51 protein-coding genes and 2 pseudogenes (2 of these 53 only partly in view) are annotated in these 57,671 nt (G+C 60.8%); 21 read left to right on the top strand and 32 right to left on the bottom strand.

Annotated elements, in window-relative coordinates:
- Both ugpA and ugpB read right to left on the bottom strand, forming a co-directional pair.
- Positions 1 to 418: the 5' end (the start) of a sn-glycerol-3-phosphate ABC transporter permease UgpA gene (ugpA, locus tag HFO71_RS22550; RefSeq protein WP_077976976.1), read on the bottom strand. The gene continues 467 nt to the left of window position 1, outside the view; only the first 418 of its 885 coding nucleotides appear in the window; the start codon lies at positions 416 to 418; the stop codon falls past the left edge of the window.
- Between the two features lie 64 nt (positions 419 to 482).
- Positions 483 to 1,805: a sn-glycerol-3-phosphate ABC transporter substrate-binding protein UgpB gene (gene ugpB / locus HFO71_RS22545; RefSeq protein WP_077976975.1), complete on the bottom strand. Its 1,323-nt coding sequence runs from the start codon at positions 1,803 to 1,805 to the stop codon at positions 483 to 485.
- 309 nt (positions 1,806 to 2,114) lie between these two features.
- Between ugpB and HFO71_RS35895 the strand changes: the two are divergent.
- Positions 2,115 to 2,494: pseudogene (locus HFO71_RS35895) on the top strand (inorganic phosphate transporter); the annotation flags it as partial.
- 68 nt (positions 2,495 to 2,562) lie between these two features.
- Here the strand turns inward: HFO71_RS35895 and HFO71_RS22540 are convergent.
- The 11 genes and pseudogenes from HFO71_RS22540 to HFO71_RS22485 form a co-directional block, all read right to left on the bottom strand.
- Positions 2,563 to 3,537: a sugar kinase gene (locus HFO71_RS22540; protein ID WP_077976973.1), complete on the bottom strand. Its 975-nt coding sequence runs from the start codon at positions 3,535 to 3,537 to the stop codon at positions 2,563 to 2,565.
- Positions 3,538 to 3,555: 18 nt separating this feature from the next.
- Positions 3,556 to 4,371 carry a carbohydrate ABC transporter permease gene (locus HFO71_RS22535; protein WP_131641231.1) on the bottom strand — a complete coding sequence of 272 codons (816 nt, stop codon included), beginning with the start codon at positions 4,369 to 4,371 and terminating at the stop codon, positions 3,556 to 3,558.
- The gene (locus HFO71_RS22530; protein WP_077976971.1) at positions 4,371 to 5,309 is read right to left on the bottom strand and encodes a carbohydrate ABC transporter permease; all 939 of its coding nucleotides are present in this window, start codon (positions 5,307 to 5,309) and stop codon (positions 4,371 to 4,373) included. Before HFO71_RS22530 ends, HFO71_RS22535 begins: the two co-directional genes overlap by 1 nt.
- Entirely contained in the window at positions 5,309 to 6,637 is a 1,329-nt protein-coding gene (locus HFO71_RS22525; protein WP_132611981.1) for an ABC transporter substrate-binding protein, read from the bottom strand. The genes HFO71_RS22530 and HFO71_RS22525 overlap by 1 nt, the downstream gene beginning before the upstream one ends.
- A 55-nt stretch (positions 6,638 to 6,692) precedes the next feature.
- Positions 6,693 to 7,370 (bottom strand): GntR family transcriptional regulator, encoded by a 678-nt coding sequence (locus HFO71_RS22520; protein WP_170269071.1) that lies wholly within the window; start codon positions 7,368 to 7,370, stop codon positions 6,693 to 6,695.
- A 7-nt stretch (positions 7,371 to 7,377) separates the two neighbouring features.
- Positions 7,378 to 8,262, bottom strand: coding sequence for a dihydrodipicolinate synthase family protein (locus HFO71_RS22515; RefSeq protein WP_132611985.1), 885 nt, complete (start codon positions 8,260 to 8,262; stop codon positions 7,378 to 7,380).
- Between the two features lie 113 nt (positions 8,263 to 8,375).
- The gene (gene repC, locus HFO71_RS22510) at positions 8,376 to 9,677 is read right to left on the bottom strand and encodes a plasmid replication protein RepC (RefSeq protein ID WP_168258571.1); all 1,302 of its coding nucleotides are present in this window, start codon (positions 9,675 to 9,677) and stop codon (positions 8,376 to 8,378) included.
- A 154-nt stretch (positions 9,678 to 9,831) separates the two neighbouring features.
- On the bottom strand, positions 9,832 to 10,833 hold the full coding sequence (gene repB, locus HFO71_RS22505) for a plasmid partitioning protein RepB (protein ID WP_131641236.1): 1,002 nt from the start codon (positions 10,831 to 10,833) through the stop codon (positions 9,832 to 9,834).
- Positions 10,834 to 10,837: 4 nt separating this feature from the next.
- Positions 10,838 to 12,031, bottom strand: coding sequence for a plasmid partitioning protein RepA (repA, locus tag HFO71_RS22500; protein ID WP_132611989.1), 1,194 nt, complete (start codon positions 12,029 to 12,031; stop codon positions 10,838 to 10,840).
- A 272-nt stretch (positions 12,032 to 12,303) separates the two neighbouring features.
- Positions 12,304 to 13,020 (bottom strand): annotated as a pseudogene (locus tag HFO71_RS35890) (hypothetical protein).
- Positions 13,021 to 13,602: 582 nt separating this feature from the next.
- The gene (locus HFO71_RS22485) at positions 13,603 to 14,355 is read right to left on the bottom strand and encodes an SDR family oxidoreductase (protein ID WP_131641237.1); all 753 of its coding nucleotides are present in this window, start codon (positions 14,353 to 14,355) and stop codon (positions 13,603 to 13,605) included.
- A gap of 352 nt (positions 14,356 to 14,707) precedes the next feature.
- On the opposite strand from HFO71_RS22485, the gene HFO71_RS22480 reads away from it, so the two are divergent.
- From HFO71_RS22480 to HFO71_RS22450, 7 genes are all read left to right on the top strand, one after another.
- A complete protein-coding gene (locus tag HFO71_RS22480) occupies positions 14,708 to 18,343 on the top strand; it encodes a PAS domain-containing protein (RefSeq protein ID WP_221988421.1) in 3,636 nt (1,211 codons plus the stop codon).
- Positions 18,340 to 18,981 carry a response regulator transcription factor gene (locus HFO71_RS22475; RefSeq protein ID WP_077976962.1) on the top strand — a complete coding sequence of 214 codons (642 nt, stop codon included), beginning with the start codon at positions 18,340 to 18,342 and terminating at the stop codon, positions 18,979 to 18,981. The genes HFO71_RS22480 and HFO71_RS22475 overlap by 4 nt, the downstream gene beginning before the upstream one ends.
- Before the next feature lie 2 nt (positions 18,982 to 18,983).
- The gene (locus HFO71_RS22470; RefSeq protein ID WP_003550117.1) at positions 18,984 to 19,361 is read left to right on the top strand and encodes a response regulator; all 378 of its coding nucleotides are present in this window, start codon (positions 18,984 to 18,986) and stop codon (positions 19,359 to 19,361) included.
- 1 nt (position 19,362) lies between these two features.
- Positions 19,363 to 20,055: a response regulator transcription factor gene (locus tag HFO71_RS22465; RefSeq protein WP_077976961.1), complete on the top strand. Its 693-nt coding sequence runs from the start codon at positions 19,363 to 19,365 to the stop codon at positions 20,053 to 20,055.
- 194 nt (positions 20,056 to 20,249) lie between these two features.
- On the top strand, positions 20,250 to 20,600 hold the full coding sequence (locus HFO71_RS22460) for an ArsR/SmtB family transcription factor (RefSeq protein WP_077976960.1): 351 nt from the start codon (positions 20,250 to 20,252) through the stop codon (positions 20,598 to 20,600).
- Between the two features lie 325 nt (positions 20,601 to 20,925).
- Entirely contained in the window at positions 20,926 to 21,591 is a 666-nt protein-coding gene (locus HFO71_RS22455; RefSeq protein WP_077976959.1) for a nitroreductase, read from the top strand.
- Positions 21,592 to 21,675: 84 nt separating this feature from the next.
- Complete coding sequence (locus HFO71_RS22450; RefSeq protein ID WP_221958424.1) at positions 21,676 to 22,248, top strand: NADPH-dependent FMN reductase; 573 nt, start codon at positions 21,676 to 21,678, stop codon at positions 22,246 to 22,248.
- A 72-nt stretch (positions 22,249 to 22,320) separates the two neighbouring features.
- On the opposite strand, the gene HFO71_RS22445 is transcribed toward HFO71_RS22450, so the two are convergent.
- The 6 genes from HFO71_RS22445 to HFO71_RS22420 all read right to left on the bottom strand — a co-directional run bounded on the left by HFO71_RS22445 (position 22,321) and on the right by HFO71_RS22420 (position 30,636).
- Positions 22,321 to 23,508 carry a galactarate dehydratase gene (locus HFO71_RS22445; RefSeq protein WP_132611997.1) on the bottom strand — a complete coding sequence of 396 codons (1,188 nt, stop codon included), beginning with the start codon at positions 23,506 to 23,508 and terminating at the stop codon, positions 22,321 to 22,323.
- Between the two features lie 12 nt (positions 23,509 to 23,520).
- Entirely contained in the window at positions 23,521 to 24,732 is a 1,212-nt protein-coding gene (locus HFO71_RS22440; protein WP_221988420.1) for a mandelate racemase/muconate lactonizing enzyme family protein, read from the bottom strand.
- Positions 24,729 to 26,450 (bottom strand): ABC transporter ATP-binding protein, encoded by a 1,722-nt coding sequence (locus HFO71_RS22435; protein ID WP_132612001.1) that lies wholly within the window; start codon positions 26,448 to 26,450, stop codon positions 24,729 to 24,731. Before HFO71_RS22435 ends, HFO71_RS22440 begins: the two co-directional genes overlap by 4 nt.
- A 7-nt stretch (positions 26,451 to 26,457) precedes the next feature.
- On the bottom strand, positions 26,458 to 27,579 hold the full coding sequence (locus HFO71_RS22430; RefSeq protein WP_132612003.1) for an ABC transporter permease: 1,122 nt from the start codon (positions 27,577 to 27,579) through the stop codon (positions 26,458 to 26,460).
- A 9-nt stretch (positions 27,580 to 27,588) separates the two neighbouring features.
- A complete protein-coding gene (locus HFO71_RS22425) occupies positions 27,589 to 28,575 on the bottom strand; it encodes an ABC transporter permease (RefSeq protein WP_027664799.1) in 987 nt (328 codons plus the stop codon).
- A 123-nt stretch (positions 28,576 to 28,698) separates the two neighbouring features.
- Complete coding sequence (locus HFO71_RS22420; RefSeq protein WP_132612007.1) at positions 28,699 to 30,636, bottom strand: ABC transporter substrate-binding protein; 1,938 nt, start codon at positions 30,634 to 30,636, stop codon at positions 28,699 to 28,701.
- A 317-nt stretch (positions 30,637 to 30,953) separates the two neighbouring features.
- On the opposite strand from HFO71_RS22420, the gene HFO71_RS22415 reads away from it, so the two are divergent.
- The 9 genes from HFO71_RS22415 (at position 30,954) to HFO71_RS22375 (ending at position 39,699) form a co-directional block, all read left to right on the top strand.
- Positions 30,954 to 31,667 (top strand): FadR/GntR family transcriptional regulator, encoded by a 714-nt coding sequence (locus tag HFO71_RS22415; protein WP_026160238.1) that lies wholly within the window; start codon positions 30,954 to 30,956, stop codon positions 31,665 to 31,667.
- 20 nt (positions 31,668 to 31,687) lie between these two features.
- Positions 31,688 to 32,518: an NAD-dependent epimerase/dehydratase family protein gene (locus HFO71_RS22410; RefSeq protein ID WP_132612009.1), complete on the top strand. Its 831-nt coding sequence runs from the start codon at positions 31,688 to 31,690 to the stop codon at positions 32,516 to 32,518.
- Positions 32,515 to 33,402, top strand: coding sequence for an SMP-30/gluconolactonase/LRE family protein (locus HFO71_RS22405; RefSeq protein ID WP_168287587.1), 888 nt, complete (start codon positions 32,515 to 32,517; stop codon positions 33,400 to 33,402). Before HFO71_RS22410 ends, HFO71_RS22405 begins: the two co-directional genes overlap by 4 nt.
- A gap of 82 nt (positions 33,403 to 33,484) precedes the next feature.
- Positions 33,485 to 34,435 (top strand): dihydrodipicolinate synthase family protein, encoded by a 951-nt coding sequence (locus HFO71_RS22400; protein ID WP_132612013.1) that lies wholly within the window; start codon positions 33,485 to 33,487, stop codon positions 34,433 to 34,435.
- Positions 34,436 to 34,477: 42 nt separating this feature from the next.
- On the top strand, positions 34,478 to 36,064 hold the full coding sequence (locus HFO71_RS22395; RefSeq protein WP_132612015.1) for an ABC transporter substrate-binding protein: 1,587 nt from the start codon (positions 34,478 to 34,480) through the stop codon (positions 36,062 to 36,064).
- A gap of 6 nt (positions 36,065 to 36,070) precedes the next feature.
- On the top strand, positions 36,071 to 37,168 hold the full coding sequence (locus tag HFO71_RS22390) for an ABC transporter permease (protein ID WP_077976949.1): 1,098 nt from the start codon (positions 36,071 to 36,073) through the stop codon (positions 37,166 to 37,168).
- Positions 37,169 to 37,172: 4 nt separating this feature from the next.
- Positions 37,173 to 38,108: an ABC transporter permease gene (locus tag HFO71_RS22385; protein WP_077976948.1), complete on the top strand. Its 936-nt coding sequence runs from the start codon at positions 37,173 to 37,175 to the stop codon at positions 38,106 to 38,108.
- The gene (locus tag HFO71_RS22380; protein ID WP_168287586.1) at positions 38,105 to 38,959 is read left to right on the top strand and encodes an ABC transporter ATP-binding protein; all 855 of its coding nucleotides are present in this window, start codon (positions 38,105 to 38,107) and stop codon (positions 38,957 to 38,959) included. The genes HFO71_RS22385 and HFO71_RS22380 overlap by 4 nt, the downstream gene beginning before the upstream one ends.
- Positions 38,956 to 39,699, top strand: a complete 744-nt coding sequence (locus HFO71_RS22375) for an ABC transporter ATP-binding protein (protein WP_168287585.1) — start codon at positions 38,956 to 38,958, stop codon at positions 39,697 to 39,699. Before HFO71_RS22380 ends, HFO71_RS22375 begins: the two co-directional genes overlap by 4 nt.
- A 198-nt stretch (positions 39,700 to 39,897) precedes the next feature.
- Here HFO71_RS22375 and HFO71_RS22370 read toward each other — a convergent pair whose 3' ends face one another.
- A complete protein-coding gene (locus tag HFO71_RS22370; RefSeq protein ID WP_131641250.1) occupies positions 39,898 to 40,344 on the bottom strand; it encodes a GNAT family N-acetyltransferase in 447 nt (148 codons plus the stop codon).
- Between the two features lie 514 nt (positions 40,345 to 40,858).
- Between HFO71_RS22370 and HFO71_RS22365 the strand changes: the two genes are divergently transcribed.
- A complete protein-coding gene (locus HFO71_RS22365) occupies positions 40,859 to 41,371 on the top strand; it encodes a hypothetical protein (protein ID WP_077976944.1) in 513 nt (170 codons plus the stop codon).
- Between the two features lie 112 nt (positions 41,372 to 41,483).
- Positions 41,484 to 41,687 carry a cold-shock protein gene (locus tag HFO71_RS22360; RefSeq protein ID WP_017956647.1) on the top strand — a complete coding sequence of 68 codons (204 nt, stop codon included), beginning with the start codon at positions 41,484 to 41,486 and terminating at the stop codon, positions 41,685 to 41,687.
- Positions 41,688 to 42,033: 346 nt separating this feature from the next.
- On the opposite strand, the gene HFO71_RS22355 is transcribed toward HFO71_RS22360, so the two are convergent.
- From HFO71_RS22355 to HFO71_RS22315, 9 genes are all read right to left on the bottom strand, one after another.
- Entirely contained in the window at positions 42,034 to 43,653 is a 1,620-nt protein-coding gene (locus HFO71_RS22355) for a GMC family oxidoreductase (RefSeq protein ID WP_206111755.1), read from the bottom strand.
- Between the two features lie 2 nt (positions 43,654 to 43,655).
- Positions 43,656 to 45,182, bottom strand: coding sequence for an FGGY-family carbohydrate kinase (locus HFO71_RS22350; protein WP_168287583.1), 1,527 nt, complete (start codon positions 45,180 to 45,182; stop codon positions 43,656 to 43,658).
- A 32-nt stretch (positions 45,183 to 45,214) separates the two neighbouring features.
- Positions 45,215 to 46,057: a class I fructose-bisphosphate aldolase gene (locus HFO71_RS22345; RefSeq protein WP_168258560.1), complete on the bottom strand. Its 843-nt coding sequence runs from the start codon at positions 46,055 to 46,057 to the stop codon at positions 45,215 to 45,217.
- On the bottom strand, positions 46,030 to 47,778 hold the full coding sequence (locus HFO71_RS22340; protein ID WP_168287582.1) for a glycerol-3-phosphate dehydrogenase/oxidase: 1,749 nt from the start codon (positions 47,776 to 47,778) through the stop codon (positions 46,030 to 46,032). The genes HFO71_RS22345 and HFO71_RS22340 overlap by 28 nt, the downstream gene beginning before the upstream one ends.
- 12 nt (positions 47,779 to 47,790) lie before the next feature.
- Positions 47,791 to 48,786, bottom strand: a complete 996-nt coding sequence (locus HFO71_RS22335) for an aldo/keto reductase (RefSeq protein ID WP_131641420.1) — start codon at positions 48,784 to 48,786, stop codon at positions 47,791 to 47,793.
- Positions 48,783 to 49,787 (bottom strand): sugar-binding transcriptional regulator, encoded by a 1,005-nt coding sequence (locus tag HFO71_RS22330; RefSeq protein ID WP_077976939.1) that lies wholly within the window; start codon positions 49,785 to 49,787, stop codon positions 48,783 to 48,785. Before HFO71_RS22330 ends, HFO71_RS22335 begins: the two co-directional genes overlap by 4 nt.
- Before the next feature lies 1 nt (position 49,788).
- Positions 49,789 to 50,781, bottom strand: coding sequence for an ABC transporter permease (locus tag HFO71_RS22325; protein ID WP_131627437.1), 993 nt, complete (start codon positions 50,779 to 50,781; stop codon positions 49,789 to 49,791).
- A gap of 28 nt (positions 50,782 to 50,809) precedes the next feature.
- A complete protein-coding gene (locus HFO71_RS22320) occupies positions 50,810 to 52,348 on the bottom strand; it encodes a sugar ABC transporter ATP-binding protein (RefSeq protein ID WP_077977059.1) in 1,539 nt (512 codons plus the stop codon).
- Positions 52,349 to 52,416: 68 nt separating this feature from the next.
- Positions 52,417 to 53,445, bottom strand: coding sequence for a substrate-binding domain-containing protein (locus HFO71_RS22315; protein WP_077976937.1), 1,029 nt, complete (start codon positions 53,443 to 53,445; stop codon positions 52,417 to 52,419).
- Between the two features lie 343 nt (positions 53,446 to 53,788).
- Here HFO71_RS22315 and HFO71_RS22310 point away from each other — a divergent pair, with 343 nt between their 5' ends.
- Together HFO71_RS22310 and HFO71_RS22305 are read left to right on the top strand one after the other, a co-directional pair.
- Positions 53,789 to 54,223 carry a DUF2231 domain-containing protein gene (locus HFO71_RS22310; protein ID WP_131627439.1) on the top strand — a complete coding sequence of 145 codons (435 nt, stop codon included), beginning with the start codon at positions 53,789 to 53,791 and terminating at the stop codon, positions 54,221 to 54,223.
- Positions 54,223 to 55,800: a PQQ-dependent sugar dehydrogenase gene (locus HFO71_RS22305; protein WP_077976935.1), complete on the top strand. Its 1,578-nt coding sequence runs from the start codon at positions 54,223 to 54,225 to the stop codon at positions 55,798 to 55,800. Before HFO71_RS22310 ends, HFO71_RS22305 begins: the two co-directional genes overlap by 1 nt.
- Positions 55,801 to 55,897: 97 nt before the next feature.
- On the opposite strand, the gene HFO71_RS22300 is transcribed toward HFO71_RS22305, so the two are convergent.
- The 3 genes in view from HFO71_RS22300 to HFO71_RS22290 are tightly spaced (at most 22 nt apart) and all read right to left on the bottom strand, a layout consistent with a single transcriptional unit that may run on beyond the window.
- A complete protein-coding gene (locus HFO71_RS22300; protein ID WP_132612025.1) occupies positions 55,898 to 56,839 on the bottom strand; it encodes an ABC transporter ATP-binding protein in 942 nt (313 codons plus the stop codon).
- Between the two features lie 22 nt (positions 56,840 to 56,861).
- Positions 56,862 to 57,497: an ABC transporter permease gene (locus HFO71_RS22295; RefSeq protein ID WP_077976933.1), complete on the bottom strand. Its 636-nt coding sequence runs from the start codon at positions 57,495 to 57,497 to the stop codon at positions 56,862 to 56,864.
- Positions 57,494 to 57,671, bottom strand: the end of a protein-coding gene (locus HFO71_RS22290; protein ID WP_003550062.1) for an ABC transporter permease. Its footprint extends 455 nt past the window's final position; only the last 178 of its 633 coding nucleotides appear in the window; its start codon lies off the right edge, out of view — the gene reads right to left on this strand; its stop codon occupies positions 57,494 to 57,496. The genes HFO71_RS22295 and HFO71_RS22290 overlap by 4 nt, the downstream gene beginning before the upstream one ends.

Below are 57,671 nucleotides of genomic sequence, written 5' to 3'. Positions count from 1 at the left end.
TATAGGCGACGATACCGATCGACGGATTGAACATGAACCACCAAAGAATGCCAGCGATCGCGGGAGCGACGGCATAGGGCCAGATGAGCAAGGTCGAATAAATTCGAGAGTTGCGCAACACGCGCATCGCCGCTGCAGCCAGGAGCAACGCGATCGCCGTCGACAGGACCGTCACGAGAATAGCGAAGACGAGCGTGTGGCCGAAGGCATTGATGTAGATCGGATCGGCAAAGAGCCGGCGATAGTTTTCGAACCAGACGAAATTCGTTTTGAAGCCGAAGGCATCCTGGCGCAGGAAAGATTGCCAGAATGCAGTCGCCGCGGGCCAGAGGAAAAATACCACGGTCACGAAAATTTGGGGTGCGATGAGCAGGTAAGGCAAAAGCTTGTTGGGAAATACGGTCCGTTTGGTTTGCATGGAGCCTCACACTGACGGATGGGAAACGGGGGCCGGCTCTCACCAGCCCCCGTCGCGGAGCCCATTAGTTGGCGGACTGAAAGTCGCGAAGCTGTTCGTTGCCTCGTGCGACCACGGAATCAACCGCTTCCTTCGCCGTCTTCTTACCGCCCAGCAAGGCTGCAAACTCATCGTCGATGATACCACGCACCTGAACGTAGTTGCCGAACCGGATACCCTTCGAATTGTCGGTGGGTGTCACCCGCGTCAGTTGCTTGATGCCGATATCTGCTCCCGGATTCTTCTCGTAATAGCCCTGGTCCTGGCCCAGCTTATACGCAGCCTCGGTTATCGGCAGGTAGCCCGAGAACTGATGCCAATCGGCTTGGACTTCCGGCTTCTGCAGGTAGGTGAAGAATTTCGCGACCCCCTTGTACTCCTCTTCCGGGCGGCCTTTCAGCGTCCAGAGCGTGGCGCCGCCGATAATCGAATTGAGCGGCTGCGGAATGACGTCGTCATAGTAGGGAAGCGGCGCAAACCCGACCTTGAAAGCCTTCGCGTTGTTGATGACACCGGCCCGGCCGGCCGAGGAATTCATGTACATCGCACATTCCTGCGAATAGAACATCGGAGGAGCGTTATCGCCGCCGCCAGGTCCGCCGAATTTGAAGAGCCCCTCGTCCTGCCACTTCTTCAGATTGCCCCAATGGCGGATCGTCAGATCGTTGTTGAAGGTGAATTCCGCGTCCAGGCCGCCAAAACCGTTGGCCTTGGTGGAGTATGGCTTGTCGTGCAAGGCATTGAGGTTTTCGGTCTGGATCCAGGAAATCCAGGCGCTGGTAAAGCCGCATTTGGCAGCGCCGGACTTCATGATCGTCCGCGAGAAGGCCTCGACGTCCGCCCATGTTTTCGGCGGTGTTTCCGGATCGAGCCCCGCTTTTTGGAAGACATCCTTGTTGTAATACATGATCGGCGTCGAGGAATTGAACGGCAAGGACAAGACGTTGCCGCTGGTGTCCGAGTAGTAGCCGACGACCGGGGCAATGAATTTGCTCTGGTCCCAGGCCTCCCCCTCGTCCTTCATCAACTGGTAGACGGGATAGACCGCACCCTGTGCTGCCATCATGGTGCCGGTGCCGACTTCATAGACCTGGACGATTGCCGGCTGCTGGTTGGCACGAAACGCCGCGATCGCGCCGGTCAGCGTCTCGTCATAGGTGCCCTTGTAGACCGGCACGATCTCATAATCGGACTGAGACGCGTTGAACCCCTTGGCGATCTGTTCAAGCTTCGCGCCATTCTCGCCGCCCATTGCGTGCCACCACTGGATCTTCGTGGCGGCCAAGGCCGGGACGGATAACGAAAGGCTGGTCAGTCCTGCGGACAGGAAAAAAGCGATCTTGTTCATCCTCACTCCCACTTGTTGTCGGTTCATAGCCTCCCGCTACGAACGTGAGCCGATCGTAACAGGCGAGTTTCACTTTGCAAATATGAAATGTTCATATGAACATTTGATGACACCAAGCCCGACGGTCATAAGGGGCCGCTGGCTGGAAGTATGAGTTTGAGTGGCCGATCGATTTGCGCGCTGGCCCTGCTTTGGGAAACAGCCTTTCACGGGCAGCGGCGTGCTTTGTGGCAGTTTTGCGACACTCGATGGAGCGCAGATGCTCACCTGGTTCCGAAAACTGATGCCGCGGGAAGAGCGCTTCTTCGATTTATTCGCCCAACACACAAAGACCGTCGTCGGTGCGGCGAAGCCCTCCAGTTTCTGTCCGCCTCTCTCCATTCCCTCGGCCATGGGCAATGACGCTCGAAAGACAATGTCCTATATTCGCAAGGATAATTGGCGGGTGATTTCCATGTACCGCCCTTGGTCGTCCTTTCATGCCAAAGTGCAACTGCACTCGGTGCGCTTTTCGATCCCATGGCGGATTGCCCACGCGACGGGATCGAAGATTACGCGTCTCAACCCAATGCAGGGCTTTTGCGCCGAAACAGGCGGAGCTCTGACATTGCTTGGCGTAACCTGGCCAGATATCCCGTTTTCGACCCACATACCATCACCGCTGGGGCTTGGCGGGCAACATTGTTGTTGTCGGGTGACACTCCCCGTCGCTGCGATCATTTTCAGCCTTAGACCATTGGCTTTCGGACCGCTTCCATCAACGATCCCTCATCTTGGTCATCGGCACGTCCCAATCCCGCAGGCCATCGCAGACCTCGACTCTGCTGGGCGCGCCGGTACGACCGCCGAATACCTGGCATTTGAGCGCCGCCGCCATGGATGCCCAGCGCATCGTCTCTTCGATCGGCAAGCCTTCGGCGACAGCCAGCGCGAAAGCGCCATGAAAGATATCGCCGGCTGCGAGCGTATCGACCGCCCTCACCTTCGGAGCGGCAAGATGGGCGATTTCGCCGGTTCGGTCCTCGAACCAGAAAGAGCCATTTTCGCCCGCCGTGACGCTGACGAAAGCTTGCTCGAACTTTCGTTTCAGAAGGCCGACGACCTTCACCAGCTCGGCTGCACCCGCAAGGCGCTCGGCGGCCGGCTGCGAGAATACGATGTGGCTGGCCGCCGGTGCAAGCATCTCGATCACGCCATCGGCTGCGACATCGCCATCGAGAATGGCCGGTTTGCCCGCCTCTCGCGCCGCAGACAGCGTCCGCAATGCAAGCTTCGGCCACCGGACGTCGACCAGCACCGCATCGAAAGAAGAAACGTCCTCTATTGTGACCGGCTTGACTGTCTCGTGCAGGCCCGCATCGTAGAAAGGCACAATCAGGCGCTCGCCCTGATCATCGACGAGAATGGTCGAGACGGCCGAGCGGGCGCCGTCCACGCGCAGCATGCCGCTCGTGTCTATGCCGCTGTTGCCGAGGTCGGCAATGATGCGTTCGCCGGTGGCATCGTTGCCGACTGCGCCCCAGAGGCTGGCATTGCCGCCCAGCCGGGCGACCGCAAAGGCGGCGCTCGACGCCATGCCCTCGGCGATCTGCAGCATGTCGTAGGGCAGAATTTTGCCCTGGCCGGCGGGCAGAGAGCGGACCCGAAACAGGGTATCCATCACCGCCGCGCCGACACAAAGAACGCGGCGCGCCGGGCCGGGAGGCGCTTCGAAGGCAGAAGAAGTCGTCAAGTTCGTTGTCTCACCCGCTTACTTGACGGCTCCGGCCGTCAGACCCGCCACGATCTGCCGTTGCGCAAACACCGTCAAGATCAGCACGGGCAAGGTGACGATCAATGCGGCTGCGGCGAGCGGACCCCAACTGACCTGTTCGAAAGACAGCATGTTATAGACCGCGACAGGAAGCGTGCGCGTCTCGCGGCTGGCGAGCACGATGCCGAAGACGAAGTTGTTCCACGAGAAGATGACTGACAGGATGAAGGCGACGACGATGCCCGGCCTGGCGATCGGCAAGGCGACCAAGCGGAAAACCTGCCACGGTGTTGCGCCGTCGATGCTTGCAGCCTCCTCCAGCTCCATCGGCGTCGTCTCGAAATAACCGATCATGATCCACACGACGATCGGTACGGTGACGACGAGATGGATGATGATCTGCGGCAGGAGCGTGCCGAGCAGGTTCAGCCACTGGAATAGCAGGAAGAGCGGTATCAGGAAGGAAAGGCCCGGCGTCATGCGCGCGATCATGATGACCATCGCGGACTTCTCCGCCTTCAGCCGCGCGATGCCATATCCGGCGGGCACGCCGATCAGCAGCGCCAGAAGCGTGGCAGCCCCCGTCACCAGCACCGAATTCCAGAGATAGAGGAAGAAGTTGTTCTCTTCGAAGACCTTCAGATAATTCGACCAGGCTAAGCGCTCCGGGATGAAGACCGGCGGATAGGCGCCGTTGTCGATCTCATATTTCAGCGACAGGGAGATCATCCAGAGGAAGAACAGGACGACCGGCGAGATCATCACCAGGGCAACAAACAGCAGTCCGATGCGATCGAGCGTCTTGCGCTTCATCAGCGTGCCTCCCCGTCGGACCAGTTCACGCGCTGCCGGAGCATCATAAGGACGAAGGAGAGCAGGACGATGAGGATGAAGAAGACAACCGCCATCGCTGAGCCATAGCCGATATCGTAGTAGGCGAAAGCAGTGTTGTAGAGATAGATGTTGATCGTCTCCGACGCCGTGCCGGGACCGCCTTGGGTCATGGCATAGATGATGTCGAAACTTTTCACCGCATCGATACTGCGGATGATCACGGCAATCATCAGGAACGGCGCGATCATCGGCAGCGTCAGATAGCGGAATTTCTGCCAGACATTGGCTCCGTCGATTTCAGCACTTTCATAGGGCTCACGCGGAACCGCCGCCAGACCGCCGAGCACGATCAGCATGATAAGCGGCGTCCACTGCCAGGTCTCGACCAGTACCAGCGACGGGATGACGCTGCTCTGATTATAGATCCACTCCTGCGGGCCGATGCCGATGAAGGAGAGGAGATAGTTGAGGACGCCGAGCTGCGGATGGTACATCATCGTCCAAACGAGTGCGATGGCCACGGGCGTGGCCATCATCGGCATCACGAATATGCCGCGGATAAGACCGCGCAACGGAAATTGAGCGTCGAAGATGAGCGCTGCGAGCGTCCCTAGAAAAAGGGGGACGACCACGGAAAGCGTCGTATAGAGCACCGTATGCCACAGCGAATCCCAGAAGCGCGTGTCCACGACCAGCCGCGCATAGTTGTCCAGTCCCGCAAAGACCTGGGACTGGCCAAGCGTCCAGCTGTTGACGCTCATCCAAAGGGTAAACACCCATGGAAAAACAATGACGGCCGCAATGACGATCAGCGCCGGGATAACGAAAGGCCAGTAGTTAGGAGCAAACCGATCCGGTTTGCTCCTTCCTTTCGACGTCTTGGCCACTGCGGCCGTTTCGATGCTTGTCGAGGCCATTATCCCTCGCTTTTCGCCAGGACAGGTTCGAACTGTGCCGTCGCTGCCTTCAGCTCGGTTTCGGGATCGGCGCCGCCGATCATGTTGGTGAGACCGACACCATAGACGTCGCGGAACTCGGTGACCGGAATGATGACCGGCAGCGCGAGCTGCGAGATCTTGCCGGAACCGACGACGGCATCCAGCCAGGCGCCCGGCATCTTGACGCCTTCGCGGACCTTCGCATCCTCGAGGACGGACTGGCGGAAAGGAACGCCGGCGCCGGCCTGCAGCAGACGTGCGCCCATTTCATGCGAAATCGCCCATTGGCAGAAGAGGTACCCGGCTTCTTTCTTCTGGCTTGCCGCGACGACGCCAAGACCGTCGCCAAAAGTGCCTGCGGCTTGTGCCTTCGGACCTTTCGGCATGATGCCGTAACCGACCTGGCCGACGACGCGTGACTTTTCCGGATTCTCGATCGGCGGCGCAAAACCGACGCCGTCCAGCCACATGCCGATCTTGCCCTGCAGGAAGGCCGACTGCGCCTCGGCCCAGTTGAAGCCAGAAACGCCGGGAGGGGCGGTCTTGGTCATCAGTCTTTGATAGAGCTTGGCTGCATCGATCGCTTCTTGCGATGTCGTGCGCAGCTTGCCATCCGGACCGAGCGGGCTCGAACCATAGCCAAGCAGCAGCGACGTCCAGACCGGCGTATTGGCGTTCTTCAGGCCGCGGGCGACGAAGCCGTAGGTGTTGGTGGAAGGATCGGTGAGCGCCTCCGCAGCACTGGCGAGTTCTTCGAACGTCGTCGGGTAGGCGAGCCCCTTCTTCTCGAACAGCGTCTTGTTCCAGTAGATGATCCAGTAATCGACCGAGAATGGAAGCGAACGCAGAACGCCGTCCGGATCTCTGGCAAAAGTCAGGCCGGCTTCGGCGAAGTCGCTTTCAACCAGAGACGGGTCGGTCAGAGAGGGGTCCTTGAGAAAACCGCCGATATCGGCAAGCCAGCCGCCCTTTTCGAACTGCCGCTTCTGGACGTGGTAGCTCATGTGCACGACATCGAAGCTCGGCTTGCCGGAGCTCAGCTCGATGGTCGTCTTCTGACGCTGCTGTTGTTCGGGCGTCGCTTCGGCATTGACCTTGATGCCGGAGAGCTCCTCGAATTCGGACAAGTACTTCAGAAGTATTTCGCTGCGCGGGCTCTTGACCAGGTTGACTTCCAGCGTCGTACCGGCAAAGCGCTTCCAATCAACGGCAGCCGATGCCAACCGCACGCCGAGTATGCTGCTGGCGCCAAAAGCGGCCGTAACTGCCAGAAAGCCGCGTCTCGTCGGGTTCAAAAACGATGACATGTGATTCCTCCTCCTTTTGCCGGCGATCTCCTCATCGCCGGCTGTTTATTTCCGATTATATCCTGAGCGCACGATCTCTTGCATGATTGATATGTGCGACAAGGCTGTTGACGGCGTCCTCCGCCGATCGTCGTTCGATCGCCTCGAGCACCTTCAGGTGCTCACCCATGACAGGTCCGACGTGACCATCGATGCGAAAACGGTCCTGACTGATCAGGCGCATCTTGATCGAGTTCACCCGGTAGGCGTTCGAGATGATGGTATTTCCCAAAGCATCGATAAAGGCATCGTGCATGCCCCAATCGACAGCTTGTGCGTGCACTTCCAGTTCGTGCGATCCATCGCCATTTCGAATGGCGTCGGCAATATCCCGATGCTGCTTCAGGAGCCCGGCGACGGTCTCGTCAGATGCAGAGCGGGTGAAAAGCGCAACCGCTTCCTTCTCCAGGAAGACGCGCAGCTGGAACGCCTCGCGAATGAGGTTCAGGTCGATATGAGCGATCTGCAAACCCCGCTGTGGCACCGTCTTGATCAGCCCTTCGGCTTCGAGCCTCGGGATGAGTTCGCGGATGGCGCCAAGCGTCAGCCCTGTCAGCTCAACGAGGCGGCGCTGCGAAACGAACTGGCCGGGGCGCACGTCACGCGCAAGAAGGTGGCGTGTGAAGCTCTCATACGCCTTTTCCCGCAGTGTCGGCTGCTCGTCCGTTCCGTCCATCGCCTCCCCCAGAAACATCTCCGACCTATGCCGCTTTCGAGCGGAAAAGAGTGTCGAACGCAAGAGCGAGTTGCGCCTGCCCTTCACCGGATATTGAGACGAGTGGTGGTCGAACCGCAAGCCAGATTTCATCCGACGTCAGGTGAGCGACCATCGCTTTCACGGCGGCGGTCACCGGAAATTTCAGCAGTTCGGCCACGAAATTCTCGACGCGAGGATCGTCCATGCCTTTCTCCGCCATCAGCTTGACTTCGCGAGGTACGAAATTCGCCATGCCGGAGATCGCACCCTGGCCGCCAAGCCGCACGCCCTTCGCCAGGTGACGTTCGTCCCCCACCAGGATGACGAGATCGCCATGCGCCTTCAGTAGCGTTTCGGTAAAAGGCCAATCGCCGGAGGAATCCTTGACGCCCGTTACCACGTTGGGAAAGGCGGTCCGCAGGCGGCCGATCAGCGAAACAGTCAGCGGAACCATGGTGACCGAGGGAATGTTGTAGACGATAATGTCTCGCGCCTTGTCGCCAAGGATGGCGAAGACAGCCGAGAACCACTGGAAGACGCCATCGTCACTGACGTTCTTGAAGTAGGAAGGAGGAGCAAGAAGGATATTGCGGGCTCCCTTGGAAAGCGCATGGCCGGCCTGCATCGCCGCATCGTCGGCCGCGTCGACCAGCACACCGACGATGATCTGCTTTGCGGCTATCCCACTATCGAGCAAGGAAGCGAGAACACGCTCACGTTCCCGCGTGCCGATGGAAGAACCTTCACCCGTCGTCCCGAACAGGGTCACACTCGAGCACCCCGCAGCGAGGCTTCGGCGTGCCTGCTCGATCATCGCCCCAATCGCGATATCGCCATTGCTGTCGAATGGTGTGGCGAGAGCGACCGAGAGCCCGAATTTTTGTGTCAAATATGCTTCCTCCCAAAGAATGGATCAAGTGTAGCAAACTAACATGTTAGATGTAAAGAGGTGATTGCGCACTGCCTCGCTGCACGAATATCGAGGCAGTCGCTTTCTCACGATCAACTGGCATGCTTCGCCGTTGGCCCGTTCGCCCGCACGAGCGCCATCAGCATCGGGCCGATCGCAAATTCGCCCCTCTCGGTCCTTCGTGTCAGATCTCTGAGATAACCGCCGGGCGAGTTGATGTGCCCTCCCCTTTCCAGGATGCAAGCGATCACGGTTGCGGCGTTTTCCGGCCCCATGCCCGAGCAGGCTTCCTCATAGGCCGAGGGGCTGACGCCGAGCATCGACCGCACGACGACGGCGGCCGACATCAGGTCTCGCCAATTGCCGATGCTTCCGCCAGGCCCGTAATCGAGAATACTGGGGCAGGCCTGGAGGACGAGGCCGAGCGGGAAGGATTTCAGGCCTGGTCCGGCGCCCGGATCGGCCGCGCCCCCCGCGCTGCTCGTCCCGCCGGAAGGCTTTTGCTGTTTCAATCTTCGTTCGTCTGACGGCCCGGCGTTCGGGTCGTTATCGGCCGCTGCCTTTTCGCCCTGCTTCGGTTCGAAGCTTGGTTCAAGTTCATAAAGGGAGTGCGGATTTGAATTCTGTCTGTGATGCTCAATTTGAGACTCATTGGCGTTCATTTTTTTTGCTTTTATCCGTCTTTCCAGCATGTTGACGATCTCGGCGCGCAGCAGCCCCATCTCGTCGAGCAGCGGCGCCAGGTCTTCGGCGGTCGCCACGCGTGGAATTCGGGCAAGAAGCGCTCGAAACATCGCCGAAATGCCCTCCCAATCACCGGAAATCCCTTCTTCGAGCGCGGTCGCTATCAGCTTGGAGATATCGCGCCGGCACACCGTCAGGCGTTCCCTTGTCACCCGTAACAGCTCCCGGTCGGCAACCGCCTGAGCGGCCAGGCTTTCGATTTCGACAGCACGGGCCAGAAGCGGTGCGACGCTGAAGCCGAAGGCCTCGCCTATAGCCCCTGCTCTATCGCGGCGCGCATAGCGCTTTCCATTCGGGCTGTCCTTGCGCAGGATCAGGCCGGCCTCGACCAGGACGGCAAGATGCCGCCTGAGGGTGGCTGGGGTCATGCCACGAGCGCGCAACGAAAGCTGCGCATTCGACGGGAAGACGATCAGTCCCTTTTCCTCGGAGATCTCGTCGTCAGGGTAGAAGGTCAAAAGCGCGTCGAGCACCGTCAGCGCCCGATCGGTGACGCCAAGCGCCGGCCGTGCTTCGCAGATCGCCCTGAACAGCTTCCATTTGCTGCGTTTCATCCCCGGCTCGATGGTCTCGGCCAGTTGCTGGCTTGCCAGCATGCCAAGCGACATCGGCCGCCGCCCGAAGGGCGTCGTCACATATCCACTCTCCATTTGCCTTCACCTTCGTTCAGGCAAAAGAAAACCATCCACCAATTTGGTGCCTAAGACGCTTGACTGTGATTCGTGGAAATGCGATTCTTGATGTGCTTAAGATCTGAGAAGGGCTTCCACGGCGTCGTCGTTGGGGGCCTTTTTCTTTTGCGCGCTACGCTCCTCTGTCCTTGTTGAACTCCTGGAACAGGCCCTTCAGCCTTTCCTGGACGAATAGATCGAAACCGGGCGCGGTCTTGCCGTCGAAGACGAAGGTCGCACCGGATGCTGTCTTCTTGATCATGACAGGCACGCCGCTAACCTGGGTTTTGGCCACCGCCGGCTTCGGCGCGGCCGTCTTCTTCGTCGCCAGAACGAGTGCCCGGTGAAACCGCTCGTCGCTCGAAATTTTGCGCGCGTCGTCCGCGGACAACTCCGCGATGATCTTTTCGACGTCGGCTTTCTCAAGCCGCTCGCCCAGTTCCAACCATCGCCGGCGGCCGATATCAGGTGCGGCACCGATGGCGTTGACGAGCTCCAGAGGGACCTGCCGGATGACGATCAGCATTCTCGACAGCGCCGCCTTGTCCACGCCGAGAGCCGCCATAATCACATCGCGGCCAAAGCTGCGTTCCTCGAGCCGCGATGCGAAGAGCGCGCGCTCGATGTAGGAGAGATTGGTTCGAGCGCTGTTTTCCTGTCCCTGGCTGACGACCAGTTGACCGTCGGTGAGATCGCGGACGACCGCACGCACCCGGATGCCAATCTCTCGGGTGGCCGCCAGGCGCCGATGGCCGTAGGCGACCTGATAGCGTCCCCTGGTTTCCGGATGCGGGCGGACAAGGATCGGAACCTGCTGCCCATGCTCGCGGATCTGCTCGACGAGCTGCGCGAGTTCGGCCGCATCGATCGCCAATCGATCACTGACGAAGGAAGCGTCGATCAGGCCGGGATCGAGTTCGACGATAGTCTGGCCGGTGGCAAGCTGCCGTTCCAGCTCACTCGCCCGCTCCATTTTCTCGGTAATGTTGCCAAGCGTCTTGGTAATGCCGCCGACCGGCGCGGCACTGCGCTCCTGCGGCACGAATCCGGCGATGGGACGATTGTCGCGCGGCGCGACCGCATCCGCCCTTGCCGGGTTCGGAGCGGAAATTTCGATGAGGTTCTTGCGCGCCATCTATCTATTTCCTTCCCCAGGTCGAGCGAATATGCGCTTCGATCTCGCCATTCACGAGGTTGAGGGATTCCAGTGCCCGATCGTAGGTTCCGCGTGTGAACTGCGACCGCTCGACCTCGTAGAGTGTCTGCTTGGTGACGCCGGCGTCGGCGACCGCCGTCGACTTCACCATGGCGTTGTGGAGCATTCGATTGCCGAAGATCGCCCGCATGAAGCCTGTCATCTGGCTTTGCGGTCCGTCGTTCGGCTCGAACCGCGTCACGAGATAGCGCATCCAGTCATAGCTGGTACGCCCGCCGGCCTTTTCCACGACCGACATCAGCTCACTCGTCATCGTCAGAAACTGCGACATCGACATCACATCCAGCATCTGCGGGTGGACCGTGATCAAGACCGAGGTGGCCGCGCAGAGCGCCGACATCGTCAAGAACCCCAGTTGTGGCGGGCAGTCGATGACCACGACGTCGTAAAGGCTTTCGATCTCCGTCAGGACCTCGCCGATGCGGGCAAAGAACATCGTCTCCGCCGTACCCGACGCCATCGCCTTTGGGGTCTCGTGCTCGAATTCCATCAGCTCGAGATTGCCCGGAATGAGATGCAGATTGGGCGTGTAGGTGGCGCGCACGATGTCGGCGATGGGGCGCGGATCCTCATATCGGATCGCACCGTAGATCGTTTCGCCCTCTCCGACGTCGAATTCCGGCTGATGACCGAACAAGGCGGACAAGGAGGCCTGCGGATCGAGGTCGACGGCGAGCACGCGGTAGCCCCTGAGCGCCATGAACTGCGCTAGATGGGCCGCAGTGGTGGTCTTGCCCGAGCCACCCTTGAAATTCATGACGGAGATGATCTGGAGTTTTTCGCCCGGCCGGCGGGCCGGCACATATTTCGGCGTTCCGTTTCGCTCGTCGAGGACCCGGCGAATCCGGTCCATATCGGTTGCACTGTAAAGCCGCCGTCCGTTTGCGAGCGGATCGGGGCCGTGGCCGTCGGCGGCCACCTGGCGGAGATAACCTTCGCCGATGCCGATGAAGGCCGCAGCTTCCGCCGGCGTAAATGTTCTGATGGTCTTTTGCGAGAGCGGGGGAAAGATTTTTGCCTGATGCTGCTGAAGTTGATAGGATAACTCCTTCGCATCTGTAGCCAGAAGCGATGGGAGGTGCTCTTGATCGTCTTGAAGAGCAAGACTCGGCTGCATGATCTTTTTCCCAGGTAACTGCGCAATTTTGAACGAAAGCGCTTCAGTTGCGCAGTTACTATATGCCTCGATTCGTTACCAATTTACAAATGCTTAACCAAACCGCCCATTTCAGCCCGCCAAGACAGCTTGCGACATGAGCCAGATTTCAAGTGATTCGCGCATTGCCGATGACTCGAAGTGACTGATAACTACGGTGGCTTTGCAACCACTCGGAGGTCAATCATGTCACCCTATAAGCAATATTTATCAATAGCTTGGGCGCTACATCTCTATTTCCCATCGTCCTTCAGGTAGTTGTTGCCGTTGATCACCAGAAGCCCGTCGGAACCTTTGTCGGGTTCGAATATGCTCATGGTTTGGTCCTACCGCTGGCGTCGGTCAGATCGAGGCGATAACCGGAAAGCTTGTAGCGTCCGCTTGCTCCCGGCCGGTTGCTTGACGTAGTGACGCCCGATTGCGATCCGCCGATTTCGTTCGCCATCGAGGCGCCCGACCAGCCTGTGCGTTCGAAAGTACCGTTTCGATGAAGCGTCAGCGTATGGCTGGACGCCACCAATCCCGATGAGGTCGCAGTCAATGCCGCTCGAGGCGAAGGTGGATACCCATTCGCCGTCGAGCGTCGTGCCCTCATCAAACGGCGGCACGGCGCGGTAGTCTGCGTCGGCAATCAACAGGTCCTCACCTTTTTTCGAGAATCATGCCGGCCTGCAGGGAACTGCGCGCTGCCGGGAGCGGCTTGGTGATCTGAATTAGAGCATTGCGCGCTTGTCGTCCTCCGTTTCCGGAAAATCTTTCTGCAGCATGAACAGATTGCCCTTGCCGGCTTTCCTCCAGCCGGAAGCGGCATCGGGCAGGGTCACCGTCAAGCCGCCGATATCGGCGGGTGCGGCGAAGGATTGAGGGCTGGACAGTAGGGAAACGAGGACGAGAATGAAACCCAAGCCTGATCTCACCCGACCGACCCGATCGATCTGTGCGTTGCCCATGTGCGCCTCCCCGGACGCCGTCCTCAGCATCGGGCGGCAGGGTGCGCCTCAGGATCACGGGTCTACACCGGCCCAACATTGACTTATCCGGCAAATGAATGTTTGCCATCCCTTGTTTTGCAGTGCACAATATTTGCTGTTAACAGGGATGTGAGCCGGTGAGAATTTGCATCTACAAATCAGATGAAGCTCCTGAAGTGACGCTGTTCTTGCGAGAGGGCGTACCGGTGCCCGCACATCCGAAGAGCCAAAAGTGGCGGCACATAAAAGCGGTTGTTGGCGAAGAGGTAAGGGCCGACCTTCTGACCCAGATAGAGATCGGCAATGGATGTCTTTTTGTCAATCTTGGGGCATCCCCGAAACACTGATCTAGGCGGCTGGGCTAAACGCTGCTCAACCGACACGGAATATGCTCGCTCGTTGTTGTACCCGCCGCCAATCTTCAGGAGGCAAGCCTTCCCCCCCGTTCATCTCTATTTAAAGATTGCGGTGAGCCTTTGAGGGTTCTAGTCGCAGCCAGATGAACGTTCTGCGGCGGGTCGATTTTAAGTCTCCAACCGGCCGGAAGAAAAGCCGCGCGGCCTACTCCCCCATCGATTGGTAGAGCCAGTCGGAAAGCGTCTGGCGCGCCACGCGCGCATCGGCGCCGGGAATCAGGGCGTCGTCGGTCAGTTCGACGCCGAAATACGACGTGGATTGATCGGTTATCACCTGGCGTTCGTCTTCGTTCGCGGCGAGATAGATCCGGGCGATTTCATCGATGCCGAACTGCTCCGGGCCGCCGATTTCGACGACATCGCCCGAGGGAGCGCCGGCGGCCAGTTCCGCCAGGAATGCGGCGACATCCCCGGCTGCGACCGGCCTCATCAAGGCCGATGGCAATCGAAAGACATTGCCTTCAACGCCGATGTCGATCAATCCGTTTATGAACTCGTAAAATTGCGTGGAGCGGAGAATCGTATGAGGTCGACCTGAAGCGCGGATCAGATTTTCCTGCACCATTTTCGCGCGAAAATAGTCGCTCTCCACGAGGCGCGGCGTGCCAACGACGGAGAGTGCGAGATAGTGCCGGATGCCGGCTTGCCCCACAGCTGCGAGCAAGTTCTTCGTCGACGCCTTGAAGAAATCGAACGCCGAACTGTCACCGAACGATGCGGCATTGGTTACGTCAACGACGATTTCGGTTCCCGCCATTGCCGCTTCGAGACCCTTGCCGGACACCGTATCGACGCCCAGCGACAATGATGCGGCCGTGACGTCATGGCCCGAGCGGCGCAGCTTCTCGCTGAGCCGGGTTCCGATGAGACCGCTTGCTCCCACCACCATGATTTTCATGTCTGCATCCTCTGTTGCATCTCGTTCGCAATGCCTCGCGCGGATCGACAATGGCCGGAAAGCCGCGCCCCTTCCATCGTGCTTGAGGTCCGGCGCCTTAGACCTGTGGCATAGCGGAGGCAGCCCAAGGTCTAGTCTGTGCCATCGGAAGGAGGGAAGAGCCTTCGGATTGCGCGTTCGCCCCCGAAAATTCCGGCTACATTCCCGCGCAATGCATGGGTTTCCATGAGTTGCGGTTGTGGTGTCGCGGGATTACGGTTTGAAGATGAGCGCTCCCGCCCCGAAATCGAGAACGACCGCTTCAGGAAATGCTGACGATCCCCCGGTTCTCTCGGTCCGGCAGGAGCAGTGGATGCTGAGCGTTTGGTCGCACCGTCCCCAGTTCCTGCATCTGGGGCTTTTCTTCCTCGCCTATGTACTCGCCTGCGGCTTCGCACAGTCGCTGGCAATCGTGCCGGGAACGGGTATTTCCATCTGGCCTCCGGGCGGGCTTTTCGTGGCTACGCTCATCCTCGCCTCAAGGCGCAGCTGGCCATGGTGGATCCTGTCGGCTTGCCTGGCAGAGATGTTCAGCAATTTCCTGTGGTTCTACAGCCCCGTGCCCGCGGCCTTCCTGATCTATGTCGGCAACGCTCTCGGAGCGGTGGTCGCGGCATGGCTGGTGAACCGGACCTTGAAGCACCCTGTTCATATGGAAACTCTGCAGGAAGTTCTCACATTCGTCGTCCTGGCTGCCGGAATCGCACCGATCGTGAGCGCGACCGTGGGAAGTGCGACGCTCGCCTGGTTCGCGATCCAATCACAATCCTTCGCGACGGCCTGGCCACTATGGTGGATCGGAGACGCAACCGGGGTTCTGATCGTAGCGCCGCTGGCGCTGGTGCTCTTTCACAGCTGGCGCGGCAAGACGCAGTTCTCGACCGCGCAATGGGTGGAAGCCTGCGTCCTGGGGCTCATCTTTCTCGGTGTCGCGGCTCTTTCGCTCAGCGGCTATCTTCCCTTCGCCTATATCATCATGCCGCCTCTTCTTTGGGCGGCGGTCCGTTTCGAGTTCAAGGGTGCTGCCGTATCGCTCGCCCTGCTCGCTCTAATCACGGCGGTATTTACGGTAACCGGCGCCAGCCAATTTGTCGGCGACGCCGAGTCCCAGAAACACAAGCAGATCATGCTGCAGCTGTTTTTGGCCATTTCGGCATTTTCGGCGCTTATCGTTGCCGCCATATCCCGGCAGCACCAGCTGGCGGTGCTGACATTGCGCCAAAGCGTGGAGACGTTGCGCGACCGGGAGCGGGGACTCTCTCAGCTCGTGGACATGGTGCCGAGTCATGTCTGGCGTCTGACGCCCGACGGCGAGCCGACCTTTTTCAACAGGCGGATGGTCGATTTCCTCGGTCTCGACGTGGCGGACTCGGACAGGCCAGGCATCAGCCGACTGGAGGCGGTCCTGCAGGCCATCGTTCATCCCGATGACGCAGCCGGGTTCAGGGACGCCCTTCGCCATTGCCTTGCAACCGGGGAGAGCTTCGTCATGCGGTATCGGCTGCGGCGCGCCGACGGTCTCTATCACTGGATGTCGAGCCGCGCCGAGCCGATGCGCGATCAGGCCGGCAACATCGTCCAGTGGTACGGGCTTTGTCACGATATCGACGATCAGGTGCATGCCGAAGAGACCGTGCGCCGGAGCGAACGGCAGCTTCAACAGATGATCGATGCCGTGCCGGTCCGCATTTGGAGCGTGGAACCAACAGGCGGATCGATCTACTTCAACAAACGCTACCAGGATCATTTCCACGCCGTCATCGCCAATTTTGACGCGCAGGCCGAACCGCGCATCGATGAACTCCTGCAGCAGCTGGTCCATCCCGAGGATGCGTCCGAAGTGCAGCGCACGCTGCACACCTGTTTCGAAACCGGCGGCGGCACCACCATGCGGTTCCGCTGGCTTGAAAAGGACGGCGTCTATCGCTGGGCGGAATGCAGAGTGGAGCCTCGGCGTGACGACCACGGAACGGTCGTGCAATGGTACGGTGTCTCCCTCGACATCGACGAGGAGGTGCGTGCGCTGCAGGCGTTGCGCGACCGAGAGCGCGAGCTCTCGCAGCTCGTGGACATGGTCCCGGTGCAGATCAGGCGCCTGACGCCGGAAGGCGAGCCGGTCTTCTTCAACAAGCGCCTGATCGACTTTTTCGGTCTCGATGTTGGCGATATGGACAAGCCAGGCATGAGCCGCCTCTCGTCGGTCATTGAAACCCTCGTCCATCCCGATGACGCATCACGATTGCTGGAGACGGTTCATCATTCCCTCGCCAGCGGCGAGCCCTTCTCGATAAAATATCGCATGCGCCGTTTCGACGGAGCCTATCGCTGGGTCGATGGCCGAGCCGAGCCGCTGCGCGATCAAAGCGGCGCGATCATGCAATGGTATGTCATATCCGTCGACATCGACGATGAGATGCGCGCGCAGGAAGCATTGCGCGACCGAGAGCGAGAGCTTTCGCAACTCGTGGACATGGTTCCGAGCCTGCTCTGGCGGCTCAATCCGGAAGGCGCTCCGACTTTTTTCAACCAGCGCCTGATCGATTTTCTGGGTCTCGACATCGCCGACATGGAAAAGCCGGGTGTCAGCCGGCTGGCAGCGCTCATCGAGGCCGCCGTCCATCCCGACGATGCCGCCGGCCTCGAGCAAGCGCTCAACCATTCCTTCGCCACCGGGGAGCGCTTCTCCAGTCAGTATCGCCTGCGGCGCGCCGATGGCGTCTACCGCTGGGTGAAAGGCAGCGCGGAGCCGTTGCGGGATCAGAGCGGCCGGATCGTCCAATGGTATGGTCTGTCGCATGACATCGACGATCAACTGCGCGTCGAGGAGGCACTGCGGGAGAGAGAGCGTTCGCTTTGGCAGCTCGTTGAAACGCTGCCGGCAATGATCGATTGCGCAGCACCTGATGGAGAGCCGATCTATCGCAGCCAGCAACTGCGCGACTTCCTCGGTTATAATCTCGAAGAGCTGGATGGAACGGACAAAACCCGGCTGGACGGCACACTCGATGCCGGTGTTCATCCCGACGATTTGGCAGGTGTCAAGGAAAACTATGCCCATTCATTATCCACTGGCGAGCCCTATGCGCGTAGGCACCGTCTGCGGCGCCATGATGGTGAATATCGCTGGGTCGAGACCCGTGCGGCACCGATGCGCAATGCCGAAGGCGTCATCGTCCAGTGGAATGTCATCTGCCTTGATATCGACGGTGAGGTTCACACGGAGGAAGATCTGCGTCGAGCGCGAGAGGGTCTTGCACGGGCGAGCCAAGTGGCGAGCCTGGCCGAACTTTCAGCCTCCATTGCGCACGAGGTGAACCAGCCGCTCGCGGCCGTCGTGGCCAACTCACACGCTTGCCAGCGCTGGCTCATGGCCGAGCCGCCGAATATGGAGCGGGCACAGAGGACGGTCGAGCGCATCATCCGGGATGCCAACTCGGCGGCGGATGTCGTCAGCCGCATTCGCGCTCTGTTCAAGCAATCCGTAGACAGGAGGACCCCATCGACGCTCTCCGGTATCGTCAACGAAGCGCGCAACCTCATGGCCGACGAGGCCTGGCGTCGTCACGTTCGGATGGAGGTGGAGGTCGATGCCGCCCTTCCGCTCATCGCAATCGACCGCGTCCAGATGCAGCAGGTTCTCATCAATCTCATCCGCAACGGCATCGAGGCAATGGACGCCACGACAGGCGACAGGGTCATTGAAATCCGCGTGCGCCAGATCGGGAATATCCTCCAGACCGAGATCAGCGATCGCGGCCAGGGCATCGAATTTCCCGAAAAGATGTTCGAGCCGTTCTTCACGACGAAGGAAAACGGCATGGGCATGGGCCTGGCCATCTGCCGCTCGATCGTCGAACTGCACGGCGGACGATTGTGGGCCGAGAAGAACAATCCGTGCGGAGCGACGTTGATCTTCACATTGCCTATTGAAACGAAGGCGGCGCCATGACGGCCGACGACCATATCGTCTTCATCGTCGACGACGATGAACGTATCCGGGAAGCGCTCGTCGAGCTGCTGGACTCGCACGGCATGCACGCCATCGCCTTCGAATCGGCCTGCGACTACGTGAGAGCGGACAAGCCGGATGTGCCCGCCTGCCTCGTGCTGGATATCGAGCTGCCTGACATCAACGGTCTCGATCTGCAGAGACAGATCGCCGACAGGGATCATCCGCCGATCGTCTTCATTACGGGACATGGCGACATTCCCTCCTCCGTGCGTGCGATCAAGCATGGCGCGGTGGACTTCCTGACCAAGCCGTTCAGCGATGCGGATCTCATGGCGGCAATCCACGCGGCGATTGCTCAGGATCGGGAAAAGAGAGCCGAGCGCGCCGAGATCGACATGCTCAGACAACACTATCTCGACCTGACGCCGCGCGAGCGCGAGGTGCTGCCGCTCGTCGTCAGCGGCCTTCTCAACAAGCAGGCCGCAGCCGAACTGGGGATCAGCGAAGTCACGCTGCAGATCCACAGAAGAAACGTGATGCAGAAAATGGCCGCGGCATCGCTCGCCGATCTGGTGCGGATCGCGGAGAGATTGGAAATACCGATAACCCACTCGCGCAGAGTGGGAGGGAATTGAACATGAACAAGACAAGACATGTCGTGGCAATTGTCGATGACGATCCAAGGTTGCTTGAATCGATGGGCGACCTTCTGGAATCGGCGGGCTATGTGGCCCGCAGCTTCTCATCGGCGGGCTCGCTGCTCGTCAACGGGCTGTCGGACCTCGACCTGCTCATCACCGATATCGGAATGCCTGGCATCGACGGCTTCGAACTTCGCGACCTCGTGAGGAAGTCGCGTCCGGAGCTGCCGGTATTCATGATCACGGGCCGACACGAAATAGCGGATCAGGGACGCGCTCAAGGCGCGAGCGGATTTTTCCGCAAGCCCTTCGATGCCCAGGCCCTGCTGGCGGCCATTGCCAACGCTTTGCATAAATCGACAGATGGAGGGTGACATGAGAGTTGACCAGCCGTTGCCGCGGAGATCGGCGCCGTTATCATTGCAGTACAGTTATGAAGAGACCCAGCCGCTTGTCATTATCGTCGATGACGACGCATCGGTTCGCGAGGCGCTGTCGGAGCTGATCCTGTCGGCGGGTTTCCAGTCGACCAGTTTTGCTTCGACCCGAGAATTGCTTGACGCCGATATCTTGGACTGCCCCGGCTGCCTGATCCTCGACGTGCGCATGCCAGGCGCAAGCGGCCTTCACCTGCAGAGCCATCTGGCCGAAAACGGCATTTCTAAGCCGATCATCTTCCTGACCGGGCATGGCGACATCCCGATGACCGTCCAGGCGATGAAGGCCGGCGCCGTGGATTTTCTCACCAAGCCGGTGCGGGACCAGACGCTGCTCGACGCCGTGACTGCCGGCATTGCGATGGATGCCGAACGACGGGCCGAAGCGGCGATCACCAAGCGCAATATCAAGCGCCTGGAGACACTGACGCAGCGCGAGCGCGAAGTTCTGCATGAAGTAGCGCGCGGCCGCCTCAACAAGCAGATCGCCTTCGACCTCGGCATCAGCGAGGTGACGGTCAAGCTGCATCGCAGCAATGTCATGCACAAGATGGAGGCGACCTCCATCGGCGAACTGATCCGGGCCTGGGAAACACTGCCCGCACAAATGCGCCAGGTCGGCCCGCGCTAGTAGGCGAAGGATGCCGGCCTCGAATACGATCTGCCGCTGTCCATTTGATGCGCCCCGTATCCGATTCGCGCCGGAAAAGACGATACGGCGCCGATAATGGGTTTCGGCCCCGCACCCATGCGTTATCTCTAAATTAAAGTTCGGGGATATGACCTGGTGGTGCCCGGCTTTGGTTCCCTAAAGGAGATCTCGCCTTGAACAATCAACCGTCAGCTGCGCCTTCCCCTGAAACCAACGCCTTCGACAACGAAGCTAATTTCCTGTCGGCCATGGGGAATGCCAAACGGCTTCACATTCTGCATCTGTTGGCCGAAGGCGAAATGTCCGTGTCCGTACTGGCTGACGAGGTGGGATTGAGCCAATCTTCGACTTCCCAGCATTTGGCAATTCTTCGAGAACAGGACCTCGTGCAAACGCGAAGGGCTGCCCAGACGATCTACTATTCACTTCAATCCGACGCGGCCAGAGCGATGCTCGACACGCTCGCCGACATCTTCGGATGGTACCCTCACACCGAAATAGCACGTGCGCGAGCCGTGGAATAGCACGTGCGCGAGCCGTGGGCGCCTGACAAAGGCGAAGCGTTGCTCTTGCGGCTTATGATTGGCGCCGCGGCAACGAAGAACACCGCAATGGCGAAGACCGCGGTTTCAAAGAAGATGACTGCCGTTCAATGGGCGTAAATCCAGGGCCTGGATGCAATCGCGCGGGGTCCCGCGATGCTTCGCCCACATTCCCCTCGAACGCCTCGATCCCTGATGTACGATTGATGTACGCCTCCTAGACGACGGTGTGATTACGCCTCCATTGCGAATGGAGATAATGAACCACATCAGGAAAGGGAACTGTCAGGAGGAGACGACCATGAGTATGGACGTATATGAGGCAGTCACAAGCCGACGGGCGGTGCGCGGATTCAAAGGCGAGCCAGTGAAAAGGGAGGTGCTTGAGCGGGTGCTGTCCGCCGCAGCTTGGTCGCCGTCAGGATCGAACATCCAGCCGTGGAACACCTATGTGATGACCGGCGCACCGCTGGCTGAGCTCAAGACGTCCGCCGTCGAGCGCGTGGCCCATGGCGACGCCTGGGACAAGCGGCAGTACGAGATGTACCCGCCCGTGCTGAAGTCCCCCTACGGGGAGCGCCGATCCGCCTTCGGCAAGGAGCGCTACAGCGCGCTCGGCATTGCGCGCGAGGACTGGGAGACGCGCCAGCGGGCAGCGATCGCCAACTGGAACTGTTTCGGCGCGCCCGCCGCCCTGTTCTGCTACATCGACCGTGACCTGGGCCTGGCCCAATGGGCCGACGTCGGCATGTATCTGCAGACCGTCATGCTGCTGCTCCGCGCCGAAGGTCTGCACAGTTGCCCGCAGATGGCGTGGTCGCAGGTTCGCGAGACGGTCGCAGAAGTCCTGTCACCCCCGGACGAGCTCATCCTCTTCTGCGGCATGTCGATCGGGTACGAGGATCCCACGGTCAGTTACACCCGCACAGGCCGCGCCCCGCTCGACGAGACGGTCACGTTCGTCGGCGATTAGTTGCCTGCGATCGAAGGACAAGAGACCCTTCTTTGATTTTTGCGTATGATAGATCCTTTATCATGCGAGATATTGGAGACCGCCATGACCACGCATAAAGTAGGCTATCTCATCGGCAGCCTCGCAAAGGGCTCGATCAACCGCAAGCTCGCGAAAGCGTTGGTTCGGTTCGCGCCGCCGGAACTTGAAATGTCGGAGATATCCTTCAAGGACCTGCCGCTCTACAGCTACGACTACGACGCCGACTACCCTCCGGCTGGCAAGGCATTCAAGGCGGCAATCGCGGCCGTCGACGCCGTGCTGTTCGTCACGCCCGAATACAATCGATCCATACCCGGCGGGCTGAAAAACGCCATCGACTGGGCGAGCCGCCCTTACGGCACCAACTCGTTCACACGCAAGCCGTCAGCGGTGATCGGCACGTCGCCGGGTGCGATAGGCACGGCAGTCGCCCAGCAGAATTTGCGCAGTGTGCTCAGTTTCTGCAACTCTCCCCAGATGAATGCCCCGGAAGCCTACATCCAGTTCACACCGGGGCTGATCACCGATGACGGCGAGGTCACCAACGACAAAACCGCCGATTTCCTTCGCACTTACATGCGGGACTTCCATGTCTTCATCGCAAGGGTTCGCTCAGTGCTGCCGAAAGATGCCTAGAGCCGTCGCCCTGCAGGAGCTGGCCGCGCCATCCGGGCGGTCAGCTCCTGTTTTTTAAAGCGGGCAATGCCCTCAGGCGAAGGCGTAGGAGCCGTCGGGTCGCTTCGGCACCCGTCGCTGCCAATGAATGTAGCCTTCCTCTTCCATCGCCTTCTCGTCCATTTCGACGCCCCAGCCCGGCCGGTCGGGACGCAGCTCCAGATAGCCGTCCTTCGGCAGATAGGGATCGACGACATAGCGGGTTTCCCCCTCCCGCTTCTCGATATCGAGGCCGCCATAGACATAGGCCTGTCCCTTTGGCAGCCGGTATTCGAGGATGCGGAAATTCTGCGCCGCCGCCGAAAAATGAACGTTGACCGCCGTGGCAAGCGGACCCATCGGGTTATGCGGCGCCACGCCGACGAAGAAGGCTTCGGCGAGTGTGGCGATGCGGCGCATTTCGCTGATGCCGCCGACGACGCAGATGTCGGGCTGGATGAGGTCGGCGCCCTTGACCTGCAGCAGCCGCAGGAACTCGTTTCTGTTATAGAGCGACTCGCCGGTCGCAAGTGTGCAGTTGAGCCCCTGTTTCAGGTCGCCCCAAGCCTCGATGTTCTCGGGACGCAGCGGCTCCTCGAAAAACAGCGGGTCATAAGGCGCCAGCGCATTGCCGAGCTGGCGAGCGGCGATCGGTTCGAAAATCTTGGCATGGGCATCGAAGGCGATTTCGTATTCGTCATTGACCGTTTCGCGAAGCGAGCGGAAATAATCCGCCGAGGCTTTCACGACATTACCCCAGCGGTTGGAGTGCATGTCGATCCGCCAAGGGCTGAGCTTGAAGGCGGTGAACCCCCATCCCTCCTTCAGGCGGTCGAATTCGTCGCGGGCCGCCGGCGCATCCGGCGCGGTATAGACACCGGCATAGACCTTGATGCGGTCGCGCACTTCGCCGCCGAGCAGCTTGTAGACCGGGACATTCACCGCCTTGGCCGCAAGGTCCCACAGGCAGTGATCGAGCGCCGAGATGGAGGCAAGGCCAAGCGCCCCCGGCGGAAAGCGGCTCTGCTGGATCAGCAGATTGACGAGATACTCCACGCGTGTCGGGTCCTGGCCGGAGACAAATCCGAAGAGATAATCGAGCAGCGGCGGCAGCGCCTTGTCGGGGCCGTGATTGTAGCATTCGCCCCAACCCGTCAGCCCGTCATCGGTGTCGAGCGCGACGATCACGCGCGGACGGTCCTTGTCGCGGGTCATGAAAACCCGCATGCGGTCGATCTTCATCTTTCTGTCCTTCTAGCGATTGAAATAGGTGCGGCGCGACTGGCGCGTCTGCACGTAGAGATGCTCGTTGTCGGTTCCGGGATTGTAGGCACCCGCACTTTGCGGCACCGAGACATTGCCGTTGCTGGGGAAGCGCGCCACGAAGGCCTCGTCGATATCGCAGCCAAGTCCCGGGCCATCAGGAACGGCGATCAAGCCGTCGACCTGTTGCGGATGCGGCACGATCGTCTGGCGGCGGCCGTCCCAGTCGTCGTCGAGGCGCTCGAGGATGAGGGCGTTGGGAATCGCTGCAAGCAGATGCAGAGCCGCATATTCCGCCACCGGCCCGAGCGAACCCGAATGCGGCGCCATCTGGATATGATGGGCTTCGGCCATGGCCGCGATCTTCTTCATCTGGGTGATGCCCCCGGCCCGGCCGGTGTCCGGCTGGATCACGTCGACCAGCTCCTTCTCGATGAGCTCACGCTCGCCGAAGATGGTCGCCGAGCGCTCGCCGGCGGCAAGCGGCACATGTGCTGCGTCGCGGATGCGCCGGTAGCCGTCGATATTCTCCGGCGCAATCGGATCTTCCACCCACATCAATTCATAGGGTTCGAGCGCCCGCACCAGCCGGCAGGCATCCGCAGGCGTCAGCCACGGCGGTCCATGCAGATCGATGGCGATGTCCATGGCGTCACCGACGGCGTCACGCAGCGCAGCAACCTTGCGGACCGGATCGGCGACGCCGCCGCATTTGATCGCCTTTATGCCTCGCGCTTTGATGGCAAGCGCGCGCTCGGGCGTATTCGCATGCGAATAGATCGGGATCCGGTCACGCACCTTGCCGCCGAGCAGCATCCAGACAGGCACGCCGAGCGCCTTGCCCTTGATGTCCCATAGCGCCATGTCGATGCCGGTCATCGCACCGCCTCCGACCGTTCCGAGCATGCCATGGCCCATCATCGTGATATGCATCTTCTGCCATAGCCGTTCGATATGGGCGGGATCTTCGCCAATGAGGAGTGGGGCGAGATCATGGATCGCCGTCTCGACGACGCGCGGCCAGCCGGAGCATTCACCGATGCCGGTAATGCCCTCATCGGTATCGATCTTTAGAAAGAGCCAATTTCGGGTGCCGCCGAGCTGTTTCGAGGCGCCACTACTGGACCGCTGGTCGGAAGCCCAGTTCGCCGGATCAGGCTGACCGACATGCATGAGAAAAGTGCGGATCCCGGTGATTTTCATCGCTGAAAACTCCCATTCTTCAAAATGTCCGGCGCGACGTATCGGAAACGCCGCGATTGATCACGATCACGCGGATCGGGGCGCGGGATCGCTGATATGAGCGCCTGCGTATAGGCATGTTCGGGTGTGCGGCAGACCTTCTCGGCGTCACCGATTTCGACGAGCTGGCCTTTGTACATGACGCCGACACGGTCACACATGTAGCGGATAACGCCGATATCATGACTGATGAAGATATAGGCGAGACCGAGTTCGTCCTGCAGGCGCATCAACAGATCGAGCACCTGCGAGCGCACCGAGACGTCAAGCGCCGAGGTTGCCTCGTCGGCAACGATGACGCGCGGATTGAGGGTGATGGCGCGAGCAATGCCGATGCGCTGACGCTGACCGCCGGAGAATGCGTGCGGGTAGCGCTCGCGCGCCCTCGGGTCGAGGCCAACCTGCTCCATCAGATGGCAAACGCGCTCCTCCAGCGCCCGCCCCTTTGCGACGCCATTGACGAGCAACGGCTCGCCGATGATCTGGGAGACGGTCATGCGTGGGTTGAGGGAGCCGAAAGGATCCTGGAAAACCATCCGCAATTCCCGCCTTGCTGCGGCAAGCGTCTGACCTTTTGCCGTTGCCAGATCGATGATGTCGCCGTCGGCGCGGCGATAGAGGATTTCGCCAGCAGTCGGATCGATCAGCCGCATGATCGAGCGGCCCATCGTCGTTTTGCCGGATCCGCTCTCGCCGACGATGCCGAGCGTTTCCCCTGGCAGAAGCGAAATGGAAATATCGTCCAGCGCTTTCACCTCGCCGAAATCCATCGAGACGTTGCGGAGTTCGAGGATCGGTGCCGCCGTCGTGTCGAGCGGCGGGCGCGCCAGCCGGATTTCGGCCTTCGCTTCCAGCTTCAGCACCGAGCCGATCAGCATACGGGTATAGTCGTCTTTCGGCGCATGAAAGATCTGCTCGACCGGCGCATATTCCTTGGCGACGCCGTTATGCATGACCAGCACATCGTCGGCGATCTGCGCCACGACACCCATGTCATGCGTGATGAACAGAACCGCCATGCCCTTGGCCTTCTGCAGTCGGGCAATCAGGTCGAGAATTTCAGCCTGGGTCGTCACATCGAGGGCCGTGGTCGGCTCGTCGGCGATCAGCAGCTGCGGTTTGCAGGCGAGCGCCATGGCAATCATGGCGCGCTGGCGCATCCCGCCGGAATATTGAAAGGCATATCGGTCCAGCGCTTTTTCCGGCGAGGGAATCTCGACCTGGCTGAGCAGCGATATGGCTTCAGCGCGCGCCTCTGCCTTGCTCATCCTGGTGTGAAGGCGAAGCGCCTCGACGATCTGGTTGCCGACCGTGTGGATCGGCGACAGCGACGACATCGGCTCCTGGAAGATCATGGCGATGTCGCGGCCGCGGATCGCTCGGATCTGACGCCCGCGCGGGCTGAGGCTGGTCAGATCGATCGAGCCGCCGTTCTGATCGTTCAATATGATCGATCCGCCGGATATGCGGCCGGGCGCATCGACGATCTGCAGAATCGATCGCGCCGTCACCGACTTGCCGGATCCGCTTTCGCCGACGACACAGAGGGTCTTGCCCGGCTCGATCGAGAAAGACAGATCGCTGACGGCGCGAAATACGCCGGTGCGCAGAGGGAACTCGACCGTCAGATTTTTCACCTGCAACAGCGGCCTGCCGGCAATAGGAAGGATATCGGTCATGCCGGCCTCACTTGTTGTAGGGGTCGGCCGCATCGCGCAGGCCGTCGCCGAGAAGGTTGAGCGCCATCACGGCGACCACGACGGCGCAGCCCGGCATGAAGAGCCATGGCGCGGTGGCGATCGAGCGAATGTTCTGGGCCTCGCGCAGAAGCACGCCCCAGGAGATAGTCGGCGGCTGCAGACCGAGCCCCAGGAAGGAGAGAGAGGTTTCGGCAAGGATCATCGCCGGCACCGCAAGCGTGATCGACGCGATGATATGGCTGGCAAAGCTCGGCAGCATATGGCGAAAGATGATGCGCCTTTCGCGAACGCCGTCGAGCCTGGCGGCGGCGACGAATTCCTCGGTGCGCAAAGACAGGAATCGGCCGCGAACGACGCGGGCGAGCTGCGCCCAGCCGGTCAGCGACAGGATGATCGTGATCATCATATATTGCAGCGTCGCAGGCCAGTCCTGCGGCAGGGCCGCGGCCATTGCCAGCCAGATCGGGATCGTCGGCAACGACAGCACGAAATCGATCACCCGCTGCAGGAAGAAATCGATCCGGCCGCCGTAATATCCCGAGATGCCGCCGAGCACGATGCCGAGCATCAACGAGAAGAAGACGCCGACGAGGCCGATCGACAACGAGATCTGCGAGCCCTGCACCGTTCGGCTGAAGACATCGCGCCCAAGCCTGTCGGCGCCGAACAGAAGCAGCGGCGTCGTCTTGTCGGGCGAGGCGATCAGATGGATGTTGGTCCTGAACAGGCCGAACACCGAATATTCATAGCCGCGCCCGAAGAACTGGACGTCGACACGTTTTGTCGTGTCTTCCTTGTAGATGGCGGCCAACGTTTCCGGATCGCGGGTCAGCTTCATCGGATAATAATGCGGGCCGAAGGAGAACCCGTTCTCGGTATCGATCAGATGCAATCTCTGCGGCGGGTGAAAGGTCGCCCGCGCATTTTGCAGGTACGGATCGTTAATGGCGAAGAAGCCGGGAATAAGGGCGACGATATACATCAGCACGGTGACGACGAGCGCCACCATGGCCAGCCGGTGCCGGCGGAAAGCCCACCAGATGAGCTGCCACTGGGATGCAACGGCGGCGCGATCCGGCGGAATGTTCGTAACGGTGATGTCAGCCATGTGAGGCTCCTACTCCAACCGGATGCGGGGATCGACCAGCGCAAGCAGGATGTCGCTGATCAAAGAGCCTATCAGCGTCAGCGCGCAGATCAGCAGGACGAAGGCGCCGGCGAGATACATATCCTGGGCCATCAGTGCCTGCAGCAGCAAGGGTGCGGCCGTCGGCAGATTGAGGACGATGGCGACGACGACCGAGCCGGAAATGAGGTTGGGCAGCAGCCAGGCGATCGTCGAGATGAACGGATTGAGCGCGATCATCAGAGGATATTTCATCAGCAGCCGGAACTCTGAGAGGCCTTTTGCCCGTGCCGTGGTCACGTAAGGCTTCGGCAGTTCATCGAGCATGTTGGCGCGCATGACGCGGATGAGGCTCGCCGTCGAGGAGACGGCAAGGATGATGACGGGAAGCCAGAGATGCGAGAAGAGGTCGACCATCTTGGCGAAGCTCCAGGACGCGTTCTCGTATTCCGGCGAAAAGAGCCCGCCGACATCCTGTCCGAATTCGACCGCCGCGACATACATCAGCACCAGCGCCAGCAGGAAGGACGGAACGGCCAGGCCGAAAAAGGTGAAGGCGGTGAAGAAATAGTCACCGATCGAATATTTGCGCACGGCAGAATAGACGCCGATTGGCAGCGCGATCGCCCAGGTGGCGATTAATGTCGACAGCGCCAACACGAGCGTCAGCGCCATGCGCTCCCAGATCAGGTCCGAGACCGGCTGCTGCCATTCGAAGGAGATGCCGAAATCGCCGCGCGTGAGAATGCCCCACATCCATTTGAAATATTGGACGAGCATCGGGTCGCCGAGGCCGAAGCGCTCACGCAATTGCGCCGCCGTGTTCTGATCGACGATCTCGTTGGAGGCTGCCAGCGTCGCAATATAGGTGGTGACATAATCGCCCGGCGGTAACTGGATCAGCACGAAAGCCAGGAAGCTGACGGCAAACAGCGATGGAATCATCCATAGGAAGCGTTTGGCGATAAAGACCAGCATGAGGCGCCTCTTGCATTGAACGCCGCCTTCCGGGCCCTGTCGGCCGTCGGGGCCGGCAAGGCATCTCGGAGGGCGAACTGAAAAAAAGCGCCGTACCTGATGGTACGGCGCTCAAGACGAAAATCAGCTCGTGAAGGTGAATTGCTGCGGCATTGCAGGGCCGGGATTGGGCCAGGACCAGCTATCCGGCTCCTTCTCGGGAACATTGCGTAGATTATTGCGGATGATGCCGAAGCCGCCGACGGCAAGGCAAAGGCCGACGGTCTCGAACTCCTCGGCCGCGATGTCGAAGATCTGCTTCATGATCGCGCCGCGCTTGTCGAGATCGGCCGTCGAACGCGCTTCGTCGAAGAGCTTCATGCGCTTCTTCTGGCTTTCCGGCGGTTCTTCGCCGCGGGCACCGTTGGAGGTGTACCAAAGCGTCCACGGGATGGCGTAACGCGAACCCTGCGGATGGAAGGCGAAGAAATCGCGCGGATCGAGCATCGGATCGAGACCGCCAGGACCCGGCCACACCGCCGCATCATGGGCGTTGTCGTCGCCGCGGGTGTAATAGAGCGCCCGCTCGATCGTATTGACCTTCATGTCGATACCGATCTGAGCCCAATGCGCCTTGACCAGTTCCAGGGCATCGACGAGGTCGGGATAGAGGGTCGGAATGACGTCGATCGAGAAGAACACCTTCTGGCCGTCGGGCCGGAGGCGAAAACCGTCGCCGCCTTTCTTATAGCCGGCCTCATCGAGCATCGCGCCTGCCTTGTCGGCGTCAAATTCGGTGAATTGGCGCGCGTATGTCTCGTTATACCAGGGATGGGTCGGACGCGGCCCGGCCTGGTAGGGCTCGCTCTGTCCGAAATAGACGATGTCGATGAGCTCCTGGCGATTGATGCCGATCGAGAGCGCTTGCCGAAACGACTTGTCGGCAAACATCTTGCGCATGGCAGGATCTTTGTGGGTGATGTTAAAGTAGATCTGGCACTGTTGCGAGGCCGAAGGCACGAGCGTCAGCAGCCGATAATCGCCCTTTTCCATGTTCTTGGACAACGTCGGCTTGTTGGCGAGAACGCTGATGTGACGCTCCTGGATGTCGATCTTTCCAGAGATGACGTTCAGCATCAGCGATTCGACGTCCTGCGAGATGCCGAAGTTGATTTCATCGATGTAGGGGAGCTGATTGCCCTCGGTATCGACCTGCCAGAAAAAAGGGTTGCGGGTCATGACGACGCGCGTAGCACCGCCGGCATAGGGCTCCTTGACCACCCATGGATCGAGCGTCGGCTTGTCGACATTGCCCCATCGCGACGGGATCTCGATGTCGCCGCAACGGCTGCGGAACAACTCCGTCCAACTGGTGACGCCGGCCTTCTTCGCATCGGCCTCGATATTGGGATTATATTTCGGCAGGAACTGGCTGCAATAATGCTTCGGGAACAGCGTCGGATGCTGGCCAAGCGGTGTGGCGAGGTTTTCCAGGTAAAGCGCGTTGGCCGCAGCAAAGGTGAACCTCACCGTATAATCGTCGATCTTCTCGACCGTGACCGGCTTGCCGGCGACAGCAAGCTGCGCCGGGGTCGAGCTGTAGAGCTCGGTGTTCTTGACGCAGTCTTCGATCGCGAAAACGACGTCATCGGCCGTAAAGGGATGACCGTCGGACCAGCGCACGCCTTCGATCAGATGGAACGTGAATTGTGTTGCGTCGTCGCTGACTTCCCAGCGCTCGGCAAGGTTCGGCTGCACGGCGGTAAAATCGAGGTTCCAGCGTACAAGGCTCTGGTTGCCGACCATACGCAGGATGCCGTTATGGTCGGATGAACCGCGAAGGCCGCGGCGCAGCGAACCGCCATAGGTGCCGACCTTCTCGAACGGCGCCACGACCATCGGCTTTTTCGGCAGGCGCTCGGCGAGCGGCGGCAGCTTTCCATCCTTGGCGAGCTGCGCAAGGGCCGGCGCTTCGCCGCCTGCGGCTGAGACGCGACCGGCGATAGACAGCGCCGCGACACCAGCCATGCCGCCAAGCACGGCGCGGCGGGTGACGCCACGCGACAGTATTTCTTTGGCCATCGAATTCCTCCCTTTTGTGCCGGCGCAGCCTTTGCACCGGCTGATGCGGCGGGCTCCCGACCCGACGCTGGCGCCCTCCTCGGCGCTACGACCGAAACCATAGACACCTTCTCAAATGATTACAAGAGTTGACAGATAATTACAAATTTTGTAGCCATGCTGCATTGAAATGCGACGTTGAGCCGCTGAAACGCGGCCAATAGCACGAAAAACGTTGGATCTGTCAGATGCTGTCACCGCCCTGAACATCGTGGCCGGCGACAGCTAGGGTGCGGCCGCTGACCCGGCGCACGCGGCGTTGAGAGAAAAGGACCATGATGACATTCGCCGTCGATGCCGTTTCGAACAGGGGCGCAACGCGCTTCAGCGACATCATCTACGAGAAGATCGTGGGGATGATCGCCGACGGCAATTTTCCGGTGAACGAACGGCTGCCGCCGGAGACGAAGCTCGCCGCTGATTTCGGCGCATCGAGACCCGTCGTGCGCGAAGCGCTCGAACGCTTGAGAGCCGATGGCCTGGTCGTTTCGCGCAAGGGTTCCGGTTCCTATGTCCGGCAAAGGCCGGATTCGTCGATGCTGAAAATGGTGCCGGTCGGCTCCTTGGCCGATGTCCAGCGGTTCTTCGAATTCCGCGCCGGTCTCGAAGCCGAGGCGGCGGAGCTTGCAGCGCGAAACTGGCAACCGGTCGACAAGGAGCGCATAACGGCAGCGCTTCTTTCGATCGAGCAATGTTTGCGCAATGGGGAGCTTGGCGCCGAGGAGGACCAGGCTCTGCACGATGCAATTGCCATGGCGACCGGTAACCAGTTCCACATCACCTTGCGCGAGTGGTTCAAGCCGCATTTCGCCATCGGGCATTCCGTTACGCGAAGCTTGAGCTTGAAGCGGACGCCGGAACAGATCCGCAGCGTCCAGGATGAGCATGCGGTGATCGTCGAGGCGATCTTTGCGCACCGGGAAACCGAAGCGCACGATGCGATGAAAAGACACATACTGAATGCGCGCGCCCGCATGTTCCAGGGCGTTTGAGCGATATGGGAGGAGAGACGATGAAACGGGTCGCTATGACGGGTGCTGCCGGACGTGTAGGGACGCTGCTGCGTCCGCTTCTTCGGTCGCATGTCGAGCACCTCAGCCTGATCGATCTCCAGGAACCTGACGGGCTTGGCGAAAACGAGAATTTCGTAAAGGCCGACCTTACAAAGCTCAACGAGGCGACGGCTGCGCTGAAGGATATTGATGGCGTCGTCCATCTGGCGGGTATCGCAAGCGGCACGGACATGAACGCCATTCTGCACGCGAACGTGCTTGGAACATACAATCTCTACGAAGCGGCGCGGATCAACCAGGTTCAGCGGGTCGTCTATGCATCGAGCAATCATGCCACCGGCTTTTATCCGCGCGGCCAGCTCGTGTCGCCGCTCGACCCGATGCGACCCGACAGCCCATATGGACTTTCCAAATGCTGGGGCGAGCTTGTGGCGGGGCTTTATTACGACACATCGGGCATTCGCTCTCTTTCCATCCGCATCGGCAATGCGGGCACCTATCCCAACAGCGAGCGATCCATTGCGATCTGGATCAGCGCGCGAGACCTGGCGCAATTGGTCAGGATCGGCCTTTCGCACCCGTTGATCGCAGCAACAGTGGTCTACGGCGTTTCCGACACCGAGGAGATGTGGTGGGAGAACGATCTGGCGACACGATTGGGCTACCAGCCGCAGGACCGGCCGCGTGACCACGCCCTGATCGAAGAGGGATCCGAGGGGCCGGTCGCGCTGGCGTTCCAGGGTGGCGGGTTCTGTGAGATCAATCACGACGGCACCATCCGTATGCGCGACGCCGATGGCTTGGCCAAGAGCCCGGAGACGGTTGAATGACGGCGCCTCGGGTCATCCGCCCGGACGTCCGTTCCGTTATCCAGCAACCACTCACGGTCGGTGAATCGCCGGTATGGGACGAGGAGACCGGCACTTTGTGGTTCGTCGATATTCTGGCGCCGGCACTCGTCCGGCTTTCGCATTCAGAAAAGATCGACCGCTTCGACATGCCGGCCGCAATCGGCGCGCTCGGGCTTTGCCGAGATCACAGGATCGTCGTGGCGCTTCAGACGGGCGTCCATCTCTTCGATCCCGTCTCCGGAGATTTCGAATTTCTGTGCGATCCGGTCGGGCGCCACATCAACTGCCGCCTCAACGATGGAAAGGTCGGCCCCGACGGGCAGTTCTGGATCGGCTCGTTCAGCGAAGCCAAGCCGCAGACCGATGAGGCCGCACTTTACCGCGTGGGCGCCGATGGCCGCACGCAGACCGCTGCAACCGGACTGACGAGTTCCAACGGCCTTGCCTGGTCGCCGGACGGCCGGCGGATGTATCACTCCGACAGCCGGCAATGCTTCCTGCAGGCATTCGACTTCGATCCTGATACGGGCGACCTCGGCGATGGGCGCCGGCTTCGCAGCTTCACGGAAGACGAGGGTCGGCCGGACGGAGCGACAACCGATAGTGACGGGTTCTACTGGAGTGCCGGCGTTTCCGCCGGTCGCCTCAACCGAATATCGCCCGAAGGCGAAATCGTCGAAATCTACATTCTGCCGGTCCCCGCACCGACGATGCCGTGTTTCGGTGGGCCGGATCTGCGCACCCTCTTCGTCACGAGCCTGTCGACGGACCGCACCGGACGTTTCGAGGCGGGGACGGTGATCGCCTTCGACGTGGATGCAGAGGGCCTACCGACCTTCCGCTTCGGAGATCCTGTCGGATGACAGCGTGCCGATCACCGGGTGACAGCGTGCCGATCATCCTTCGGGTAACGGCGGATTGATGGAAAGATAACGGGGAAGAAAGATGAGCATCGCAACCATGCGCAAGGCGCTTACAGGCGTATCGGGTGTTCCGGTCACCGCCTATGACGGCAAGGGTGAAGTCGAACCCCGGATCACCGCGAAGGTCTATGAGCGGGTGGCGGCAGCGGGCATTCACAACATCGTCGCTGCCGGAAATACCGGGGAATTCTATGCTCTGACGCCGCAGGAGATCAGGATCGTCCACGAGGCGGCGGTTTCAGGCGTTGCCGGCAAGGCGCCGGTGACGGCGGCGATCGGCCGGTCGCTGCGCGAGGCGATCGGCATGGCGAAAGATGCGGCCGCGATCGGCGCATCCGCCGTCATGTCGCATCAGCCCGTCGATCCTTTCGCAGCACCTGCGGCCCAGATCGACTATTTCTGCAATCTTGCGGATGCTTCCGCCCTGCCGCTCATCGCCTATGTCAGGGCGGATGGTTTCGCCGTCACCGATATCGTCCGCCTCGCAAATCACGGCAATATTGCCGGCATCAAATTCGCCACGACCGATCTGATGTTGCTGTCGAGAGCGATCCCGGCGGCGAGCCCCGACGGCGCGCTGTTCGTCTGCGGCCTGGCGGAGAGCTGGGCGCCGACATTTACCGCAGCCGGCGCCCGCGGCTTCACGTCCGGCCTCGTTAATGTCGCGCCGAAACTATCGCTTGCGGTCCATGCTGCGCTTGAAAAAGCCGACTTTGCCGCCGCCAGGGCGATCGTCAACAAGCTCGAGCCATTCGAGCGGATGCGAACCAAATTCCGCAATGGCGCGAACGTGACCGTCGTCAAGGAAGCCGTCACCTATTCCGGTCTCGATGTCGGTCCCGTGCGTGTGCCGGGATTGCCGCAGCTCGACCAGCATGACCGCGAGGAGCTTCATCGGCTGCTTCAAGGCTGGGAGGCCGAAGGCGACATTCAAACTCATTCAGACCAGCCGGCCGTAAAGGCGGCCGGCTGAGTTCGACATTATCCACAAACAACAGGATTGGGAGGTCTTGAGATGCTGAGACAAGTACTGACAACGATCGCAATTGCCGGCGCCCTGACGACGGCGCAGCCCAGCTTCGCGGCGTCGCCGCCCAACATGCTGGTGATCGGCACCAATCTCACCGGCATAAGGACGCTCGATCCAGCCCAGAACAATGCCCGCACGGTTTCCGAACTGATCTCGAACCTCTACGACAACCTCGTGCAGCTGTCGCCGGACGACCTCAAAACGCTGAAGCCGATGCTCGCGACGCAATGGAGCGTCTCGGCGGACGGCAAGATCATCACGCTGACATTACGCAACGACGCGGTCTTCCAGAGCGGCAACAAGGTGACCGCCGAAGATGCCGCCTGGTCGATCCAGCGCGTCATCAAGATGGGCCAGGTCGGCTCCACCGACGTCGCGCTCTGGGGCTTCACGCCTGAAAACGTCGAAAAGCTCGTTCGCGCAAAAGACGAACACACGCTCGAGATCGAGCTGCCGCAAGCGGTCAATACCGATCTGGTGCTCTATTCGCTGGCGGGCTCGTCGATCGGGATCGTCGACAAGAAGACGGTGCTGTCGCACGAAGCGAACGGCGATTTCGGCGGCGCCTGGCTTTCCGCCAATTCCGCCGGCAGTGGCCCATTCAGCCTGGCGCAGTGGCGGCCGAACGATGTCGCGATCTTCAATGCGCAGCCGAAATACTGGGGCGGCAAGCCGGCCATGGCGCGCGTCGTCGCTCGTCATATCCCGGAATCCGGCAATCTCCGGCTTCAGCTCGAAGCCGGCGACGTCGATGTCGGCCAGTATGTGGCAAGCGGCGATCTCGATGCGCTCGCCACCAAGAAGGACATGGTCATCGAGAATGTCCCGGGTCTCGGCTTCTACTATATCGCCCTCAATCAGAAAGACCCGGATCTGCAGAAGCCGAAGGTTCGCGAGGCCTTCCAGCATGCCTTCGACTGGAAAGCGATCTCCGGCAACATCATGCGCCATACGGGCTTTCCCTGGCAGTCGATGATCCCGCGCGGCATGATCGGCGCTCCCGGCGAGGCGGCGGTGCGCTACGATTACGATCCCGCCAAGGCCAAGCAACTGCTGGCGGAGGCCGGATATCCCAATGGCCTGAAGAAGGTGCTCAATCCGTCGGGAGCCCCGACCCTGCCCTTCGCTGAAGCGCTGCAGGCGAGTGCCCGCGCCGCCGGCATTGATCTCGATCTCGTGCCCGGCGAGTTCACGCCCGCCTTCCGCGAGCGCAAATTCGAAGTGCTGCTCGGCAATTCCGGCGCCCGTCTGCCCGATCCCTTCGCGGTCGCCACGCAATATGCCTTCAACCCCGACAATAGCGACGAAGCACGCCTCGGCAGCTATTACCTCTGGCGCACGGGCATGAAAGTGGACGAGCTCAACACGCTCATCGACCAATCGATGAAGGAGCGCGACACGGAAAAGCGTACCGACATCTTCAAGAAGATGGACGGCATCTATGCCGGCATGGCTTCGCCGCTGGTCATCTTCTTCCAGCGAACCGACCCCTATGTCATGCGCGCCAACGTGAAGGGCTATCACGGGCATACGACATGGTCGACGCGCTGGCATGACGTGACCAAGGAGTAGAACGCCGTGGCAAGCGCCGATATGACATCGAAGGGGGGGAGCAGCCGGCACTCCCCGGCGGGCGGGTTCGCAGAGGCGGCCCCGCACCCGGCACTGAGCCTGCTGCGGCGCCTGGCAGGACGTATTGTGGCCGTCGTGACGACGCTGCTCGGCCTGCTCTTCCTGACCTTCTCGATGGGTCGCCTGCTGCCCGCCGACCCGGTGCTATCAATCACCGGGGCGGAAGTCAGCAAGGAGGTTTACGATCGCGTCTATAACGAGTTGGGTCTTGGGCAGCCGATCTGGATGCAGTTCCTGTCCTACGTCGGCAAGATCGCCACAGGCGATCTCGGCATGTCGGCGACGACGGGCCAGCCGATCCTCACCGATCTCCTGACGATCTTTCCCGCGACGATCGAACTTGCGATCATCGCCATGATCATCGGGGCGATCGTCGGCGTCCCCTTAGGGATCACCGCTGCGGTCAGGCGCGGGACCGTTATCGACCACATCGCTCGGATCGTCGCCCTTGCCGGCCACTCCATCCCGATCTTCTGGACCGGGCTGATGGCGCTCTTCGTCTTTTATGCGAAGCTGAAGCTCGTCGGCGCCTCGGGCCGGATCGATGTCTTCTATGAAGGCCTCGTCACGCCGATGACGGGCTTCCTCCTGATCGACGCGGCGATTCAGGGCCAATGGGACGTGTTTTACAACGCCCTTGGCCACATCATCCTGCCGGCGGCAATCCTCGGCTACTATTCCGTCGCCTATATCAGCCGCATGTCGCGGAGCTTCATGCTGGAGCAACTGAGCCAGGAATACATCATCACCGCCCGGGCAAAGGGGCTCGGCACCCGCAAGGTGGTCTGGCGCCATGCCTTCAAGAACATCCGCGTGCAGCTTTTAACGATCATGGCGCTGACCTTCGGCGGGCTGCTCGAAGGCGCGGTGCTGATCGAGACCGTCTTCGGGTGGCCGGGGCTCGGCCAGTACCTGACCCGAGGGCTACAGATGAACGACATGAATGTGGTCATGGGTTCGGTGCTGACGATCGGCGCCGTCTTCCTGACGATCAACATCCTGTCGGACTTCCTTTATCGCATTCTTGATCCGAGGACACGGTGACGCCATGACGATCTCCTCTGAGCACGCAGACAGCGTCAACACCGGCGGCCTTCGCAACTGGCTGCTCGCACCGGAGCCTCGAGGCTGGTTCCAGTCATCGGCGCAGCAAATTCACCAGGGCTGGCGGAAATTCAGCCTGCACCCGCTTGGCCTGGCCGGACTAGCCATCATCCTACTGCTGATCGTCGTGGCGCTGGCCGCACCCCTGCTGACGAGCTACGATCCGATCGTTCAGGACATGGCCGGGCGGCTTGCCGCGCCATCGACGAGCCATTGGCTCGGCACTGACAATTTCGGCCGCGACGTCTTTTCACGGGTGATCTATGGCGCCCGCACGACGCTCTACATCATCATGCTCGTCACGGTCATCGTCGCCCCGCTCGGTCTGCTGATCGGCACCGTCTCGGGTTATTTCGGCGGCATCGTCGATGAAATCCTGATGCGCGTCACCGATATTTTTCTCTCCTTCCCCGGCCTCGTGCTGGCGCTTGGTTTTGCCGCAGCCCTCGGTCCGGGCATCACCAATGCAATCATCGCGATTTCGCTGACGGCCTGGCCGCCGATCGCGCGCCTTGCGCGCGCCGAGACGCTCAGCCTCCGCAAGGCGGATTACATCGCCGCTGTACGCCTGCAGGGCGCGACGTCAATTGCGATCATCACCCGCCACATCCTGCCGATGTGCATTCCCTCGGTGATCGTCCGCGTCACCCTCAACATGGCCGGCATCATCATCACCGCCGCCGGTCTCGGCTTCCTCGGCCTCGGCGCGCAGCCACCATGGCCGGAATGGGGTTCGATGGCCGCCAGCGGACGTGAGTTCATGCTCGACAGCCCCTGGGTCATCGCAGCACCCGGCATTGCCATTGCGCTCGTCAGCCTCGCCTTCAACCTCGTCGGCGATGCGCTTCGCGATGTTCTCGATCCGCGAGGTTCGGAATGACTGACCTGATCGATATTCGAAACCTTGAAATCGCCTTCGGCGGTGGACAGGTGCGGGCCGTCCGCGGCGTGAGCTTTTCGCTTGGACAGGAAAAGCTCGGGATTGTCGGTGAATCCGGATCCGGAAAGTCGACCGTTGGCCGCGCCATCATGAAGCTGCTGCCACCGACCGCGATCGTCCATGCCGAGCGGATGCGCTTTCGCGACGTCGATCTGCTCAAGGCGAACGAAAAAATGATGATGACGATCAGGGGGCGGCGGATCGGCCTGATCCTGCAGGATCCGAAATATTCGCTCAATCCCGTCATGCGGATCGGCGAACAGATCGCCGAGACCTACCGCTTCCATCATCCGAGGGTGAGCAAGAGCAAGACCTATAGCCAAGCGCTCGATATGCTCGAAGCCGTCCAGATCCGTGATCCCGACCGCGTGGCCCGCCTTTATCCGCACGAAATCTCGGGCGGCATGGGTCAGCGGGCGATGATCGCCATGATGTTGATTGCCGAACCCGAAGTGCTGATCGCCGACGAACCGACGTCAGCACTCGATGTGACGGTGAGGCTCGAGATCCTGGCCCTGCTCGACGAGCTCGTCCTGCGGCGTAATCTCGGGCTGATCTTCATCAGCCACGATCTCAATCTCATCAGGAATTTCTGCGATCGCGTCCTCATCATGTATGCGGGGCGGGTCGTGGAAGTGCTCGAAGCGCGCGACCTCGACAAGGCCCGACATCCTTATACGCAAGGATTGCTGGCATCACTGCCGACGATCGAGGATCCACCCGCCCGGCTGCCGATCCTGAAGCGGGATCCAGCCTGGCTTGAAGAACCCGCATTGGAGCCGCCGCGGTGATCAAAATCGACAATCTCACCATCCGTTTCGGACATACCCAGCGGCCTGTCGTCAGAGATCTTAGCCTTTCCATCGAGAAGGGGACGGCCTTCGGCCTGGTCGGCGAGTCCGGCTGCGGGAAGTCCACTGTCCTGAGGGCGCTTTCCGGCCTCAACGCCAATTATGACGGCCGGATCGAGCTCCAAGGCGAGACTCTGGACCGACGGCGCAGCCGGCCGTTCTTCCGCCAAGTGCAGATGGTGTTCCAGGACCCCTATGGATCCCTCCATCCCCGCAAGACCATCCGCTCGCAGCTGAAAGAACCGCTGCGCAACCAGGGCCTGGATACGAATTCCGTCGACATGAACGCCGTCCTGAGATCGGTCGGCCTCGATCCGGCGCTGAGCTACAGATTTCCGCACCAGCTCTCCGGCGGCCAGCGCCAGCGCGTGGCGATCGCCCGCGCGCTGATGCTGGATCCGGACGTTCTGCTTCTCGACGAACCGACATCGGCGCTCGACGTGTCGGTTCAGGCCGAAATCCTCAATCTCCTCCAGGATTTGCGCACCAACCGCGGGCTGACCTATCTGCTCGTCAGCCACGACCTCGCCGTCGTCTCGCACATGTGCAGCCGCGTCGCCATCATGGAAGCGGGCGAGATCGTCGAACAGGTCGATGTCGGCGCGCTCCGAAGCGGTGCAGTCGAACACCCCTACTCGCAACGCCTGCTGCGCGCGAGCCGGATGTACGGAAGGGCGTAATTCTCGATCGATACGCGGCTGCTTCTCGGCGTCGTCGCAGGCCCGCCATCCACATCGAGCCGATCCGGCTGCCTAGACCAAAGGCAGTATCGATCGCCGATGATGTTGCGTAACCTTTGAAATACACTCGGCCACTCGCACGTTCACCCGGGCATGCTCAGGATTTTCGCTGGCGAATCGGAGATTCCCAATCTGGCGTTATCCGCTTGATCTGGAGTACAGGCCAAGGTCGCTTATCACGGCAAATTCGCAACGCTGATAGAACTCCGACAGCGCCCCTCCTCGTTGTGAGATCAGCCAGACGCTGCTACATCCTTCAACTGTGGCTGTTTCGAACATTGCAGAAAGTAGAGCAGTCCCTATTCCCTTACCCTGTGCGTCGGGCTGCACTGAAAGCTCGTCCACATAAATGACGGGGCCGGTATGGCGCCGCTGTCGTATCCCGAGCGCAATGCCGAGCACCTTGTCTCCGTCAACTGCCGCAAGTGCAATTGACCTGGGAGTTTCAAGCACATAGGTCACATTTTCTGCAGCCGCCTCAAGCGACCAGCTCTCATTCCACGGCGGCAGGGCATAGGCATTTACCAATACGGCGGCCGCGCCGCTAATGTGTTTTTCAACCAGACGCTCGATCCGAAATGACATAAACTCGCCTCACGCCACGTGAGGTGACATTCGCCGAAGGCTATTGGTTTCGCAATGGCGTGTTGGCTGCATCCGCAGGTTTTTCGCCGAGCTTGTCCCTAAAATGGTAAAGATCGCGGCTGCGCCAGGCAGGTCCGGGTCAGTCCGCTGGCTGAGCCAGCATTGAATGCTCTATTTCCACCTCACGTGAAGCCGCAAGATCCCAAGCGGGACTGGACGAATGATCTCCTCGGCCGCAGGCAGCATCTTTTCTTTTCGGCAAACCCGAGGGCGATGCAGTTAACGCACTGGTTCAGAACCGTCCGATGAATGCTGAGCAGATCGAGGATGCGGCAATCCCTTTCTGCGCGCATGGGCAGCATTGGTAGTTTGATCCTGTTGAAAACGCGTGCTCCGCGGCGGGCGAATACGTCCCATACGGAACCAATTCACTGCCGAGTGGTTATATGACACCCTCCTCCTCGAAGAGCCGAGCGTCGTGATGTGGATGTTAAGCGGCCCAAAAGTTACTCAGATGATCAAGGTCCTTGCCTGCGCCATCGCCGCTGCGACGGCGTCAATGCTCATGGCCGGCGCCGCCAAAGCCGACGAGTCTGCCTTCCTCAAAACACTCGCGGGAAATTGGAGCGGTAAGGGTACGGTGAAAGTGCGGACAAATGCACCCACCATGAAAGTCACTTGCCGCTTCAAGTCGGACGCGAATGCAAGTTCCCTTGCACTCAATGGGCGCTGCACTAGTCTCGTCGTTTTTTCCCGTGTCATCAGCGCTAACCTCAAGGCCAGCGGTGACACCTATACCGGCTCCTACGTCGGCGCAGGCACCGGCACCGCGGGTCTTGGCGGAAAACGCGCCGGTAATGCCATAAACCTCGCGATCAAATGGGCGAAAGAGGTCAATGGCGATCGCCGTGCGCAGATGACGATCGAAAAAACCGGGGCATCGGGCATGCGTCTCACAACCGTCGATACCGACCCTGCGACAGGTCGATCGGTTGTGACGAGCCGCATTGAGCTTCGCCGGAGCTGATATCTTTTTACATTCAAAGAGCCGTTGACGTGCTAAAGGGTTGATAGAGAAGCCCCGAAGCTATAGTTTCGCCTTCGCAAATCGTCGAACGATACAAGGAAATAGTTATCTCATGCCGACAGGTACCGTTAAATTCTTCAATGACGACAAGGGCTTCGGCTTCATCACCCCTGAGGGTGGCGGCCAGGACGTTTTTGTTCACGTGTCTGCGCTACAGAGCGGCGGGTCGCTCCGCGAAGGCGACAAGGTCAGTTTCGAAATTGGACAGGATCGCAAGACCGGAAAATCGAAGGCTGAGAACGTCTCGACGCTCTGATCGAAATCGAAGATGGCCCAGCCTGCGTTGAGCGGGTTGGGCTCATCGTCACGAGTCGCGGGCGCGAATGCCTTCGTACTCTAAAGCGCGTCGTGATCTTCGCGCTTTAGGTCTTTGTGTTACGCATGTTGTTGGCGCAAAACCGCTGCACCGTTTGCGCCACATGCTTTAAGCAGAAACGCCGACGATTAAGCCTTGGCGTGTCGTCTGATGTCCGCGCCTTGGAAATCCCGAATATGACGCGTGAGGACGCTCGTGCCAGCGCAGTGGCTGCAATCAGAGCATTTTCTCTCTGACAAAAGATGTTCCACGCATTCGCTTTAGACGATGCGATGAGCTGATCACATCACGCCCCTGACAGAATGCTCTTCGCGGCCTTCTCGGCAATCATGATCACCGGCGAGTTGGTGTTGCCCGATACGATCGTCGGCATGATCGAGGCATCGACCACCCGCAGTTTCTCCAGCCCATGCACCCGCAATTGCGGATCGACAACCGCCATCGTGTCGCTGCCCATCTTGCAGGTACCGACCGGATGGAAGATCGTTGTGGCGATATCGCCGACGCGACGGATCAGTTCCTCGTCAGTCCGGTATTCCGTGCCCGGCAGCATCTCCTGCGGCCGGTACTTGGCGATCGCACCGGCCTCCATGAGCCGGCGGGCGTGCCGGATCGATTTCGCCGCAACCATCCGGTCGCCGACGGTCGAAAGATAATTCGGGCGGATTTCCGGCGCCACGGAAAAGTCCGGGCCGACAACATGCACGGCCCCCCGGCTCTCCGGCCGCAGATTGCAGACGGAGACGGTGACGGCGGGATATTTGTGCAGCGGCTCGCCGAGCCGGTCGGTGCTCAGAGGCTGTACGTGATATTCGAGATCGGCGGTCGCAACAGCCGGATCGCTCTTGGCAAAGATACCGAGCTGGCTCGGCGCCATCGACAGCGGCCCGGACCGGCGCAGCATATATTCAAGCCCCATGCCCGCCCGGGTGAACAGGTTGTGATAGAGCTGGTTCAGCGTCTTTGCGCCCTCGATGCGGAAGACCGTACGGATTTGCAGATGGTCCTGCAGGTTTTCGCCGACACCCGGAAGTCCATGGACGACGTCCAGTCCGGCAGCCGACAGCACATCCGGTCGACCAACCCCGGAAAGCTCCAGGATTTTCGGCGAATTGATCGCACCGGCAGACAGAATGACCTCGCGACCGTTGCGAGCCAGATGGTTCTGCCCGTTCCGCCGGAACCGTACGCCGGTCACTATTCTGCCGTCGAATTCCAATCGCTCGGTTTCGGCGCCGGTCAGCACACGCAGATTGGGCCGCTTCATCGCCGGGCGCAGAAAGGCCTTGGTCGTGTTCCAGCGCAGGCCACCGCGCTGGTTCACCTCGAAATAGCCCGAGCCTTCATTGTCGCCATCGTTGAAATCGTCGGTCTTCGGGATACCGAGTTCTTCGGCGGCATCGCGAAAGGCATCGAGGATCGGCCAGGACAGCCGCTGTTTTTCCACCCGCCATTCGCCGCCTGCTCCATGCATCCGCGACTGGCCCCGGTAGTTGTCCTCGGATTTCAGGAAATAGGGCAGCACGTCGTCCCAGCCCCAGCCGGAATTGCCCGCCTGCCGCCAGCCGTCGTAATCGGCCGCCTGGCCGCGCATGTAGATCATGCCGTTGATCGACGAACAGCCGCCCAGCACTTTTCCACGCGGGTAGGGCAGTGACCGGCCGTTGAGTCCGGCTTCCGCGGCCGTCCTCATCATCCAATCGGTGCGCGGATTGCCCATGCAGTAGAGATAGCCGATCGGCACATGTACCCAATGATACCGGTCGCTGCCGCCCGCTTCGAGCAGCAGGACGCGGGTTTTCGGATCGGCCGACAGCCGGTTGGCCAGAACGCATCCCGCCGATCCCGCGCCGACGATGATGAAGTCGTAGCTTCCCGCATCAATGGCTGCATCATTCGCACGCATATTCACGCCGCCCCCGCTGCCGCCGGTGGGACCGCCGTCAGACGCCGCCAGAGCGGCGCCATCGCCTCGGCGATATCCTGATGGAGAGCGTAGCGCCGCGTATAATGCGCTTCAAGCGAGACATTCGGGCGATAGTGCCGCTCGGTCCGGACCATGGCCGCAGCACCAGCGCCGAAGTCTGTGAAAAGGCCGACGCCGGTTCCGGCCGCGATCGCCGCCCCCAGTGCACCGGTTTCACGCGAGCGGGCAACAGTGACAGGTACGCCGAGCACATCGGCAAAGATCTGCGGCCAGATCAGGCTGCGCGAGCCGCCACCGGAGAGCACCGCCTCGTTGAACACCGCACCGGCCTTTCGGATCGTCTCGATGTGCTGGCGATGGCCGAAGGCGACACCTTCGAGAAGCGCGCGAACGAGATGCCCCTTGCTGTGCCAACCGGCAAGACCGTAGAAGCCGGCGCGTGCATGGCCGTTCTGCTGGGCGCCATAGAGATATGGATGGTAGAGCGGGTCGTCTGCGGCGGGCTCGATCGCCCCGGCCAGTGCGCAGCAGGCATCGAAGGGCGACACGCCTTCCGCATACTCGCCTTCGAAGAACTCCCGCACCAGCCATTCGAGATTGGCGGCCGAGGTGGCGCTGTTCTCCATCGCCATGTAGCGGGTGCGATCGAAGGTCGAGGACATGAAGACCGGCCCGTCGAGGTCGGGACCGTCTATAACGACCTGGTTGATGCTCCAGGTGCCGGCAATGATCGAGGCGCTGCCGGTGCGCGAAACGCCGGAGCCGAGCGCCGAGGCGACGACGTCGAACAGCCCGCCAACCACCGGCGTACCGGCGGCGAGCCCGGTTTGCGTCGCCACCTCTTCCGTTACCGTACCGGCAATGTCGGCGCTTTCGATGAGCGGCGGCAAGAGATCCATGCAATCGTCCAGTCCATAGGCCTCCATCAGTGCCTTGTCGTAACGGCGCGCGGCAAGATCGAGCAGACCGGCACCCGACATGTCGGATACTTCGCTGACGCGGCGGCCGGTCAGGCGGTTGACGACGAAATCCTTGGAGAAGAACACCGTACCGATGCGGTTGAACAGTTCCGGCCGGTGACGCTTCAGCCAGGCAAGCAATGTCGGCGTCTGGGATGGCCACGGGCGCTGGCGGGCAATCGGATAGGTCCGGTCACCAACGCCGCCTTCTCGCCATTCATCGACCAGCCCGGCCGCCCGCGTGTCGAGCGACTGGATGCCGATGAGCGGAGCGCCGTCGCGATCAAGCGCATAGAGACCGTTGCCATGCCCGGCGCAACCGATCGCGGCGATTTCCTGCGGCGGGATCCTTGCCTTTTCGATGCAGGCGCGGATGACCTGCCGGGCATTCGCCCATAATTCGTCCAGACCCTGCTCGACATGCCCCGGGCTCGGCATGCGGCTGTGTCCCTCTTCGGACGCAGCCGCGATCTCGTTGCCCGCCCGGTCGAAAATCACCGCCTTGATGACGGTGTTTCCGGCATCGAGCCCCAAAAGATACTCTCCCATGCAGAACCCCTCCCAAGATTCGAAATCGCTGCTCAGCCCTGCTGGTAGAGCGCAAAGGCCTGTTCGCCGTTCGCATCCTCGTGCACGATCGCCATCAGCCCGCGCACCACGGCACCCGGATTGGCGTGCTGATAGATGTTGCGCCCATAAACCATGCCCATTGCGCCCTGTCGCATCAAGGCGGCGGATTTGTCGAAGACGGCACGAAGGTCTTCCTTGCCGCCGCCGCGCACCAGAACCGGGCAACGAGCTGCTTCCACCACTCTGTGGAAATCCTCGGCATTGGTGGTCGGATCCGCCTTGACGATATCCGCCCCCATCTCGCGGGCGAGCCGCGTCAAGGTAACGATCTTGTCTGCATCGCCATCGACCATGTAACCGCCCTTTTCGGTGACCGGCTGCATTACCAGCGGCTCGATCATCAGCGGCATGCCATACTTGTCGCAATCGGCCCGCACGCGGGAAATGTTCTGCACGCATTGGCGGAACAGGTCCGGCTCGTCCGGCAGCATGAACAGGTTGACGACGACGCAGGCCGCATCCATTTCGACCGCGCCGATCAACGGCTCGGCCTCGTTCTGCAGCACCGCCCACATGTCGCGGTGGCGGATCCGATTATAGGGATTGCCCATGTCGATGCGCATAACCAGCGCCGGCTTGTCCTTGCCGGCCACGTCCTGCAGCAGGTCCGCCTGGCCGTAATTCATCTGGATCGCGTCCGGCCCGGCTGACACCAGGGCCTTGACGACGGCCTGAATATCCTCCAGCCCGTTGAGGAAGGACGGTTCGTTGCAGACCCCGTGATCAATCGCCACGTCGAGGCAACGGCCGCCGCCGAACAGCCGGTTCATCCGGACTTTGCTGTTGTGTCGCATTCTGTGCTCCTTGGTTCGTTCCTTGCAGAAAGCATGTCTTCGTCGACGCCGTGGCGTTCGGTGAGAAGGGTGAGAAAACGGTGGCGCTCACGGGTGCGATGCGCGAGCGTCCAATGCTTTTCCTGCGTCAGCAGGTCGAGTGCTGCATCCATCATGTCGAGCGAAAGCTCGCCCGAAACGGCCAACGTCGTGCGCCGCAAAAGCAGGTCGTCGAGATGTTCCACCGCTTCCTCGCGGATCAGAAACTGCAATTCGCGCACCGAGTAGCCGGCGTGCGGCAACACTGTATCGGGGCCTGCCACGATGAAGCCGGCAACCGCCTCGGCATCCGTGCCGTACCGGGCAAACAGCTCGCCCATGCGCCCACCGGGAAGGCCTTTGCTGGCCGCCGCCTGCGCAAGCCAGACAGGCGCGTTGGCCGGAAATGCCTGCCCGCCGCCGATCGGCCGATCGGTTGTCGCAACGCGGCGCTGCCGGCCTAGTCGTTCCAAAGCCATGTCGGCCGCCAGTTCCCCGAAGGACCGAAATGTCGTCCACTTGCCACCGATCATGCACAGAACCGGCGGGCCGCCATCCTTCGGCTCTATGACCGTGCAGAAATGATCGCGCGGGATGCGGCCGGTAAAACTGTCGGTGCTGGCCGGCAGCGGCCGCACGCCGGAAAACTGGAAAACGATCTGTTCCGGCCGGATGGCGATATCAGGCAATACGAAGGCGAGCGATTGCAGGATATAGTCCCGCTCGTCGGCCTCGCAGCGCACGGTTTCCGGATCGTCGACGCGGATATCGGTGGAACCGACGAGAACCTTGCCGAGATAGGGAAACAGGATACAGATCCGCCCGTCTTCGTTCTCATAGTAGATCATGTGATCGGCCAGCGCATCGCGCAGCTCCGCATTGTCGACGATCAAATGCGAGCCCTTGGTGCCGCCCATCAGCGGAGCCGGCCGCGCTTCTGGCGAAAACAGGGTCTGATTGGCGATGTCGATCCAGCCGCCGGTGGCGTTGATGATCAGCGCCGGTTCGACGGCAACGGACGCGCCGCCGATCTGGTCTTCGACGCGGTATTGACCATCCTCTGTCCGCCGCAGTTCCGCATAGTTCAGCGCCATTGCCCCAAGCTTTGCTGAAAGACCATCCTGCAGAAGCTCGATTCCCAGCCGCTCCGGGTGGCTGACCCAAGCGTCGAAATAGGTGGCGGAACTCTTGATGTCGGGATTGAGCGCCGGCCACTTGGCAAGTGTTCTGCGCCGGCCACGAAACTGGTGGCGCGGCATCAGCGCCCGTTTGCGGGTCAGGAAATCATAGATGCACAGGCCCGCCTTGATGGCGACGGCGCCACGCCGGCTCGGGCGGCGGCTGAGGCCCAGGAAGCGGACGATGCCATTGCCGAGGCCGGAAAAGATATCGAACACCGGCACCGTCGTCGGCAGCGGCGCGACGTAATGCGGCGCATTGCGCAGCAGACGGTCCCGCTCGACCAGCGATTCCTGCACCAGCTTGAATTCGCCATTTTCAAGATAGCGGAGCCCGCCATGCACCATGCGCGACAGCGCCGAACTGGCCCCGGAGCAATAGTCGTGTTTCTCGACGAGCAGCACATTCAGCCCCTGCAGCGCCAACTCCCGAAAGACGCTGATGCCGTTGATGCCGCCGCCGATGACACAGACGTCCACCTTTGGGCTCTGGCGGAGCCCGTCCAATATCTCTTGCCGATTCATGATGGCGATCCGCTACCTGTCCATGTCAGTCAGTTTCGCCGCTATGGCCGTATCGATGGCAGCAAGCTCGGCCGCATCCAGCCGGATCGTCCCCGCCCGCGCATTGTCGAGCGCTTGTGCCGGATTGCGCGCCCCGCAAAGTGCAAAGGTGACGCCCGGCTGCGCCAACGTCCAGGCAATCACGATTTGGGCGATGCTGGCGTCGTGTTTTTCGGCGACCGGCCGGATAGCGTCGGCCAGCGCTGTTGCCTTCTGGCGGTTGTCGACCGAAAAGCGCGGATTGCCCTTGCGCTGGTCGTCACCTGAGAACACACGGTCAGGACCGATGGTGCCGGACAGCAACCCCAGCGCCAGCGACGAGTAGCTCAGCGTTGCAATGCTGTTGGCCTTGGTCAGCGGCAGAAGCTCCGCCTCGATCTCCCGGTCGATCATGCTGAACCGCTCCTGAATCGCGTCGAGACCACCGACAGCGATATAGGCATTGAGGTCGTCGGGACTGACATTGCTTGCACCGATCGCCCGGATCTTGCCCGATGTGCGCAGGTCTTCCAGCGCCCGCATCGTTTCCCCGATAGGGGTCGTCGGATCTTGCCAATGGGTGATGTAGAGGTCGATATAGTCGGTTCCGAGCCGCCTCAGGCTTTCCTCGACCTCATGCAGGATCGCGTCGCGGCCGAGATAACGGTGCACCGGCTTGCCGTCCTGGTCGAAAAAATGACGGCCCTTCTGCGTATGCCAGACAAGGCCGCATTTGGTGGCGATGACAGCCTTGTCGCGGCGCCCGCTCAGTGCCTTGCCGACGATCTCCTCGGAACGTCCAAGCCCATAGGCCGGCGCCGTGTCGATCAGCGTCACGCCGGCATCGAGCGATGCCTGGATCGCCGCGATGGATTCGGCCTCGTCTGTCCCGCCCCACATCCAGCCCCCGATCGCCCAGGTGCCCAATCCCACCGCCGAGGCGGAAACGCCCGATTTGCCGATCTCACGTGTCAATTGCTGTCCGCTCATGCCCATTTTCTCTCCCCATTCGCCAATGCCAGCACCCGCGCACCCGTCGCCTCATCGGTCACCAGCGTATCCAGATGATTGCCGCGCAGAACGCTGAGGATCGGACCTGCCTTGTTCGGCCCGCTCGCCACACCGATCTTGGTGGGGATCGAGGCGAATTCCGGCAGCGTCAGCGACACCAGCGAACGGTTGAGGCTGTAGTCGCAGATCTGGCCATGATCATCGAGCAGATGCGCCAGCAACTCGCAGGAGGCACCGGACCGCTCGATCGCGGCGCGGTCGGTGCTCGAGGACGGATGCAGCTCGTAATAGCTCGAATCGTCCGAGAGGATCGAGCCGATGCCGACCACCGCCACCTTCGCCTCACGCGCCCGTTTGAAAACGTCTGCGACGGAACGCATGGTGATCAGCATCGCCCGCTGCTCGGCATCGTCGGCAAAGAGGGGCGCATGGATTTGGTAGGAACGCCCCCCAAGCCGGTCGGCCATCAAGGTCGAGACATGGTTGACGTCGGTATAGTGCTTACCCTGGACGCAGCCGGTTACTGGAATGACCTCGACATTGAACCGACGCGGCGGCTGCAGACCGGCAACGACGGCGCTCACCCCTTTGCCGCCGGTGATGCAGATCGTATCGCCATCGGTGATCTCTTCCAGCAGCAACCTTGCTGCCGCTTCGCCGACGGCTTGAAGCGCCGTCTGCGGGTTGTCGGACACTGTCGGCACCACCACGGCGCGGCCGATGCCGCCAAGCGCTTGGAGCCGTTCTTCCATGTCGACCAGCGGCTCGACCGGCGACTTGATCTTGATCTCGACCAGGCCGAGCTGGCGGCCGCGCTTGATCAGGCGGTTGACGGTGGCGTGCGAGATGCCGAGCTGATCGGCAATCTGCGCCTGTGTCAGTCCCTCGAGGAAATGCAGGACCAGAGCCTGGTGCATCTGCCGGGCGATGACGATTTCCTCGCGCGGCGCATTTGCGGGTTTGAGCTTGGCTATCGGCATATCAGGCAGCCTTCCGCTTGTGCAGGAAATGGTCGATCGAGACGGCGGCAAGCAGAATGCAGCCTTTGATCATATCTTGCCAATAGACAGACACGTCGAGCAAGATCAATGAGCTTGTGACGACCGACAGCAGGGCAATACCAAGAATTGCTCCTAGGATCGTGCCGGAGCCACCATTCAGCGACGCACCGCCGATCACCGCGGCTGCGATGATGTTGAGTTCCATGCCGACGCCAAAGGTCGGGGTCGCGGCACCGAAGCGGGACATGTAGATCACCCCGGCAACACCTGATAGCGTGGCGCAGAGCACCGTCACCCAGAACTTCACCTGGTTGGTCTTGATGCCGGAATAGAGCGCCGCCTTCTCGTTGCTGCCGGTGTAGAATACCTTGCGGAAGGCAGTTGCCCGGCGCAGCAGGAAATCGAACAGCACGACGACCGCAACAAAAATCAGGATCACATAGGGGACGCCATAGAATGTGCCCTGCCCGACCGCCTTGAACGAGGGTGGCAAGGTGAACAGCGACAGCGGCGTGCCCTTGGTGATGATCAGGCAGATACCGCGCACGATGACCATGGCCGCAAGCGATGTGATGAAATGGTTGAGCCCGACGATCGTGACGAAGAAGCCCATGACACAGCCGATCAGGCCGCTGGCGATAACGCCGATCAGGGATGCGCTCCAGGGATCGAGCCCCATCAGGAACAGTGAACCCGACAGCACCATTGAGAAGCAGACGACCGAGCCGACCGACAGGTCGATGCCGCCGACGATCAACAGGATGGTCATGCCGACGACGACGATCCCTTCGACCGAAAACGACATCAGCATCGCCCGGAAATTACCGAGCGTCAGAAAATGCGGCGAGGCGAAGCTCATGACGATGCAGAGCGTCAGGATGATCGCGATCAGGCCCGCCTCGCGCATCGTCCCCAGCCGTTTCCAGCCGGGCGCGCGTGCCTGATGTGCCGTTGCCAATGTAGCGTCCGCCATGACCCTGTCTCCTGCCCCTGCTTTTTCCCTATGCGGCATGCTCTGATGCCTTTGAATTGTTGTGGCCGCCGATACCCGAGGCGAGCCGCATGATCGCTTCCTCCGTCATCGCCTCGCCTTCGACCTCGCCTGCCACTGTACCTTCGTGGATGACCAGCACTCGGTCGCACAGGCCGAGAAGCTCCGGCAGTTCCGACGAGATCACGACGATGCCGATGCCGGAGCGCGCGAGATCGCGCAGCAGCCGGTGGATTTCCGATTTGGCGCCGACATCGATGCCGCGGGTCGGCTCATCCATCAGGATGACCTTGGGATTGACCGCCAGCTGCTTGGCAATCGCCACCTTCTGCTGGTTTCCGCCGGACAGCGATGAGACCGGCATGTCGATGCCACCCATCCGCACGCCGAGCCGCCGGACCAGGTTGTGGGCACGATCCGCCTCGGCCTTGGAATTCAACAGCCCCAGCGGTCCGGTCAGCGATTTCAAATCGAGAACGGCAATGTTCTGGGCAATGGAAAGATCGAGGAAAATGCCGGAGCCTTTCCGGTCTTCCGACAGGTAGACGACGCCCGCCTGCGCGGCCTGCGCATAGGAGCGCGCCCGCAGCCGCTGTCCATGCAGCTGCACCTCGCCGTCGGTTACCAGCCGCAATCCGCAAATACCTTCGGCTATTTCGGTGCGGCCTGAGCCGATCAGCCCGCCGACGCCGAGAATTTCCCCTTTGCGCAGGTCGAAGTTCACATCCGTGAAGCGGCTGCCGTCGCCGAGATCGCGGACACTGAGAATGATCTCGTCGGTCCGCTCCGCCGGCGCCTGCTTTTCCGGATAAAGCTGGGTGATCTCGCGCCCGACCATCCGGCGCACCACATCATCCGGCGTCACGTCCGCCACTTTCTCCGTCGAGACGTAGCGGCCATCGCGAAACACGGTGACCCGGTCGCACAGGCTGAAGATTTCGGCCATGCGGTGGCTAATATAGATGATCGAGATACCCTGCGCCTTCAGGTCGCGGATGATTGCGAACAGGATCTGCGTCTCCGATTCCGTCAATGCCGCCGTCGGTTCGTCGAAGATCAGCACCCGGCAATCGAGCGTCAGCGCCTTGGCGATCTCGACAAGCTGCTGGCTGGAAATCGACAAGTCGCCGACTTTGCGGCGCACGTCGATCGGCGCCAGACGGTTCATCACGACCTGCGCATCCCGCTCCAGCCTGTTATAGTTCATGAAAGGCGAGCGGCGGCGGTTGGTCGCGGCCATGAACATGTTCTCGGCCACCGTCGCATCGGGGCAGAGCGCGATTTCCTGATGCACGAGGCCAAGCCCGAGCGCTTGCGCCACGGCCGGCGACGTCACCTTTACCGGCACGCCGTCGACGAGAACGTCCCCCTCGGTCGGCTGCAGCACGCCGGCAATGATGTTCATCAGCGTCGACTTGCCCGCGCCGTTTTCGCCGCAAAGCGCATGAACCTCGCCTCTTTCCAGGCTGAAGCTCACCTCCGTCAACGCCTTCACCGCACCGAAGTGCTTGCTGACATTGCGGATTTCCAGAACCGGCACCGACGCCATCATCGACTCCTCCTCACGCTCGCGGTGGCTGTCCGGCGCTTCACGCCCCGGACAGCCGGCACAAAGGCTTACTCCTCGATGCCTTTGGTGCCCCTCCGCTTCAGATACTTGTCCCAGTAGAAGTCGTCAGCATTGGCAGCCGTGACGATCGACAGACCGTTGTCGACGAACGGAATGCTCATCGGATTGAAGCCGACGCGCTTGGCGTCGTTCATCGGGTCGATGAGTTCCGGATGTTTTGCAAGCCACAGGAGCATGAAGCCCATGTAACCCTGCATGCCCTGGTTCGGATTGATCGAGCCGAACACTTCGCCCGCCTTGATCATGTCTAGAATGTTGGCGTTGACGTCGGCGCACATCACGAGGATCTTGCCGCCGCTTTCCTTGTTGGCCTGAGAAGCGCCGATGGCCGAGTTCGCTTCCGGCATGAAGACGGCGCCGATGTTCGGATGTGCCTGCACCAGGCTCATCAAGCCCTGATAGGCCTTGTTCGGGTCCTGGTTGGACGCAGCGCGGCCGACCAGCTTCATGTCAGGATATTTTTCCTCCATACGGGCGATGAAGGCGGCGATACGCTTGTCGTGGTTGTCCTGGCCCGGATTTTCCAGAACGGCATATTCACCCTTGCCACCCATCTTTTCGGCAATCGCGTCGGCCGCATAGGTGCCTTCGCGGGTATTGTCCGACGTGACGAATGAGATGCGCTTGGAAAGCGGCGCATCGGCCGCGAAGGTCACGACTGCCGTGCCCTGGTCGATCGCCCGGTTGATCGGCTCGATGAACGGGTCGGAGTTCATCGGGTGAACGAGAATACCGGCCGGGTTCTGGGCCAGCGCCTGGTCGAAGGTGGCGATCTGTTTGTTGACGTCATATTCCGGCGTGCCGGTATAGGCGGTCTCGCAACCGAGCTGCTGACCGGCCTGCTTGAACATTTCATAGACCGGGAACCAATATTCGACGCCCGATACCATGACATTCATGACGTATTTTTCACCGGGCTTGCAGCGGAAGGGATTTTCCGTGTCCGCGCTGGCAAAGCCGGCGAAAAGCGTCGACGCAAGGACCGCCAATGCGGTCGTGCTTAGAAATTTGCGCAAGTTTCCTCCTCGAGGCCGAAGCCCCTCCCAAATATCCGGCGGCGCCTCAGCGGCTGCCGATGATCCATTGAAGACCGGAGTTCCTCCTCGAAGTCCGGTATGGGCAGATAATCGCAACGGCAGAGCTCTGTCAATATAATTCATACAGTGAAATATATTTCACAAAAGACTGTGTGGCGGAATGTCGATGGCGCCTTAGGCGAATACCGCTAACAGGGGACAGAGCAGGTGAGCAGTTATTTGAGTGACGAAGGTTGCTCTTTCGAAGGAGCGGCAGCGGAACCATCTGCTCCCGCCGCGGGTTGGATAGGCATCCTCAAGCTCTCAGCCCACGGAGCATGCCATGGCTATATCCGCCAGCAATCGAGACTCGGCCGCCTATCCGATGCAGTCGCTGTTTGTCCCGTTTCCCTTCGTCTGCTTCACGCTCGCGCTAGCGACCGATATCGCTTTCTGGCAGACCGGCAATCTGATGTGGCAGAATTTCTCTGCATGGTTGCTGTTCGCCGGCCTTATGTTGGGCTCGCTTGCAATTCTGGCCGGATTGATGGATCTGATGCGTCCCCGCACCCGCCCTTTGCGGCCGCCGCTCCTGTCCGCGCTCCTCTATCTGATCATACTGGGCATCGCCTTTGCCAACAACCTTGTCCATGCCGGCGATGGATGGACGGCCGTAGTCCCATATGGACTGATGCTTTCGGCCCTCACCTTTGTCTTGTGCCTGGTGGCCGCAGCAGTTTCCGCTCGAAAATATGCCAGACTGGCCTGGAGGATATGATGAAAAAATCCCAGATTCTCGGCGCTTCGCTTCTGTCGATATCTCTTGGCGTCGGTCTTGCCGCTTACGCTCAAAGCGGAGATTTTGATATCTCTCAGCAGATCGGACCGAATCCCGTCCTTCCGGAACCAACCGCCTCACTGTTGCCTGATCTGAAGGTAGCGGATGTCGTTGGCTGGAAGGATGGTGAGACGCCGGCCGCCCCGAACGGTTTGACGGTCACTGCTTACGCCAATGACCTCGCCAATCCGAGAACAGTCCACACCTTGCCGAACGGCGACGTACTGGTGATTCAGTCGCGCGGCCCATCAGGCAAACCGACCTCACGGCCGAAGGATTTGATCCGGGGCTGGATCATGTCGATCGCTCGTGGTGGCGGCGGCGAGCAGAAGGAAAGCAACGTCATCACGCTGCTGCGTGACGCGAACCGCGACGGCAAAGTGGATGAGAGGCACGATCTTCTGAAGAAACTCGATTCGCCGTTCGGTGTCGCCTGGGTCGACAACACGCTCTATGTCGCCTCGACGTCCGCCATTCTCGCCTACCCCTATGAACTTGGTCAGAATAGAATCACTGCCCAACCGAAAATCCTGACGCCCTTGCCCGGTGATCCGATCAATCATCACTGGACCAAGGACCTGGCGCTGAGCCCCGATGGGCAGATGCTTTACGTCTCGGTCGGCTCGAATTCCAACGTCGCCGAGAACGGGCTTGAAGCAGAAAAGGGCCGTGCGGCGATCTGGCAGGTCGACCGGCACACCGGCGCGGCGCGCGTCTTCGCCTCAGGTCTGCGCAATCCGAACGGCCTTACCTTCAACCCGGAGACAGGGACGCTCTGGACGGTCGTCAACGAGCGCGACGAACTCGGTCCAGACCTCGTTCCCGATTACATGACCTCGGTCAAGGAAGGAGGTTTCTATGGCTGGCCATGGAGCTACTATGGCAAGCATGTCGATGCGCGCGTGCATCCGCCGCGTCCCGACATGGTCGAAAGGGCGATCCCACCGGATTATTCACTGTCGAGCCATGTCGCCGCGCTCGGACTGACCTTCTCGATGAATTCAGCGCTGCCGGCCGCTTACGCCAACGGCGCCTTTATCGGTGAGCACGGCAGTTGGAATCGGGACAGCTTCAACGGCTACAAAGTCGTGTACGTGCCATTCGAAAACGGCAAGCCATCCGGCAAGGCGCAGGACGTCGTCACGGGCTTTATCCAGGGCGACCAGGCGAAGGGGCGGCCGGTCGGCGTCGAGATCGACGGGACGGGAGCGCTGCTCGTCGCCGATGACGCCGGCAATACCGTCTGGCGCGTATCGTCGTCCGACGGCAAAATCACGCCACAGCCAATCGGCACGGACCAGGTAAAATTGCAAGTTTCGACGAATTCCGCGAGAGATCAGACCCCCGATGTAGATCCGAACATCGGAACGGAAATGACGGGGTCGGTTGCTCAATCCCAGACGCCGCCTGCGTCGCCCGATAACCGCCCGACCGGCCTGGCACCACCACCTTCCGGCCAACAACAGGATGAGCGCCGGCCTGCGCAGATGCAGATTGCCCCTGCAACCGGTCCTTAAATTCGGAGGTGTAGAATCCGACGCTTCGCATGGTGCCTACAGCCATTCCGACCACAATTCCGGGCGCGAGACCGCTGGGCACTTTTGTGGAATTGCTCTACAGCCGATTGGCGCGCAATAAGGTGGCACGAGACAAATACCCGACAAGTGTCCCATCTGCGGCTCTGACGTGCAGGCCCGGCATCTCACCGGAGAGGATAAGCGCCAAGGCGTCGTGAACCGTGGCATCAGCGGCAATCTCGGCATCGCCGTTCGACGGTTCCGGCGCGGTCATGATCATCGATACGGCGATCAAGCTCAGCCTTTTTATGGCTCGGTCGGGACCGAGGAAACTCTCGACGAATTCATTGACGGGACGCGCGAGGATTTCCTGCGGGGTATCATACTGAAGAAGGCGCCCATCCCGCATGATGGCGATGCGATCGCCCATCTTGATCGCCTCATCGAGGTCATGGGTGACGATGACGACGGTCTTCTTCACCTTCCTGAGAATATCGCGGAATTCGTCCTGGAGCCGAACGCGAGTGATCGGATCGATCGCGCCGAAGGGTTCGTCCATCAGCATGATGGCAGGGTCGGCGGCGAGCGCGCGCGCGAAACCGACGCGCTGACGCTGCCCGCCCGACAATTCGTGTGGCAGGCGCTGCCGCATGATAGCCGGATCAAGGCCCACGAGATCCAGCAGCTCGTCGACCCGGCGATCGCTGCGCGCCTTTTCCCAACCAAGAAGCCGCGGCACGGTCGCGACATTGCGCGCGATCGACATATGCGGAAACAGACCGACTTGCTGGATGACATAACCGATGCTGCGGCGCAGCTCTTTCTGATCGACCCGGGCGATATCTCTGCCATCGACCAGCACACGTCCCGTCGTGGGCGTCTCCAACTGATTGATCATCCGCATGGTCGTGGTCTTGCCGCAGCCCGACGGACCGATCAGGGCAACCGTCGTACCGGTCTCGATCAGGAGATCGAGATTGTCGACCGCATGCTGGCCGCTTCCGTCGTAATTCTTCGTAACATGGTCGAGATGAATCATCCTGATATCCGCTTTCGGCCGCTTAGCGCCGTTGAGTGAAGACGCGCTCCAGGGCGCCGAACGCCAGTTCCGCAAAGATCGCGAGCAGGGCTATCGGGACCGCTCCGACGAGAAGGCGCGGCATGTTCATGATCGCAATGCCGGCATTGATGAAATCGCCAAGCCCGCCGCCGCCGATGAAGGAGGCCAGCGCCGCCCCGCCGATGACCTGGATGGCACTCGTCCTGACGCCCGACAGAATCGACGGAACGGCCAGAGGAAGTTCGATCTCCCACAGCATCTGCCCGGCGCTCATGCCCATTCCATCTGCCGCATCGATCACCGAGGCGTCGATCTCGCGGATGCCGATGATCGTGCTCAACAGCAGCGGCGGCACGGCAAGGACGATGAGGGCGACCACCGACGGCAATAATCCGATGCCGAGAAACGGCATCGCCGCCGACAGGATCGCAAGGCTCGGTATGGAGCGCAAGGCGCCGGCAATATTGACCACGGTAAAGGCGGCGCGAGGTGCCCGTGCGACGGCAAATCCGAGTGGCACGGCGATGACGAAGGCGATGCCGAGCGATAGGACGCACATCAGCAGATGGCGATTGAAAGCATTGAAGAAGGTGCCGGAGTTGTTGAAGATCCAGCTGAATGCATCGATAACGATCATGCTGCTTTACCTCCACTGCGCCGGCGCAGCAGCTTTTCGAAGGATGCAAAACAGTAGTCGGCAAAGAGCGCCAGAAATGACGTCAGCAGCCCGCCGGCGATGATCTTTTCGGGGAACCGCTGGTCGATGCCTTCGAAAATAATGACGCCCAGCCCGCCGGCATTGATATAGGCG

This window comes from Rhizobium laguerreae (assembly GCF_019778565.1).
GTDB lineage: Bacteria > Pseudomonadota > Alphaproteobacteria > Rhizobiales > Rhizobiaceae > Rhizobium > Rhizobium laguerreae.
This window is presented reverse-complemented; position numbering and strand designations above follow the sequence as displayed.

Coding starts and splice junctions, on each gene's coding strand:
- ugpB (WP_077976975.1), bottom strand. CDS start 1,805: ATGAACAAGATCGCTTTTTTCCTGTCCGCAGGACTGACCAGCCTTTCG.
- HFO71_RS22535 (WP_131641231.1), bottom strand. CDS start 4,371: ATGAAGCGCAAGACGCTCGATCGCATCGGACTGCTGTTTGTTGCCCTG.
- HFO71_RS22530 (WP_077976971.1), bottom strand. CDS start 5,309: ATGGCCTCGACAAGCATCGAAACGGCCGCAGTGGCCAAGACGTCGAAA.
- HFO71_RS22525 (WP_132611981.1), bottom strand. CDS start 6,637: ATGTCATCGTTTTTGAACCCGACGAGACGCGGCTTTCTGGCAGTTACG.
- HFO71_RS22520 (WP_170269071.1), bottom strand. CDS start 7,370: ATGTTTCTGGGGGAGGCGATGGACGGAACGGACGAGCAGCCGACACTG.
- repC (WP_168258571.1), bottom strand. CDS start 9,677: ATGGAGAGTGGATATGTGACGACGCCCTTCGGGCGGCGGCCGATGTCG.
- repB (WP_131641236.1), bottom strand. CDS start 10,833: ATGGCGCGCAAGAACCTCATCGAAATTTCCGCTCCGAACCCGGCAAGG.
- repA (WP_132611989.1), bottom strand. CDS start 12,031: ATGCAGCCGAGTCTTGCTCTTCAAGACGATCAAGAGCACCTCCCATCG.
- HFO71_RS22485 (WP_131641237.1), bottom strand. CDS start 14,355: ATGAAAATCATGGTGGTGGGAGCAAGCGGTCTCATCGGAACCCGGCTC.
- HFO71_RS22480 (WP_221988421.1), top strand. CDS start 14,708: ATGCTGAGCGTTTGGTCGCACCGTCCCCAGTTCCTGCATCTGGGGCTT.
- HFO71_RS22475 (WP_077976962.1), top strand. CDS start 18,340: ATGACGGCCGACGACCATATCGTCTTCATCGTCGACGACGATGAACGT.
- HFO71_RS22470 (WP_003550117.1), top strand. CDS start 18,984: ATGAACAAGACAAGACATGTCGTGGCAATTGTCGATGACGATCCAAGG.
- HFO71_RS22465 (WP_077976961.1), top strand. CDS start 19,363: ATGAGAGTTGACCAGCCGTTGCCGCGGAGATCGGCGCCGTTATCATTG.
- HFO71_RS22455 (WP_077976959.1), top strand. CDS start 20,926: ATGGACGTATATGAGGCAGTCACAAGCCGACGGGCGGTGCGCGGATTC.
- HFO71_RS22450 (WP_221958424.1), top strand. CDS start 21,676: ATGACCACGCATAAAGTAGGCTATCTCATCGGCAGCCTCGCAAAGGGC.
- HFO71_RS22445 (WP_132611997.1), bottom strand. CDS start 23,508: ATGAAGATCGACCGCATGCGGGTTTTCATGACCCGCGACAAGGACCGT.
- HFO71_RS22440 (WP_221988420.1), bottom strand. CDS start 24,732: ATGAAAATCACCGGGATCCGCACTTTTCTCATGCATGTCGGTCAGCCT.
- HFO71_RS22435 (WP_132612001.1), bottom strand. CDS start 26,450: ATGACCGATATCCTTCCTATTGCCGGCAGGCCGCTGTTGCAGGTGAAA.
- HFO71_RS22430 (WP_132612003.1), bottom strand. CDS start 27,579: ATGGCTGACATCACCGTTACGAACATTCCGCCGGATCGCGCCGCCGTT.
- HFO71_RS22425 (WP_027664799.1), bottom strand. CDS start 28,575: ATGCTGGTCTTTATCGCCAAACGCTTCCTATGGATGATTCCATCGCTG.
- HFO71_RS22420 (WP_132612007.1), bottom strand. CDS start 30,636: ATGGCCAAAGAAATACTGTCGCGTGGCGTCACCCGCCGCGCCGTGCTT.
- HFO71_RS22415 (WP_026160238.1), top strand. CDS start 30,954: ATGACATTCGCCGTCGATGCCGTTTCGAACAGGGGCGCAACGCGCTTC.
- HFO71_RS22410 (WP_132612009.1), top strand. CDS start 31,688: ATGAAACGGGTCGCTATGACGGGTGCTGCCGGACGTGTAGGGACGCTG.
- HFO71_RS22405 (WP_168287587.1), top strand. CDS start 32,515: ATGACGGCGCCTCGGGTCATCCGCCCGGACGTCCGTTCCGTTATCCAG.
- HFO71_RS22400 (WP_132612013.1), top strand. CDS start 33,485: ATGAGCATCGCAACCATGCGCAAGGCGCTTACAGGCGTATCGGGTGTT.
- HFO71_RS22395 (WP_132612015.1), top strand. CDS start 34,478: ATGCTGAGACAAGTACTGACAACGATCGCAATTGCCGGCGCCCTGACG.
- HFO71_RS22385 (WP_077976948.1), top strand. CDS start 37,173: ATGACGATCTCCTCTGAGCACGCAGACAGCGTCAACACCGGCGGCCTT.
- HFO71_RS22380 (WP_168287586.1), top strand. CDS start 38,105: ATGACTGACCTGATCGATATTCGAAACCTTGAAATCGCCTTCGGCGGT.
- HFO71_RS22370 (WP_131641250.1), bottom strand. CDS start 40,344: ATGTCATTTCGGATCGAGCGTCTGGTTGAAAAACACATTAGCGGCGCG.
- HFO71_RS22365 (WP_077976944.1), top strand. CDS start 40,859: ATGATCAAGGTCCTTGCCTGCGCCATCGCCGCTGCGACGGCGTCAATG.
- HFO71_RS22360 (WP_017956647.1), top strand. CDS start 41,484: ATGCCGACAGGTACCGTTAAATTCTTCAATGACGACAAGGGCTTCGGC.
- HFO71_RS22355 (WP_206111755.1), bottom strand. CDS start 43,653: ATGCGTGCGAATGATGCAGCCATTGATGCGGGAAGCTACGACTTCATC.
- HFO71_RS22350 (WP_168287583.1), bottom strand. CDS start 45,182: ATGGGAGAGTATCTTTTGGGGCTCGATGCCGGAAACACCGTCATCAAG.
- HFO71_RS22345 (WP_168258560.1), bottom strand. CDS start 46,057: ATGCGACACAACAGCAAAGTCCGGATGAACCGGCTGTTCGGCGGCGGC.
- HFO71_RS22340 (WP_168287582.1), bottom strand. CDS start 47,778: ATGAATCGGCAAGAGATATTGGACGGGCTCCGCCAGAGCCCAAAGGTG.
- HFO71_RS22335 (WP_131641420.1), bottom strand. CDS start 48,786: ATGAGCGGACAGCAATTGACACGTGAGATCGGCAAATCGGGCGTTTCC.
- HFO71_RS22330 (WP_077976939.1), bottom strand. CDS start 49,787: ATGCCGATAGCCAAGCTCAAACCCGCAAATGCGCCGCGCGAGGAAATC.
- HFO71_RS22325 (WP_131627437.1), bottom strand. CDS start 50,781: ATGGCGGACGCTACATTGGCAACGGCACATCAGGCACGCGCGCCCGGC.
- HFO71_RS22320 (WP_077977059.1), bottom strand. CDS start 52,348: ATGGCGTCGGTGCCGGTTCTGGAAATCCGCAATGTCAGCAAGCACTTC.
- HFO71_RS22310 (WP_131627439.1), top strand. CDS start 53,789: ATGGCTATATCCGCCAGCAATCGAGACTCGGCCGCCTATCCGATGCAG.
- HFO71_RS22305 (WP_077976935.1), top strand. CDS start 54,223: ATGAAAAAATCCCAGATTCTCGGCGCTTCGCTTCTGTCGATATCTCTT.
- HFO71_RS22300 (WP_132612025.1), bottom strand. CDS start 56,839: ATGATTCATCTCGACCATGTTACGAAGAATTACGACGGAAGCGGCCAG.
- HFO71_RS22295 (WP_077976933.1), bottom strand. CDS start 57,497: ATGATCGTTATCGATGCATTCAGCTGGATCTTCAACAACTCCGGCACC.